The following is a 55,370-nucleotide window of genomic DNA, read 5'->3' on the forward strand; positions in this document are numbered from 1 at the left end:
GTCGAACTCGGGATTCCCTCTTTTGCCTTTCGGCAGTGCCTTTCGGCGTGTCCACTACGTTAGCCGATTCCCTGTGCAACTCATAATCGAGCTGATCGGATTGAATTCCGGCATGCCGAAATAACACCCGATTGGGGTTCGTCGTAAGTAAGTGGATGGCCGCTTCGGGGTGCTGAACAGCAGGGCCCGTCTCAAGCGGCTCGGGCTACGTTAGGCGGCTCGTCGGGGTGAGTCAAGTTGTCCTGCGGCGTGGCGCATGAGCGCGATAGGCGCTGACCGTGGGGTCGCCGTCGATCCAGAAGCGCCAGGGGTGGTGGGCCCCGTCACCGCCCACTCCCGTGCGGGGCCCATTGCGGACCTGGTCAGGGTCGGGGGCGGTACCCGGCAGCAGAGAGAGAGGGGACATGGCGTCGGCGCAGAGGTCGGTGCCGTTGAGGGCGCGGTCGACATCGAGGGCGGTGGCGAGGCGGGCGGGGCCTTTGGCCAGTTCTCTGTCGTACCGGGCCGAGACTCGACGTTTCCGGGCCTGCTCGGCGCCCAGCACAATCTCTCCGGCCCTCAGCAGAACCCCGCTCGCCCGGCCCTCGGGGCCGCACACGGCGTTGAGGCAGTGCCACATTCCGTAGGTGAAGTAGACGTACGCGTGACCGGGCGGGCCGAACATGACGTCGTTCCGGGCGGTGCGGCCCCTGAAGGCGTGGGAGCCCGGGTCGAGCTCTCCCGCGTATGCCTCCACCTCGGTGATGCGCAGCTCCATGACGCCGTCGTCCGATCGACGTATCAGGGTGCAGCCGAGCAGATCCGGCGCGACCTCCAGTACGGGGCGGTCGAAGAATGCCCGGGGCAACGGCGTACGGTCGGACGGCTCGATCATGGCGTCCGAGGGTACCGGGGAACCGGTGACCCCTGTGGCGCGTTTGTACAGGTGCCAAGACCTAAAAGGAGTGGACATGGGCTTCAAGAAGCTGCTCGCAAGCCTCGGTGCCGGTGGCGCCTCCGTTGAGACGGTGCTCACCGAGGAGAACGTCGTACCGGGTGGAGTGGTTCAGGGCGAGGTGCGCGTCCAGGGCGGCTCGGTCGACCAGAAGATCGAGGCGCTCTCCGTCGGCCTTCAGGCCCGGGTCGAGGTCGAGAGCGGCGACCAGGAGATCAAGCAGGACATCGAGTTCGTCAAGCAGCGGCTCGGCGGCGCGTTCGAGGTCAAGGCCGGTGCGGTGCATGTGGTGCCGTTCGGGCTGGAGATTCCCTGGGAGACCCCGGTGACGAGCATCGCCGGGCAGCGGCTGCGCGGCATGGACATCGGTGTGTCCACGGAGCTGGAGATCGCGCGGGCCGTGGACTCGGGCGATCTGGATGCGATCAATGTGCATCCGCTGCCGGCGCAGCAGGCGATTCTGGACGCGTTCATCCAGCTCGGCTTCCGCTTCAAGAGCGCGGACATGGAGCGTGGGCACATCCGGGGGACACGGCAGCGGCTGCCGTTCTACCAGGAGATCGAGTTCCTCCCGCCGGAGCGGTACCGGGGGCTGCACCAGGTCGAGCTGACCTTTGTCGCCGACAGCGCCGAGATGGACGTCATTCTGGAGATGGACAAGAAGCCGGGGCTGTTCAGCGAGGGCAGCGACTCGTACAAGGCGTTCAAGGTGAGCCATCAGGACTTCCGGTCGACGGACTGGCCGGCCTATCTGAACCAGTGGCTCGCGAACGTCGGCGGTCGGCGCAACTGGCTCTAGGGCTGATCCATCGCTGACGCTGCCCTAGGGTCGTGCCCGGCGGGACGGTCGGCGCGATCGCCGATACGACCGACCGGAACCAGGACAGCGAACCGGAGGTTCAGACGTGACCGAGCAGCAGAGGGCGCCCCTTCCGCATGACTTCCATCCGGAGGTGGCGTCGTTCACGGTGGTGAGCGATGACATCGCGCCGGGGTCGGTGCTGAAGGACGCTCAGGTCTATGCGGAGGGCAACACCTCGCCGCAGCTGCGGTGGGAGGGTTTCCCTGCCGGGACCGAGAGTTTCGCGGTGACCTGCTTCGATCCGGACGCGCCCACGGGCAGCGGGTTCTGGCACTGGGTGCTCTTCGATATCCCGGCGTCGGTCACCGAGCTGCCCGCCGGTGCGGGCAGCGGGGCCTTCGACGGTCTGCCCGAGGGTGCGGTCCAGGTCCGTAACGACTATGGGTCGAAGGACTTCGGCGGGGCGGCGCCGCCCGCCGGGGAGAACCACCGCTATGTGTTCACGGTGTACGCGGTGGACAGCGCGAAGCTCGGTCCGGACGCGGACGCCTCGCCCGCTGTCGTGGGCTTCAACCTGCGCTTCCACACCATCGGCCGCGCGCAGCTGATCGGTGAGTACGAGGGTCCGGCCGGGGGCTGACCCCGGGTATCGACCATTCGTCCGTTGTTTGCCCTGCTCTGGTCTTGGAGAGATCAGAGCAGGGCAGTTTTTTTGTCAGCGGACCTCTCCGGGGTCCCGGAGGGGCAGAGATATTGCGTTGTCCATCGCGGCACGCCCGGCCAGAGTTGATCCAAGCCCGCCAGGGGGTGGGCCGGCGAACGGAGGTGGGCGGAAGATGCGGGACACGCTGGTGCTGAACGCGAGTTTCGAGCCGCTGTCGACAGTGACGCTCAATCGTGCGGTGGTTCTGGTGCTTCAGGACAAGGCCGTGGTCGAACAGGCGCATCCTGGACTCCGTATGCGTGCGGCGGCGGTCGATCTGCCGGTTCCCCAGGTGATCAGGCTGTGCAGATATGTCCGGGTGCCGTTCCGAAGACAGGCGCCGTGGTCGCGGCGGGGGGTGCTGGTCCGGGACCAGCACCGGTGCGCGTACTGCGGCAGGCGCGCGACGACCGTGGACCATGTGGTGCCGCGTTCGCACGGTGGTGCGGACAGCTGGCTCAATACGGTGGCCTCCTGCGCCGAGGACAATCACCGTAAGGCGGACCGTACGCCGGAGCAGGCGGGGATGCCGCTGCTGCACGAGCCGTTCGTACCGTCTCCGGCCGATGCGATGCTGCTGGGGATGCGGGCTGGTGAGCGCTCCGAGCTTCCCGGCTGGCTGGCGGGGCGGTCGGCCGCTTAAGCCTCCCGGACCCTCCGGGCCCTGGGCCGTCTGTGGTCCCGGATCAGCTGTGGGGAGGAGCCCGTCTTCGCCGAGGTGGCGGAGGCGGGCTCCGGTGTGTCAGCCGTAGCGGCGCAGCAGCAGTTGGACGATGGCGACCGTGCCGACGGCGACGATGAGCGCGCGCAGTGCGGTGGGGGGCAGTCGGCGGCCGTATCTCGCGCCGAGCTGGCCGCCGATGGCGGAGCCCACGGCGATCAGCAGGACCGCGGTCCAGTCGGGTTCGGCGACGAAGATGAAGAAGAGCGCGGCGACGCTGTTGACGACGGCGGCGAGGACGTTCTTGACGGCGTTGAGGCGTTGCAGGGAGTCGTTGATGAGCATGCCCATCAGGGCGACGTAGATGATTCCCTGTGCCGCGGTGAAGTAGCCGCCGTAGACGCTGGCGAGCAGCAGTCCGACGATCAGCAGGGGGCCTCCGTCGGGGTGGACGGGTGTGCCTTTGCGGGTGCGGCGGCGCTGGACGGCCTTGGCGATGCGGGGTTGGAGGATGACCAGCACGAGCGCGATGGCGACGAGTATGGGCACGATCGTCTCGAAGGCCGTGGGCGGCAGCGTCAGCAGCAGAACGGCTCCGCTGATGCCGCCGATCGCGGCGACGATGCTGAGCCGGATGACGCGGCGGCGCTGGCCGGTGAGTTCGGCGCGGTAGCCGATGGCTCCGCTGATGGCGCCGGAGACCTGGCCGAGGGCGTTGGAGACGGTCGCGGTGACGGGGCTGAGGCCGGTGGCGAGGAGCACCGGGAAGGTGATCAGGGTTCCCGAGCCGACGACGGCGTTGATGGCGCCCGCGCCGATGCCCGCGGCGAGGACGGCGAGCATCTCCCAGATGGTCACAGTGGCCCTTCCATGATCGGTGCCGAGTGCACCGATCATGCCCGATGGCGGGGGTGGGTCAGCTGACGGGGGGCTCTTCGCGGCGTTCTTCGCGCCGTTCCCCGCCGGTGTTGAAGCCGGGGACTCCGCCGCCGAGGTTGCCGAAGGCGCCGGAGAGGCCCTTGAGGGCGTCGCCGATCTCGCTGGGGACGATCCAGAGCTTGTTGGCGTCGCCTTCGGCGATCTTCGGGAGCATCTGGAGGTACTGGTAGGAGAGGAGCTTCTGGTCCGGGTCTCCGGCGTGAATGGATTCGAAGACGGTGCGGATGGCCTGGGCCTCGCCCTCGGCGCGGAGCGCGGCGGCCTTGGCCTCGCCCTCGGCGCGGAGGATGGCGGACTGCTTCTCGCCCTCGGCGGTGAGGATCTGCGACTGGCGGATGCCTTCGGCGGTGAGGATCGCGGCGCGCTTGTCGCGGTCGGCGCGCATCTGCTTCTCCATCGAGTCCTGGATGGAGGTGGGCGGCTCGATGGCCTTGAGCTCGACGCGGTTGACGCGGATGCCCCATTTGCCGGTGGCCTCGTCGAGGACTCCGCGGAGCGCGGCGTTGATCTCCTCGCGGGAGGTGAGGGTGCGCTCCAGGTCCATGCCGCCGATGATGTTGCGCAGGGTGGTGACGGTGAGCTGTTCGATGGCCTGGATATAGCTGGCGACCTCATAGGTCGCGGCCCTCGCGTCGGTGACCTGGTAGTAGATGACGGTGTCGATGTTGACGACCAGGTTGTCCTGGGTGATCACCGGCTGGGGCGGGAAGGGGACGACCTGTTCGCGCAGGTCGATGCGGTTGCGGATGGAGTCGATGAACGGGACGACGATGTTCAGTCCCGCGTTCAGGGTGCGGGTGTAGCGCCCGAACCGTTCGACGATGGCGGCGCTGGCCTGCGGGATGACCTGGATCGTCTTGATCAGGGCGATGAAGACCAGCACCACCAGAATGATCAGGACGATGATGACGGGTTGCATCGTGTTTCCCTGTGTCCTTCGCTGCCGGATGATTCTGATGGCCGGATGAGTCCGATGATCGAGTTTCCCAGACCAGCGCTGTGTATGCGGGCGGTTCCGCAGGGTTGTCTCACATCACGACCGCGGTGGCGCCGTCGATCTCGACGACGTCGACCTGCTGGCCCGCTTCGAAGGCCATCTCGGAGTCGAGCGTCCGCGCGGACCAGATCTCGCCGGCGAGCTTGATCCGGCCTCCGGCGGCGTCCACCCTCTCCACCACGAGGGCCTGACGGCCTTTCAGCGCGTCGACTCCGCTGGTGAACTGCGGGCGTCCGGCGCGCTGGCGGCTCGCTATGGGGCGTACGACGGCGATGAGGGCGACGGAGACCACGGCGAACACCAGGACCTGGGCGACCACTCCGCCGCCGAGGGCCGCGACGACGGCCGCGGAGACCGCTCCCGCCGACAGCATCCCGAATTCGGGCATCGCCGTCAGAACCAGCGGAATGCCCAGTCCGACCGCACCGATCAGCCACCACACCCACGCGTCGATTTCCACATGGTCATGGTAGGTCCGCCGGTCGGGTCAGGACAGGGGGTCCGGCCGCCCGGAGGAGCATGAGAGGGGCGCGGGTGGAGGTTTCGGCCGCCGTCCATGGTGTTTCAGCCATCACCATGGGGATTCGGCCGTCGTCGGCGGGTCTGATCCCGGGCGTCCGGCTCTCGGGGCTCCGCCCCCGGGCGTCAGCCGAGCGGAAGGCCCTGAGCGGTCCAGCGGTCCCCGACGCGCTCCACGACCAGGGGGAGGCCGAAACAATGGGAGAGATTACGGGAGGTGAGCTCCATCTCCACCGGGCCCGCGGCGATCACCCGGCCCTGACGGATCATCAGCACATGGGTGAAACCCGGGGCGATCTCCTCCACATGGTGCGTGACCATGACCATGGAGGGGGCGTACGGGTCACGGGCGAGCCGGCCGAGCCGGCGTACCAGGTCCTCCCGGCCGCCGAGGTCGAGCCCGGCGGCGGGCTCGTCGAGCAGCAGCAGCTCGGGGTCGGTCATCATCGCGCGGGCGATCAGGGTGCGCTTGCGCTCACCCTCGGAGAGGGTGCCGAAGCGGCGGTCCAGATACTCGGTCATGCCGAGCCGGTCGAGGAAGGCGCGGGCGCGCTCCTCGTCGACCGGGTCGTAGTTCTCGTGCCAGGTGGCGGTCATGCCGTACGCGGCGGTGAGAACCGTCTGGAGCACGGTCTGGCGCTTGGGGAGCTTGTCGGCCATCGCGATGCCGGCCATGCCGATCCGGGGGCGGAGCTCGAAGACGTCGACGCCGCCGAGGCGCTCGTCCAGGATCTTGACCGTGCCGGTGGTGGGGAAGAGATAGCTGGACGCGAGGTTGAGGAGGGTCGTCTTGCCCGCGCCGTTGGGGCCGAGGATGACCCAGCGCTCGCCTTCCTTGATCGACCAGGAGACGTCGTCCACCAGAGCGCGTCCGTCGCGGACCACGGATACGTCCACCAGCTCCAGTACATCGCTCATGAGCGCGTTGTCTCCCCATGCAATCGTCTTGAGGTGTGTGGAGGCCGGTGGGTGCCTATGGGCACAGCCCCCAGGGAAAACCTACGCCACCGGCCGGGTGTCCCCGTCCCCCGGTCCGTTCCTTAGGCTTGACGCATGCTTTCGGAACCACGTTCAGGACGGCTGGCCGCATGGGGGAACGCCTTGCTGGCCGGAGCCGCGTCACCCGATGACGCGGCGCTCGCGATCGTCGGCGACGACGCGGTGCACCGGGTGGCGGGGCTGCCGGGCGAGGCGGGGCCGGTCGGGCTCACGCTGGCGCTGGGACGGCTGCGCACACTCGGGGTGAGGGGCTGGCGGGTCGCGCTGCCCGTGCCCGGACATCCGCTGGGGCTCAGCGGCCCGCCGGATTTCAACGCGCGGGCGCTGGAGGCCGAGGAGGCGGTGGTGGGGTTCGGCGCGCCGTACGGGCTGGTGCCTCAGGTGCGCGAGGCGGGTTCGGGGCCCGGCGCCGCCGATGTCCATGTGGAGGTCGAGTGGCACTGTCTGCCGGTACGGGAGGCGCCGCCCGCGGATGTGCCCTCGCTCGGGGAGGCGGAGCGGGAGCTGGCGGAGGCGCTGAGGGAGGCGACCCGGGTGCTCTCCCGGCTCGACGTCGCGGCCTCGGGGACGGTGGCGGAGGCCACGGTGGACGCCTACCGAGCGCGAGCGGAACGGGAGCGGGAGGCGCTGGCTCCGGGATATCCGCCGCGTGCGGTGCGGGTGCTGGAGCTGGCGCAGCGCGTGGCGCTGCTGATCTCGCTGGCGTACGAGAACGGGCACGGCGGGGCGGTGAGCGCGTCGGAGATCGCGGCGCGGGCGGAGGCGCTGCGCCCGGTGGAGCGGGTGGCGAGACGGGCGCAGGTGGCGGCGTACAACGCGTATGTGGAGGAGCGGGAGCGGGGGTAGCCGCCGGGCCGGGTGGGCGGTAGGGGCGTCTTCGGCCGGGAGTGGGGACAGTTGCCGGGCCGGGTGGGCGGTAGGGGCGTCTTCGGCCGGGAGTGGGGACAGTTGCCGGGGCCGGTGGGAGCCGTCTTCGGCCCGGGAGCGGGGACAGCCGCCGAATCCGGTGGACGGCAGGGGCGTGTCCGGCCCGGGAGACGGTGGGCGGTAGGAGCCGTCTCCGGTCCGGAAACCGGTGGGGACGGGCCGGTGCACAGTTTCGGCCCGTCCCCGCCGGGGGTCCGCCGAAGATCAGGCGTTGGCGCCGAAGTTGCCGAACGCCGGGTTCAGCAGGCCGACCACATTGACCGTGTTACCGACCGCGTTCACCGGGACATGGACGGGGACCTGGATCAGATTGCCCGAGGCGACGCCCGGAGAGCCGACGGCCTCACCGAAGGCGTGGGCCCCCGACGCGGACGCGACACCGGCGCCCGCGGCGATCAGGCTGCCAGTGATCATGGTGAGGGCGGCGGCCTTCTTCAGGTTCTTCACTTCTTCATTCCTCCTGGACGTATCGCCGCGGCGGAACCGCCGCGGCACGCCATGGAGAACGCCGGCGGGACGATCAGGATGCGCCGTACGGGTGACATACACCCGACAGTATGAATCTCCTACCGGTCGGGAACCCGGGCACAGACCTTTGATCAGTCCGTCAGGCCGTGGCGCACCGCCCAGAGCGCCGCTTGGGTACGGTCCGCCAGATCCAGCTTCATCAGAATGTTCGACACATGGGTCTTCACGGTCTTCTCCGAGAGCACGAGCGCACGGGCGATCTCACGGTTGGAGCGGCCGTCCGCGATCAGACCGAGGACCTCGGTCTCCCGTTCCGTGAGGGTGCTGCTGCGCCCCGGGCCGCTGCTCTGTTCGTCCTGGGAGAGCAGCGCCACCGCGACCTCCGGCTGGAGCAGCACATGACCGGCGTGGACCGAGCGGATGGCGCCGGCGAGCGCCTCGGGGTCGATGTCCTTGTAGACATAGCCCGAGGCGCCGGCCCGCAGGGCGGGGACCACCGTGCGCTGTTCGGTGAAGCTGGTGACGATCAGCACCTTCGCCGGGTTGGCGAGCTCTCGCAGCTTGCGCAGCGCCTCGATGCCGTCGGTGCCGGGCATCTTCACGTCCATGAGGACGACGTCGGGCTTCAGCTCCTCGGCGCGGGCCACCCCCTCGGCACCGTCCCCGGCCTCCCCGACCACCTCGATGTCGCCCTGGACCTCCAGGAAGGTGCGCAGCCCCCGGCGCACCACCTGGTGGTCGTCGACGAGCAGGACCCGAACAACCTTGTCAGCCACCGGGGGCCTCCATCTCGATCGTGGTGCCCTTGCCGGGCGCCGACTGCACAGTGAGCTTTCCGCCGATCCCGCTCGCGCGGTCCCGCATGGAGACCAGCCCCAGATGGCGGCCCGCCCGGCGGACGGCACGGGGTTCGAATCCCCTGCCGTTGTCCGTGACGCTCAGGACCGCGCCCTGGCCGCGCCGGGTGAGGGCGACGTCGACGCGGTCCGCGTCCGAGTGGCGCAGCGCGTTGTGCAGGGCCTCCTGGGCGACCCGGAGCAGGGCCTCCTCCTGGGCGGCGGGGAGGGCTTTGATTCCGCAGGTGTCGAAGGTGACCTTCGCGGTGTGGGCCCGGTCGAGGACCTGGACATGGGTGCGCAGGGTGTTGATCAGCCCGTCCTCGTCGAGGGCCGCGGGGCGCAGCTCCACCACGGCGGCGCGCAGCTCTTCCGTGGCCTCCGCGGCGAGGGCCGCGACCTGCTGGAGCTCTCCCTTGGCGCGGGCGGGGTCGCGGTCGACCAGGGCGGCGGCGGCCTGGGCGGTGAGCCGGAGCGAGAAGAGCTTCTGGCTGACCGCGTCGTGGAGCTCATGGGCGAGGCGGGAGCGCTCCTCGGCGATGGTGAGCTCCCGGCTGCGTTCGTACAGCCGGGCGTTGGTCAGGGCGATGGCGGCGTGCTGGGCGAGGATGGAGAGCAGCGCCTCGTCGTCCTCGGTGAAGCCGCAGCCGTCGCCGGCGGGCCGGGGGCAGCGCTTGTTGGCGAGGAAGAGGGCGCCGATGATCTCGTCGCCGTCCTTGATCGGCAGGCCGAGGAAGTCGGACATGTCGGGGTGGGCGGCCGGCCAGCCCTCGAAGCGCGGGTCCTGGCGCACATCGGCGAGCCGCTCGGTCCTGGCGTCGCGGAGCATGGCGGCGAGGATGCCGTGCTGGCGGGGCAGGGGGCCGATCGCCTTCCACTGCGCGTCGCTGACCCCGTCGACCACGAACTGGGCGAAGCCTCCGTGGTCGTCGGGGACGCCCAAAGCCGCGTACTCCGCGTCGAGCAGCTCCCGGGCGGAGGCGACGATCGTCTTCAGGACGTCGCGCACCTCCAGATGCCTGCTCATGGCGAGGAGTGCGGTGCTCACGGCCGCTAGGCCTGAGCTGGGTCGATGGCTCATGACCTCACCGTACCCGCGGGACGTGACCGTCCGTATCGGGCTGTGGACGGCGGCGGTTTAGGGCTGGGGTCCTAGGTCGAAGTGATGTGCCGGACGGGGCCTGGCGGACGACGCGGTGGGCCGGGTCGTGTTTCTACGGTGGAGTCGGCCGGCGCGCGGCGACCGACGTCACAGGACACGCGCCGGGGGTGGAAGGGATGGACGTCATGCCGGTAGCGGTGATCACGGGCGCTTCGAAGGGGCTGGGGCGGGCGCTCGCGGCGGCTCTCGCGGAACGGGGCTGGGATCTGGTGCTGGGCGCCAGGACCGTCGACGCGCTGGAGCGGAGCGCGCGGTATGTGGGGGCGCACGGAACACGAGTGGTGGCGGTGGCGGGCGATGTGACGGACGGGGCTCACCGCACGGCGCTGCTGGCCGCCGCCCAGGAGCTGGGCGGGGTGGATCTGCTGGTGAGCAATGCCAGTGTGCTGGGGGCCGAGCCGCTGGTGCGGCTGGACGCGCAGCCGCTGGCGGGGCTGCGCACGGCGCTGGAGACCAATGTGGTGGCCGCGCTGGGGCTGGTGCAGGAGGCGCTGCCGCAGCTGCGGGCGGCGGAGGCGGGGACGGTGATCGCGGTCAGTTCGGAGGCGGCGGCGGAGGCGTACGAGACCTGGGGCGGTTACGGGGCCTCGAAGGCGGCGCTGGATCAGCTGGCGGCGGTGCTCGGGGTCGAGGAGCCGGGGCTGCGGGTGTGGGCGGTCGAGCCGGGGGACCTGGACAGCATGGACACGGATCTGTACGCGGCGGCCGTGCCGGACGACGGGGGAGAGCCGCGGCCCTCGCCCGATTCCGTGGTGCCCGGGTTTCTGCGGCTGCTGGACGAGCGGCCGATGAGCGGGCGGTATGCCGCGCCCGCGCTGCTGGAGACGGTGTGAGCCGGGGGTGAGGCCCTGAGCCCCGGCCCAGGGCCTCACCACGCGGGGGTCCGCGCACCGGGCGGGCGAGCGCGCCCGGTGCGGGGACGCGGACGCTGCTCCGCTTGTGGTGGGGGGTGAGGGCAACCGGTAGCCCTCAGGGGAGTGCCCCGCGGGCTGCCCAGCGGGTCCTGGGGGCTGCCCGGGGCGGGCGGGGGCGGCGGGAGAGCCGCCGTGGGGCCGCCTCCTGGCCGGTCCGGCGGCCTGGGAGGCGGCCGGGAGGCGGCCGGGAGGCGGCGACGGGCAGCCGGAGCGCGGGAGGCGGACCGGAGCGCTGAAGGCGGACCGGAGCGCTGAAGGCGCTTGCGGGCGGGCGGCCGGAGCGCTGGAGGAGAGGGCGGGGAGGGCCGCCGCCGGCCCCGTGCACCGGAAAGCGCGGTGCTTTCTCTGCCTCTGGCAGGAGTTCGGCGACGCCCTTCTCCTACTTCCGGACGACACTCCTCACTCATTGCATTGCTGACGCAACGCATGGTGAAACCATAGGGGGCTCGATGTGAGCCCGCACATAGGACGCACATCACTTACGAATCTCTTTAGTGGAGACATAAGTGCCGTGTGAGCGGGCGTGAGGCTGTTGGAACACCGTTTCCGCGACGCCCTGATCCACTATCGAGGATCGTACGTCACACCTTTGCCAGGGCATTTTGCTGCCGCTAAGAATTGCCCAGTCGCCGCCGCAGGAGCGCAGCGCCGCCTTCTCGGCCTGATGCGACTTCCCGATGCAAAGAGGTACGTCTGATGTTCGCGTCCAGCATTCGCAGCACCCGCATGACCAAGGCCCACAAGGTCTCGATCGCCGGTATCGCCGCCGCCGGTGCCGCAGCCGTCTCTCTGTCCCTGGTGCCCCAGAGCGCCACGGCCGAGACCAAGGCCGCCCCGGCCGCCCCGGTCGTCTTCGAGGCCGCTGCCGGTAAGCCCACGACCCTCCAGCTCGACAGCCAGAAGACGGCCATCGAGACCCAGGTGCAGGAGGCCGTGAAGGCCGACGCCAAGGTGAAGAGCGAGGCCGAGTCCAAGGCGAAGCTCGACGCCGCCGCCAAGAAGGCCGCCGCCGAGACCGCCGTGAAGGAGCGCGCCGCCGAGGAGACCACGGCGAGCCGCACCGTCGCCGCCCGTACCGTCGCCGCGCCCACCGCCGTCACCTACCCGAACAACCTGGACGGCTGGATCCGCGAGGCGCTCGCCATCATGAAGAAGGAAGGCATCCCCGGCACCTACGAGGGGCTGCACCGCAACATCATGCGCGAGTCCAGCGGTAACCCGCTGGCCATCAACAACTGGGACATCAACGCGCAGAACGGTGTGCCGTCGAAGGGCCTGCTCCAGGTCATTCAGCCCACCTTCAACGCGTACCACGTCGACGGCACCCCGTTCGACCTGTACCACCCGGTCGCCAACATCGTCGCCGCGGCCAACTACGCCGCCGACCGTTACGGCTCGATCGACAACGTCTTCGGCGCCTACTGAGCCGACCGACGCTGAACACAGACGCCGAAGGGCGGCGCCTCCCTCATGGAGGCGCCGCCCTTCGGCGTATCGGGTTGCACGACGCACATGAGCCGCTAGGCGCGCATGACCTCGGGCTCATGGCGGCGGAGCAGCCGGGCGACCGCGAAGCCGCAGACCACGCCGATCAGCAGCAGGACGGTGATGTTGAGGCCCCACTGGCCCGCCGTGTGCTCCCACAGCGGATCCAGGTCCGCCGGCTTGTCGGGGTCCCACGGCGGCATCAGCCTGCCGAGGTCCAGGGTCGATCCTGCCCCCGCCATGGCCCAGCGGGAGGGCATCAGCCAGGCGAACTGCTCCAGGCCGGGCGAGCCGTACACCTTGAAGAGAACGCCGGTGAACACGACCTGGACGATCGCGAACATCACCAGCAGCGGCATGGTCTTCTCCGCGGTCCGCACCAGCGAGGAGATCACCAGGCCGATCATCATCGAGGTGAAGCCCAGAGCGATGATCACCAGGCAGAGCTCGACGGCGGGGGGCATGATCAGGCCCTCGGCGGGCAGATCGCGGACGGCGAAGCCGATGCCGCAGAGGATCAGGCCCTGGAAGGCGGTGATCAGGCCGAGGACGAGCACCTTGGACATCAGATACGCCGAGCGGGAGAGCCCGGTGGCCCGCTCCCGTTCGTAGATGACCCGTTCCTTGATCAGTTCGCGTACGGAGTTGGCCGCGCCCGAGAAGCACATGCCGACCGCGAGAATCAGCATGATCGTGCCCGCGTCGCCGTTGAAGCGGGAGCTGCCGTCGTCGGGGGCGGCGAGCCCGAACTCCGCCGGGATGACCACGCTGACCAGGCCGAGGACGGCGGGCAGGATCACCATCAGGGCGAGAAAGCCCTTGTCCGACGCGATGACGGAGACATAGCGGCGCATCAGCGTCTCCAGCTGGGCGCCCCAGCCCTGCGGCTTCGGCGGGCGCATCCGCTGCGGCGGCGGCATGGTCACCGGCTGGGGGGCGACGGCGTCGATGTCCGCCGCGTACATCCGGTAGTGCTGCGAGCCGCGCCAGCGGCCCGACCAGTCGTAGTCGCGGTAGTTCTCGAACGCGGAGAACACATCGGCCCAGGTGGTGTAGCCGAAGAAATTGAGCGCCTCCTCCGGGGGGCCGAAGTAGGCGACCGCGCCGCCGGGCGCCATGACCAGCAGCTTGTCGCAGAGCTGGAGCTCGGCCACGGAGTGGGTGACCACCAGCACGGTGCGGCCGTCGTCGGCGAGTGAGCGCAGCAGCTGCATGACATCGCGGTCCATGCCGGGGTCGAGGCCCGAGGTCGGCTCGTCCAGGAAGATCAGCGAGGGCTTGGTCAGCAGCTCCAGGGCGACCGAGACCCGCTTGCGCTGGCCGCCGGAGAGCGCGGTGATCTTCTTGTCCCGGTGGATGTCGAGCTTCAGCTCGCGGAGCACCTCGTCGATCCGGGCCGTGCGCTCGGTCTCGGCGGTGTCGCCGGGGAAGCGGAGCCGGGCCGCGTAGCCGAGCGCCTTCCGGACGGTGAGCTCCTTGTGCAGGATGTCGTCCTGCGGGACCAGACCGATGCGCCGGCGCAGCTCGGCGAAGTGCTTGTAGAGGCTGCGGTTGTCGTAGAGGACATCGCCCTGGTCGGCGGGGCGGTAGCCGGTGAGCGCCTTGAGGAGGGTGGACTTCCCGGATCCCGAGGGGCCGATGACGCCGATCAGCGACTTCTCCGGCACTCCGAAGGACACATCGCGGAGGATCTGCTTACCGCCCTCGACGGTGACCGTGAGATGACGGGCGGAGAAGGACACCTCGCCGGTGTCGACGAACTCCTCCAGCCGGTCGCCGACGATACGGAAGGCGGAGTGGCCGACGCCGACGACATCGCTGGGGCCGATGACGGCGGCGCCGGATTTCGCGATCGGCTGGCCGTTGACGAAGGTGCCGTTGTGGGAGCCGAGGTCACGGATCTGGAAGCGGCCGTCGGGGGTCGCGGTGAACTCGGCGTGGTGGCGTGAGACCTGGAGGTCGGAGACGACCAGCTCGTTCTCCAGCGCGCGGCCGATGCGCATGACGCGGCCCACCGGGAGCTGGTGAAAGGTGGTGGGGCCGCGGTCCGGGTGGGCGGGCGGCGCTCCGGTCTCCTGCTGCGGGGCCGGGGCCTGCCACTGGGCCTGCGGCGCGTGCTGCTGCTCCGGCCAGGCGGCCTGGGCCTGGGCCTGAGCAGGGGCCTGGGCCTGGGCCTGGGCGAGCGGACCGGGGTCCGGCTGGCCGTACTGCTGGTACGCCTGCTGGGCCTGGGCAGGGGCCTGTGCCTGCTGGGCGTCGAAGGCATGGGCATGCGGTGCTGGGGCCTGCGGGGTGTACGGGGTGTGTGCGGCAGGGACCTGCTGATGGGGCTGCTGGTGCGCGTGCGGGCCGCCGTTCCCCTCCCCGTGGGAACCGTGGGAGCCCTGGGGGCTGTGGGAACCGTGGGAGCCCTGGGAGCCCTGGGAGTCCGTCCGCGCGCCGGACAGATTCAGCCGGGGCCCGTCAGCGGCGTTCCCCAGATGGACGGCCGAGCCGGGGGCGATGTCCGACTGGTGGATCCGCTGTCCCTGTACATAGGTGCCGTTGGTGCTGCCGTGGTCCTCGATGACCCAGCCCCGGCCGCTCCAGCTGATGCTGGCGTGCCGCCAGGAGACCCGGGCGTCGTCCAGCACCATGTCACCCTGCGGGTCGCGTCCCAAGGTGTACGACCTGGACGGATCGAGGGCCCAGGTCCTTCCGTTCAATTCCAGTACGAGTTCCCGCACTCCATGCCCCACTAGTCGTCCCCCTGAGCTACCCCTGTCAACGGGGAGTCTAGAGATGGTGAACATCGGGAGGAACTATTTCAGGCTCGGTTACGTACCTGGTACGTGGGCTGTAAGGTGACCGCGGCCAGAGCGGAGGGTAATCCTCCGCAGGGTGGTGGACTCAGGGCGCCGGCACCGGGTGGCAGAATGTGATCACCCGGTCTCGCCGGGCAGCTTTCCGGCAGGTGGGTCTCCGTTCGAAGCCGGGACCGTCCGCGGTGCGCTGTCCGCCCATCGGGATGGCGCGTCCCTCCGTAACATTCGCCGGTTACGGTGGTGAGACCATGAGTGCTTCGCAGAACTCCGACGTACGTACCCTTCTTGTGAAGATTTTCGGGAAGGACCGTCCCGGGATCACCGCCGGTCTCTTCGACACCCTGGCCGCCTACTCGGTCGATGTCGTCGACATCGAGCAGGTCGTCTCCCGGGGCAGGCTCGTCCTGTGCGCCCTGGTCACCTCGCCGGCCGCGGCGGGGGCCGACGAGGGCGAGCTGAGGGCCACCGTGCACAGCTGGGCCGAGTCCCTCAAACTCCAGGCCGAGATCATCTCGGGCACTGGCGACAACCGTCCGCGCGGCAGCGGGCGTTCCCATGTCACGGTGCTCGGCCATCCGCTGACAGCCGAGGCGACGGCGGCCATAACGGCGAGGATCACCGCCGTGGGCGGCAATATCGACCGTATTCTCCGGCTCGCCAAATACCCCGTGACCGCGATCGAGTTCACCGTGTCGGGCACCGGGACCGAGGGGCTGCGCACCGCGCTGGCCACCGAGTCCTCGGAGATCGGCGTCGATGTCGCCGTGGTCTCGGCCGGTCTGCACCGCCGTGCCCAGCGGCTGGTGGTGATGGACGTGGACTCCACCCTCATCCAGGACGAGGTCATCGAGCTCTTCGCCGCGCACGCGGGGTGCGAGGCCGAGGTCGCCGAGGTCACGGCCGCCGCGATGCGCGGCGAGCTGGACTTCGAGCAGTCCCTGCACGCCCGGGTGGCGCTGCTCAAGGGGCTCGACGCCTCGGTGGTGGAGAAGGTGCGCTCCGAGGTGCGGATGACCCCCGGGGCCCGGACCCTGATCCGTACCCTCAAGCGGCTCGGCTTCCAAGTGGGGGTCGTCTCGGGTGGATTCACCCAGGTCACCGATGATCTCAAGGAGCGGCTGGGGCTGGACTTCGCCTCGGCGAACACCCTGGAGATAGTCGATGGCAAGCTGACCGGCCGGGTCACCGGAGAGATCGTGGACCGGGCGGGCAAGGCGCGGCTGCTGCGCAGATTCGCCGCGGAGGCGGGGGTTCCGCTGGCGCAGACGGTGGCCATCGGCGATGGTGCGAACGATCTGGACATGCTCAACGCGGCCGGTCTCGGTGTCGCGTTCAACGCGAAGCCCGTGGTGCGCGAGGCCGCGCACACGGCGGTGAACGTGCCGTTCCTGGACACCGTGCTCTATCTGCTGGGGATCACCCGCGAAGAGGTGGAGGCGGCGGACGGCGAGGGCGCCGAGCACTGACCTCCCCGCTCTGTACGACGGGGTGAGGCTCCGGTGAACGAGCCCCGGTGCGGATCGCACCGGGGCTCCTCGGTACCGCGCCGCCCGTGTCCGGCGGGCGGGGGCGGGTCAGCCCTGGGGGGTCCAGTAGTCGGTCAGCCGGCCGACGCCGTGCTCCACGGCCTTCCAGGAACCGTTGAACTCGATCACGGCGAAGGCGGAGGTCGGGAAGGCGCTGCGGTTCATCCGGGGCAGCAGATCTCCTTCGGCCTCGCCGGCGAGCGCGTCCGCGAGGGCGTGCATTCCGGGATTGTGGCCGATGATCAGCAGATTGCTCACGTCGTCCGGGGTCTCGTTGAGCAGGGCGATGATCTCGCCGAGGGACGCCTCGTAGAGCCGGTCCTCATAGACCGTGCGAGGGCGCTCCGGCAGTTCGTGCACCGCCAGCTTCCATGTCTCCCGGGTTCTGACCGCGGTCGAGCAGACGGCGAGATCGACGGCGATACCGCTCCGGGCGAGTCTGCGGCCCGCCACGGGGGCGTCCTTGCGGCCCCGCTCGGCGAGCGGTCGCTCATGGTCGGAGTCCTCGGCCCAGTCGGCTTTGGCGTGTCGGAGGATCACAATCCTGCGGGGTTCGGCAGGTCCGGGGGCTTTCCCCCCGGACGGCGTGGCGACGCTCATGCACCCCAGCTTCGCATGAAATGCGCCAGCGGGCGCGGGGTGTTGAGGGGCTCTCCCCTTCCGGTCGATCACCTCGGCGGAGGCCGCAGGAGCCCCCCGGGGCCCGGCGTACGCCGGGCGGATCGGCAGGACGGCGAACCGGCGGGACGGCAGGTCGGACGATCGGCATCCCGACGGACCAGCGGGACGGCGGACCGGCGAGACGCGCAGATCAGCGGGACGGCATGCCGACGCATCACCGGGTCAGCGGGCACCGGGCCAGGCCGGTCAGCCGGTCAGCCGGTCAGCAGATGCTGGAGGTACTCCAGGACGACGCGGAGCCCCGGCTGACCGCCCCCGGCGGTCTGCGCCTGGGCCGGGTCGGCTATCAGCACCAGCAGCAGCACGAAGGCGAGCACCGGCAGCGCCAGCGCCCACCAGGGAAGGCGGACGCCGGCTCCGTCCCTGGCGCGGGAAGAGATGGGCGTATGGGCGGACATGGTCGCCTCCGTCAGCAGTGCTCCGCGGGTACGCGTTTCGATACGTCCACGCTAGGGAGCAGAGCCGGGCGATCCCATCCGGCACCCCACCTACTTCACCCTGAGCCTGACCCCCTAGGGGATAGGGGGGCCAGCCCCCTTGCCGACGGCGGCGAAGGTCTGCGACCGGGTCACGGTGAGGCTATGGAGGCGATGATTCCGATCACCACGAAGAGACCGATGATGGCGGCGAAGAGAAGCAGCAGCTTCTTCTGCCCGTTCTGCGGATTCGGGTCGAGCACTGGCATGGCCTCAGTCTCGCATCCCGGTCTCGTCCTCGATCGTGCGGTCCCTGCCCGCGAGCAGCCCGGCGGCGATCTGCGGTACGAGCAGCCCCGCCATCAGCGCGATCGGGAGGTCCCAGCCGCCGCTGTGCTGATAGAGGACGCCCACCAGCAGCGGACCGGGGATGGAGATCAGATAGCCGGTGGACTGGGCGAAGGCGGAGAGCCGCACCACCCCCGTGCCGGTGCGCGATCGCAGGCCGATCATGGTGAGTGCGAGCGGGAAGGCGCAGTTGGAGACGCCGAGCAGCAGCGCCCAGGCCCAGGCTCCGGCGGCGGGGGCGAGGAGAAGGCCCGTGTATCCGGTCAGCCCGCAGAGCCCGAGGGCGACGACGATCGGCCCCTGGTGCGTCAGCCGGGTGGCGAGCCGGGGAATGACGAAGGCGAGCGGCACCCCCATCACCATGGTCACGGCCAGCAGCACTCCGGCTTCCTGGGCCGGGACCCCCGCGTCCCGGAAGATCTGCGGCATCCACCCCATGGTGATGTACGCGCCGGTGGCCTGGAGGCCGAAGAAGCAGGCGAGCGCCCAGGCGGTGGGGCTGCGGGTGATGCCCGGCGCGCTCCGGTCCGTGCCGGAGCCGGTGGCCGGGCGGGCCGCGGCCGGCGGGATGGCCCCCCGGTCCCGTACGAGTCCGAGCCACGGCAGCACCGCGACGGCGGCGAGCAGCGCCCAGACTCCCAGGCCGGTCTGCCAGCTGCCGCCCAGCACCTCGGTCAGCGGGACGGTGACGGCGGCGGCGGCCGAGGTGCCGATCGCCAGGGCCATGGAGTAGAGCCCGGTCATGGTGCCGACGCGGTCGGGGAAGTACCGCTTGACGATCACCGGCATCAGCACATTGCTGAGGGCTATGCCCATCAGCGCCAGGGCGCTGGCGGCGAGGAATCCGGCGGTGCCGCCCGCGAAGGGCCTGATCGCCAGCCCGGCGGTGATGGCGGCCATGCCCGCGCAGAGGACCGCTCCGGGGCCGAAGCGCCGGGCGAGCCGGGGCGCGGCGAGCCCGAAGACGGCGAAGCAGAGAGGGGGTACGGAGGTGAGCAGTCCGGCGACGCTGCCGCTCATCCCGAGGCCGGTGCGGACCTCCTCCAGCAGCGCGCCGAGGCTGGTGATGGCGGGGCGGAGATTGAGCGCCGCGAGCACGATGCCCGCCATGACCAGCGGGATGAGCCAGGCCGGGCGCGGCGCGGCCTGGCCGTCGCCCTCCAGAGCCCGGGCGGTTGCGGTGCGACCGTCGCCGCCCCCCGGAGCCTGGACGGATGCGGTGCGGCCGTCGCCCTCCGGGCCCCGGGCGCGGGCCGTGGCGGCAGGGCTCTGGGTCCGCGTGTCGGGCCGATTCTCATAGGGCATAAGGCCCATCATAGAATCATGGGATGATTGACTGTCCAGTCGCCAACCGATTCCGTCACCTCGTCCCGGACCCGGAAGCCCCTCCGGTACGGACCCGCTGAGCCAGGAGCACGATGACACTGACCTCCCCGCGGCGTACGGGGCTCACCGACCAGGTAATCGCCCAGCTGAGGACCCAGATCACCTCGGGCGAGTGGCCGGTCGGCTCCCGTATCCCCACCGAGCCGGAACTGGTCGAGCGGCTCGGAGTGGCCCGTAACACCGTCCGCGAGGCGGTGCGCGCCCTCGCGCACAACGGGCTGCTGGACATCCGGCAGGGCTCGGGCACCTATGTACGGGCCACCAGCGAGCTGGCCGGGGTGATGCACCGCAGATTCGCCGACGCCAGCCCCCGGGACGTCGCCGAGGTGCGCTCGATGCTGGAGTCGTCGGCCGCCCGGCTGGCCGCCGAGCGGCGCACGGAGCGCGATCTGGGACAGCTGGAGGCGCTGCTCGTCCGCCGGGACGACGCCTGGGCGAGCGGGGAGGCGGAGCGGTTCGTCGCCGTCGACACCACCTTCCATCTCGCGGTGGTGGCCGCCTCGCACAACGATGTGCTCGGCGAGCTCTACGCCGACCTGGGCGATCTGCTGCGCGGCTGGCTGCGCGACGATGTGGGCCCCGAACTGCGCCCGGAGCATCTGATGGACCACCGGCGGCTGGTGGCGGCGATCCGCGCCGGAGACGGGGAGAGCGCCGCGGCGGAGGCGGCCGGCTATCCGTTCCTCTGCCCGGGCGGCCGTGCGCCGCAGGAACAGCAAGAACAGCGGGAACAGCAGGAGCGGCAGGAACAGCAGGCACAGCGGGACACCGGGGATCAGGACACCAGCGGCTGATGGCTGACCCAGACCGCGCGGATCTCCTTCCAGCAGCGGTCGGTGAGCGTCACCGAGCCCGCCGGGTCGATTCCGGTGGGCGCGCTGTCCACATCGACGTCCCACCAGCGCTCGCACTCGATGTGCAGCCGCACCCGGTCGGTGATCGGATACGGATTGTGACAGTGGGCGGTGGCGTACGAGCCGTTGATCTCGGTGCGGCAGTTGGCCTGGTACGGCGGCCGGGGCTCCGGCTCGGGCTCCTGTGACAGGGCCTGCGGGGTCGCCCACAGCACCAGTGTCACCGCGGCCAGCAGCGGGGACGAGCACCGGATCATTCGCATGAGCAGGACCTCCTCGGCCGTACTGCGGCGCGATCGCCGCGGCTGCACCACAAGGGGGAATGCTCCTCCAGCCTGAGCCCACCGGCGGCGGCCCGCGCGCGCTCACGGCCGAACGGGCGAAACGGCCGAACGAACGGAACGGCCGAACGAACGGAACGAGCGAGCGGGCGAACCGAGCGAGCGAGCCGCCGCCAAAACGGGCGACGCCCCGCCCCCCGCGCACTGCGGGGAACGGGGCGTCGGCTCCGTACCGTCTTCCTTACGTACCGGACGTACCGGTCGTACGGCTCCGGGCCAGGGTGCCGGTCAGGCTCCCATCATGTGCAGGCCGCCGTCCACATGGACGATCTCCCCCGTCGTACGCGGGAAGAAGTCCGACAGCAGACCGACGATGCCCCGGCCCGTGGGCTCCGGGTCGGTCAGATCCCAGCCGATCGGGGCGCGGTGGTTCCAGACGTCCGCCAGCTCCTCGAAGCCCGGGATGGACTTCGCGGCCATCGACTTGAGCGGGCCCGCCGAGATCAGGTTGCAGCGGATGTTCTTCTCGCCGAGGTCGCGGGCGAGATAGCGGTTGGTGGACTCCAGGGCGGCCTTGGCCACCCCCATCCAGTCGTACTTCGGCCAGGCGACCTGCGCGTCGAAGGTGAGGCCGACGATCGAGCCGCCGCGCTCCATCAGGGGCAGACAGGCCATGGCGAGCGACTTGTAGGAGTACGCCGAGACCTGTACGGCGGTGGCGACGTCGTCCCACTCCGCCTCCAGGAAGTTGAACGCACCCTGCGGGCCGAAGGCGATCGAGTGGACGATGCCGTCGAGGCCGGTGTCGTCGCTGGAGTGCTCCCGGATCTTCGCCGCGAGCCCGTCCAGGTGCCCCTGGTCGGTGGCGTCCAGCTCGATGACGGGGGCGGGCTTCGGCAGGCGCTTGGCGATGCGCTCGACCAGGCTGAGCCGCCCGAAGCCGGTGAGGATGACCTCCGCGCCCTCCTCCTGCGCCACCTTTGCGGCGTGGAAGGCGATGGACGACTCGGTGAGAACGCCGGTTACCAGAATGCGTTTGCCGTCGAGGATTCCACTCATGGCGATCAGTGACCCATGCCCAATCCGCCGTCAACGGGAATGACGGCTCCGGTGATGTAAGAAGCGTCGTCGGAGGCGAGGAAGCGCACGGTTGCGGCGATCTCCTCCGGCTGCGCGTAACGGCCGAGCGGCACCTGGGCGACGATGCCCGCGCGCTGCTCCTCGGTGAGCACCTTGGTCATATCGGTGTCCACGAAACCGGGCGCGACGACATTGAACGTGATGTTCCGGGAGCCGAGTTCCCGGGCGAGCGAGCGTGCGAAGCCCACAAGTCCGGCCTTCGACGCGGCGTAGTTGGCCTGTCCCGCCGAGCCGAGCAGCCCCACGACCGAGGAAATGAGCACCACACGGCCCTTCCGGGCCCGGAGCATGGCGCGATTGGCGCGCTTGACCACCCGGAAGGTACCGGTGAGGTTGGTGTCGAGAACCGAGGTGAAGTCGTCCTCCGACATCCGCATCAGCAACTGGTCACGGGTGACACCGGCATTGGCGACCAGCACCTCCACCGCGCCGTGGGCCTCCTCGACCTCCTTGAAGGCCTGCTCCACCTGCTCCGCGTCGGTGATGTCGCACCGGACGGCGAGAAAGCCCTCGGGTGGCTCCCCGGAGCGGTATGTGATCGCGACCTTGTCACCTGCATCGGCGAACGCGCGGGCGATGGCGAGGCCGATGCCCCGGTTTCCTCCGGTGACGAGAACCGAGCGGCTCAACGGATCACCCTTTCGATAGCGGTCGTGGTACCTCCGAAACTATCGGTCCCGGCCCGTTCCCGGGGAATGGAGCAGTGACAGCGCCTTACTCGGCTCGCTGTCGGGTCCCTACAGAAAGCGCCGGGGGGAGCGGGCTCGTACCGCCGTGTCCGGGGCCGGTGCGAACGTGGCGACCATCCTGCCGCATCCCCGCCCGCCCCAGAAGGCGACGGCATACGACTCCGTCACTTCCCCCGCGCCCGCGCGTGGCGGCGGACGCACGACACCCCCGCCCCTTCGCGCCCGCGCATGATTCACTGCGACTCTGAACGCCGCGTTGGCCGAGAAGGGGAGGGCCCCGTGCCCCATGAGATCGATCAGACATTCCTCGCGCTGCCGCTGCGCGCGCTCGCCGACGCGGCGCTCGCCCGGGCGCGGGCGCTCGGCGCGGACCACGCCGACTTCCGGTTCGAGCGCGTGCGCAGCGCCTCCTGGCGGCTGCGCGACGCCCGGCCCGCGGCCTCGTCGGACACCACCGACATCGGCTACGCGGTGCGCGTGGTGCACGGCGGGGCCTGGGGCTTCGCCTCCGGGGTCGATATGACCATGGACGCGGCGGCGAAGGTCGCGAGCCAGGCGGTCGCGATGGCCCAGCTCTCCGCGCGGGTGATCGCCGCCGCGGGCTCCGACGAGCGGGTGGAGCTGGCCGATGAGCCGGTGCACGCCGAGAAGACCTGGGTCTCCTCGTACGAGATCAACCCCTTCGACGTGGCCGACGAGGAGAAGACCGCGCTGCTCGCCGGGTGGAGCGCGCAGCTGCTGGCGGCCGACGGCGTCGCTCATGTGGACGCCTCGCTGCTGACCGTGCAGGAGAACAAGTTCTACGCGGACACCGCGGGCACCGTCACCACTCAGCAGCGGGTGCGGCTGCACCCCCAGCTCACCGCCGTCGCCGTGGACGAGACGACCGGCGAGTTCGACTCGATGCGGACCATCGCTCCGCCGGTGGGCCGGGGCTGGGAGTATCTGACCGGCACCGGCTGGGACTGGGCGGGCGAGCTGGAGGAGATCCCCGAGCTGCTCGCGCAGAAGATGCGCGCCCCCGGTGTGGAGGCCGGGCGGTACGACCTGGTGGTGGACCCGTCGAACCTCTGGCTCACCATCCATGAGTCGGTCGGGCACGCCACCGAGCTCGACCGCGCGCTGGGCTACGAGGCGGCGTACGCGGGCACCTCCTTCGCGACCTTCGACAAGCTGGGGAAGCTGGAGTACGGCTCGTCGGCGATGAATGTGACCGGCGACCGCACCGCCGAGCACGGGCTCGCCACCATCGGATACGACGACGAGGGCGTGGCGGCGCAGTCCTGGGACCTGGTGCGCGGCGGCAGGCTCGTCGGCTATCAGCTGGACCGGCGGATCGCGAAGCTCACCGGGCTCGGACGCTCCAACGGCTGCGCCTTCGCGGACGCCCCCGGCCATGTGCCCGTGCAGCGGATGGCGAATGTGTCGCTCCAGCCGTCCCCGGGCGGGCTCTCCACGGAGGATCTGATCGGCGGGGTGGAGCGCGGGACCTATGTCGTCGGCGACCGTTCGTGGTCGATCGACATGCAGCGCTACAACTTCCAGTTCACCGGGCAGCGGTTCTTCCGCATCGAGAACGGCCGGCTGGCCGGGCAGCTGCGCGATGTGGCGTACCAGGCGACGACGACGGAGTTCTGGGGGTCGATGGAGCAGGTCGGCGGCCCGCAGACCTATGTTCTGGGCGGCGCCTTCAACTGCGGCAAGGCCCAGCCGGGGCAGGTCGCCGCGGTCTCCCACGGCTGCCCGTCCGCCCTGTTCCGGGGCGTGAACATCCTTAACACGACGCAGGAGGCGGGGCGATGAGCCGCCGCCGCCCGATCCGCCGGGGGTCCGGGGGTCGCCCCCCGGGCAGACACCGTCTCAACACGACGCAGGAGGCCGGTCGATGAGCCGCCACAGCAAGCCGTACGACATCGTCGAGCGCGCTCTCGAACTCTCCGCCGCGGACGGCTGCGTCGTCATCGCCGACGAGCACTCGTCGGCGAATCTGCGCTGGGCGGGGAACGCGCTGACCACCAATGGCGTGACCCGGGGCCGTACCCTCACCGTGATCGCGACCGTGGACGGAGCGCAGGGCACCGCGTCCGGGGTGGTCTCCCGGAGCGCCGTCACCGCCGCCGATCTCGAACCGCTGGTACGGGCCGCCGAGGCCGCCGCGCGGGCGTCGGAGCCCGCCGAGGACGCCCAGCCGCTGGTGGCCGGCGTGCCCGCGTCGGCCGGATTCACCGAGGCCCCCGCGGAGACCTCCTCCGCCGTCTTCGCGGACTTCGCGCCCGCGCTCGGCGAGGCCTTCGCCCGGGCCGGCTCCGGCGGCCGGGAGCTGTACGGCTTCGCCAGCCATGAGATGACCTCCACCTATCTCGGCTCCTCCACCGGACTGCGGCTCCGGCACGACCAGCCCAACGGCACGCTCGAACTGAACGCCAAGTCGCCGGACGGGGCCCGGTCCGCCTGGGCCGGGCGGTCGACGCGGGACTTCGGGGATGTGGACCTGGGGGCGCTGGAGGCGGAGCTGGCGCAGCGGCTGGAGTGGGCCCGGCGGCGGGTGGAGCTGCCCGCGGGGCGGTACGAGACGCTGCTGCCGCCCACGGCCGTGGCCGATCTGCTGATCTACCAGCTGTGGTCGTCCACGGCCCGGGACGCGGTCGAGGGCCGTACGGTCTTCTCCCGGCCCGGCGGCGGTACCCGGGTCGGCGAGACGCTCTCCCCGCTGCCGCTGAATCTGCGCAGCGACCCGGCGGAGCCCGGTCTCCAGTCCGCGCCGTTCATGATCGCGCACGCGTCCGGCGACGACGCCTCCGTCTTCGACAACGGTCTGCCGCTGGCGGCGACGGACTGGGTACGCGACGGAAAGCTGGAGCATCTGGTGACCACCCGGCACAGCGCCGCCCTCACGGGGCTGCCGGTCGCCGCCGGGACCGGGAATCTGATCCTGGACGGCGGGGGCGACCGTTCGCTGGAGGAGATGGTCGCGGCGACCGAGCGCGGGCTGCTGCTGACCTGTCTCTGGTACATCCGCGAGGTGGACCCGGCGACGCTGCTGCTGACCGGGCTGACCAGGGACGGCGTCTATCTGGTGGAGAACGGGGAGGTCACGGGCGCGGTGAACAATTTCCGCTTCAACGAGTCGCCCGTCGATCTGCTCTCGCGGGCCACCGAGGCGGGCCGGACCGAGAAGACGCTGCCGCGTGAGTGGGGCGACTGGTTCACCCGGGCCGCGATGCCCGCGCTGCGGGTGCCGGATTTCAATATGAGCTCCGTCAGCCAGGGCGTATAACCTCAAAGGAGCCGAGAGGCTCATTCATCAGCAGACCCGAGGAGAGATGAGAGACGTGACGGACATCGTCGACGAGTTGCAGTGGCGCGGGCTGATCGCCCAGTCCACTGACGAGGACGCACTGCGCAAGGCGTTCGCGGACGGCCCCGTCACGTTCTATTGCGGCTTCGACCCGACCGCGTCCAGCCTTCACCTGGGCAATCTGGTGCAGATCCTCACCATGCGCCGGATCCAGCTGGCGGGGAACCGTCCGCTGGGCCTGGTCGGCGGCGCCACGGGCCTGATCGGCGACCCCAAGCCGAACTCCGAGCGCACGCTGAACGCGCCGGAGACCGTGGCGGCCTGGGTGCAGCGGCTGCGGGGGCAGATCGAGCGGTTCCTCGACTTCGAGGGCCCCTACGCGGCGACCATGGTCAACAACCTGGACTGGACGTCGGGGCTGTCGGCGATCGACTTCCTGCGCGATGTCGGCAAGTACTTCCGGGTCAACAAGATGATCGCGAAGGAGGCGGTCGCCCGGCGGCTGAACTCCGACGCGGGCATCAGCTACACCGAGTTCAGCTACCAGATCCTCCAGGGCATGGACTACCTGGAGCTCCACCGGCGGTACGGCTGCACGCTCCAGACCGGCGGCAGCGACCAGTGGGGCAATCTGACGGCGGGCACCGATCTGATCCACCGGGTCGATCCTGACGCCGATGTGCACGCGCTGGCCACCCCGCTGATCACCAAGGCGGACGGCACCAAGTTCGGCAAGACGGAGTCCGGCACGGTCTGGCTGGACGCGGAGCGGACGACCCCGTACGCGTTCTACCAGTTCTGGCTGAACGCGGACGACCGTGACGTCTCCAAGTTCCTGCGGATCTTCAGCTTCAAGTCCCGCGAGGAGATCGAGGAGCTGGAGCGGCTCACCGAGGAGCGTCCGCAGGCGCGGGCCGCTCAGCGGGCGCTGGCGGAGGAGCTGACGACACTGGTGCACGGCGCGGACGACTGCGCGGCGGCGGTGTACGCGTCGAAGGCGCTCTTCGGGCAGGGCGAGCTGGGTGAGCTGGACGAGCCGACGCTGCGGGCGGCGCTCTCCGAGCTGCCGCACGTCAAGGTCGCGGAGCTGTCCCCGGTGGTGGACCTCTTCGCCGAGGTCGGACTGGTGGCCAGCAAGTCGGCGGCCCGCCGGACCGTGAAGGAGGGCGGGGCCTACGTGAACAACACGAAGGTCACGGCCGAGGACGCGGTTCCGGGCATGGAGGATCTGCTGCACGGGCGGTGGCTGGTGCTGCGCCGGGGCAAGAAGAATCTCGCCGCGGTCGAGATCGGCTGACCTACGGCGCGGTCGAGACCGGCTGACCTGCGGCGGCGGCCGGACGGAGAGAAACCCCGTCCGGCCGCCGCCGTCCCCGGACCCGAGCCGCGCGGCTCAGGTCCGCTGTTTGCTGCCCCGGGTCGCCGCCCAGGCCCGGTCGCCCAGAAACACCAGAATGATCGCGGCGACCAGCTGGAAGGCGTGCCGGATCCAGTCGATGCCGCCGGTCTCGGCGACGCCGACACCCGACGCGATCCAGTTGCCGATCACCGCGCCGCCGATGCCGCAGATGGTGGCCAGCCACAAGGGGAGATGCTGCTTCCCGGGCAGAATCGCCTTGGCGATCAAGCCCAGCACAAATCCCACGATGATCGCCCACAACCAGCTCATGGCTGCCTCCTCGTACGGCCCTGCGCGAGCAGTTACGCCGCCAGTCTCAGCCCATCCCGACTACGGCGCATGTCGGGTGGGCCCATACGCGCTACGGCGCAGTGAGGGCACGCAGCGAGGAGACGCCCCCACTCTCGTAGCCGTCGCAGGGGCGGCGTACGGTGGAAGGCGTCAGGACCGGGGAGCGTCCGGCAGCGAGAACAGGCGGTGGAATGTGATGCGGAAGCAGACGCACGCGGAGGTCTTCCGGATCACCGGCGCCCGTCAGGGGCTCGCCGACGATGTACGCGGAAGGCAGCGCCGCTATGTGATCTCGATGTCGGTCCGGACCGTGTCGGTGATTCTCGCGGCCGTGCTGTGGAATGTGGAACGGCATGTGGCGATCGTGGCGCTCGCGCTCGGGATCCTTCTCCCCTATATCGCCGTGGTCATCGCCAACGCGGGCCGGGAGAACGCTCCTTCGCTGCCGTCGACGTTCACGGTGGCTCCCTACCGGCCGGAGATCGAGCCCTCCGCGGAGGCCGCGGCCGGGGAATCGGAGCCGGAAACAGAGGCGCGTGACACCGCGCGTGACACCCGTGCCGGGGAGAGCCGGAGCGAGCGGGAAGCGGGCTGACTGCCCCGGAAGACGGGCTCTCAATCCTCAGGAAAACCTCAGGCGCAATCCTGAAGTTCCGGTGCACCACACCCCGTTACCCGTGACATACTTCGTGTGCGCTCCGCATCCCCCGTCGGAGCGACAGACCGATGCCGGGCAGCTCCCCCCGTGGCTGCCCGGCATCGCCTTGTGCGAGAGCATGGACCTCGTGAGCGATGAATCCCCGATCTGTTCCGCCAAGGGCTGCCGTGCGGCAGCGGTGTGGGTGCTGGCCTGGAACAACCCGAAGCTGCACACCCCGGACCGCCGTAAGACCTGGCTCGCGTGCGAGGAGCACCGCGAGCATCTCTCCGGCTTTCTCGGGGTACGCGGTTTCCTCAAGGACGTCGTGACGCTGGAAGAGTGGGACGCGCGGGAGCCGGAGGGCTCCTGAGCCCTCCAGGCCAGCGAGCCCGGGGCCCGGGGCCCCGGGCTCAGCGGAAAGCGGCCCGGCGGCAGACGGCGCCCGGCCCGGCCGTCGGCTCAGCCGCCGATGGCCGACATGGGGCGGTCCGGCTGAAGGAACGAGGGGTCGTCCAGGCCCGAGCCCGCCTTCTTGCCCCACATCGCCCGCCGCCAGAGATCCGCTATCTCCGCGTCCGGTGCGCCCGAGCGCAGCGCGGCCCGCAGATCCGTCTCCTCACGGGCGAAGAGGCAGGAGCGCACCTGTCCGTCCGCGGTGAGCCGGGTGCGGTCGCACGCCGCGCAGAAGGGGCGGGTGACCGAGGCGATCACCCCGACGCGGTGCGGCCCGCCGTCCACGAGCCAGCGCTCGGCCGGCGCGGCGCCGCGCCGCTGCTCGCCCTCGGGGGCGAGGGTGAAGCGGCTGCTCAGCGAGGCGATGATGGCGTCGGCCGTGATCATTCCGTCGCGCTTCCAGCCATGCTGGGCGTCGAGCGGCATCTGCTCGATGAAGCGGAGCTCGTACCCCTCGGCGATGGCCCAGGCGAGCAGCTCGGGGGCCTCGTCGTCATTGACTCCCGGCATCAGCACGGTGTTGATCTTGATGGGGGTGAGCCCGGCGGCGCGGGCCGCTTCGAGGCCGTGGATCACGTCATGGTGGCGGTCGCGGCGGGTGAGCCGGTGGAAGACCTCGGGCCGCAGGGTGTCGAGCGAGACATTGACGCGGTCCAGACCGGCGGCCTTCAGCGCGGCGGCGGTACGGGCGAGACCGATGCCATTGGTGGTCAGCGACATCCGGGGGCGGGGGTCGAGCGCGGCGCAGCGCTCCACGATCCCGGTGAGTCCGGGGCGTAGCAGCGGTTCTCCCCCGGTGAAGCGGACGTCGGTGACGCCGAGGAGGGTGACGGCGACGCGTATCAGCCGGACCGTCTCGTCGTCGCTGAGCAGATCCGGCTTGGCGAGCCACTGGAGGCCCTCTTCCGGCATGCAGTACGTGCACCGCAGATTGCACCGGTCGGTCAGTGAAACCCGCAGATCCGTGGCTCTACGGCCGTAGGTGTCCACCAGCATGGCACGCCTCCCCTCACACGGTTTCTCCCCAATGGTCTTCGAGACTACGTCAGTGGGACAGGAGAGCGGTGGGCCCACAGGAGCGGGAGATGCCGAAGTAGCGTCGGGGAGGCTGCCAAAGACCGGGACCCGGACCGGGATGGGGGCAGGGACAGGGACGGGGATGGCCGAGGCACGCGTGCTCGCGCGCCTCGGCCGTCCCCGTCCGTGTGGTGGATCAGTGGGCGCCGGTCCCGGTGAGGGACTTGACCTCCAGTTCCGCGTATTTGCCCGTGTCGGGCTTCTCCTTGGAGAGGAGGGAGCCGAGCCAGCCGAGCAGGAAGCCCAGCGGGATGGAGACCAGGCCCGGGTTCTCCAGCGGGAACCAGTAGAAGTCCAGGTCCTTGAACATGGACGTCGGCTTGCCGGAGACGACCGGCGAGAAGAGCACCAGGACCACGGAGGAGATCAGACCGCCGTAGATGGACCAGAGCGCGCCCTGGGTGGTGAATCTCTTCCAGAAGAGGCTGTAGAGGATCGTGGGCAGGTTCGCCGACGCGGCGACCGCGAAGGCGAGGGCCACGAGCCCGGCGACGTTGAGATCACGGGCGAGCGCGCCGAGCCCGATGGAGACGACGCCGATGGCGACGGTGGCCCAGCGGGCCGCACGGACCTCTTCCTTCTCGGTGGCCTGGCCCCTGCGGATGACATTGGCGTAGATGTCATGGGCGAAGGACGAGGAGGAGGCGAGGGTGAGGCCCGCGACCACGGCGAGGATGGTGGCGAAGGCGACGGCGGAGATCACGGCGAGCAGGATCGCGCCGCCCGCGGAGTCGGTTCCGCCGATGTGGAGGGCGAGCAGGGGTGCGGCCGTGTTGCCCGCCTTGTTGGACGCGGTGATCGTCTCGGGTCCGACGACGGCGGCGGCGCCGAAGCCCAGCGCGATGGTCATGAGGTAGAAGGCGCCGATGATGCCGATGGCCCAGTTGACGGACTTCCGGGCGGCCTTGGCGGTGGGCACGGTGTAGAAGCGGATGAGGATGTGCGGCAGTCCGGCGGTGCCGAGGACGAGGGCGATGCCGAGGGAGATGAAGTCCAGTCTGGAGGTCTCGGTCGCGCCGTACTTCAGCCCCGGCTCCAGGAAGGCGGTGCCGTGGCCGCTCTTCTCCGCGGCGGTGCCGAGCAGGTCGGAAATGTTGAAGTTGAACTTGAGCAGCACCAGAAACGTGATGAGGAGCGTGCCCGCGATGAGGAGCACCGCTTTGACCATCTGGACCCAGGTGGTGCCCTTCATCCCGCCGATGGTGACGTAAAGGATCATCAGTACGCCGACGAGGGCGACGATCAGCACCTTGCCGCTGTCGCTGGTGATGCCGAGGAGCAGGGAGACCAGGACACCGGCACCGGCCATCTGCGCGAGCAGATAGAAGATGGAGACGACGATGGTGGAGGTCCCGGCCGCGGTGCGGACCGGGCGCTGGCGCATGCGATAGGCGAGGACGTCGCCCATGGTGAACCGGCCGGAGTTGCGCAGCGGTTCGGCGACCAGCAGCAGGGCGACGAGCCAGGCGACGAGGAAGCCGATGGAGTAGAGGAAGCCGTCATAGCCGAAGAGGGCGATGGCGCCCGCGATCCCGAGGAACGAGGCGGCGGACATGTAGTCGCCGGAGATCGCCAGACCGTTCTGGAAGCCGGTGAACTGGCGTCCGCCCGCGTAGAAGTCGGCCGCGCTCTTGGTCTGGCGGCCCGCCCAGACGGTGATGAAGAGGGTGGCCACGACGAAGGCGGCGAAGAGGGTGATGATCAGTGGCCGGTGTTCGGTGGTGGCGCTCTCGGCCGCGAGGTCCGATGCCAGCAGGCCGCCGGCGGTGAACTGGAGGGCGGTGCTCACAGCTCCGCCTCCATCCGGGCCTTGATGGCCTCGGCCCGGGGGTCGAGCTGTGCCGCCGCGTGACGGGAGTACAGCCAGGCGATGAGGAAGGTCGTGGCGAACTGGGCGAGGCCGAAGACGAGGGCGACGTTGATGTTGCCGAAGAGCTGGGTCCCCATGAACCCGCCGGCGTAGTTGGAGAGCAGGACGTACAGCAGATACCAGACGATGAAGGCGACGGTCAGCGGGAAGGCGAAAGAGCGGTAGGTGTGGCGCAGTTCGGCGAACTCCGCGCTCTTCTGCATCTCGACGAACTGCTCCGTCGTGGGCTGGGCCGGGTTGGTGTCGGTATCGCCATGGGGCGGCGACGGTGCATCGGTTGCCACGGAATCTCCTCGTGACGCTGGAGCGATGGGGATGGACAAGTCGGACCTTCTTCACACGGGTTCAGGGGGCGGATTGATGTTGCTCCACCTCCTGACAACGGCACGGGGAGCGCGCCGGACCGGTTCAACATCGGCCTTTTTTGTTCGTGTTCGTCGATTTCGGTTCAGGTTTTCCTCTCGTATGCATTGATGACGACCAAGATCGGCGATAACTTCGCTGGTCATGTACCCATCCAGGCGCAGTCGGCGCCCGGATGGCTGTCACGATGATGTGGAGAACCCATGGCTCTTCTGGGATCGAGACGGCGGCGCGTCATCGCGCTTCCGGCCGGCCTGGCGCTCACGGCTTCGCTCGGCTTCCTCCCGGGGGGCGCGGCGACCGCCGCACCCGCCGTCGCCGCGTCCGCCGCGGTGGCCGCCGATGGCCCGAAGCTGTCGTACGTGGTGAACGTCGAGAGCGGCCGTGCCACCGCCAAGGCGGTGAAGAAGGCGATAGCCAAGGCCGGCGGGTCGATAGTGATCGCGTATGACCAGATAGGCGTCATCGTCGTTCACTCGCAGAACCCTGAGTTCGCCCAGAAGATCCGCGCGGTGCGGGGTGTCGAGTCGGCCGGCGCCACGCGTACGGCTCCCATCGCCCCCGCGACCGACACCTCCATCGGCTCCGAGCGTCCGCTCACCCCCCAGGAGGCGCGGTCCGCGGCGGCCAAGGCCACGGGGGGTCAGGACCCGCTGGAGCCGCTCCAGTGGAGCCTGCCCGCGATCAAGGCCGACAAGGCCCACAAGCGCACCCTGGGCAGCAAGAAGGTGACGGTCGCCGTCATCGACACCGGGGTCGACGACACCCACCCCGATCTCGCGCCCAACTTCGACGAGCGGGCCTCGGCGAACTGTGTGACGGGCAAGCCGGTCACCAAGCCCGGCTCCTGGCGGCCGGCCCCGGGCGAGAGCGACCACGGCACCCATGTCGCGGGCACCATCGCCGCGGCCAAGAACGGGGTCGGCGTCACCGGCGTCGCCCCGGGCGTCAAGGTCTCCGGCATCAAGGTGTCGACGTCGGCCGGGTTCTTCTACACCGAGGCGGTCGTCTGCGGGTTCGTCTGGGCCGCGGAGAAGGGCGTCGAGGTCACCAACAACAGCTACTACACGGACCCGTGGCTGTTCGCCTGCAAGAACGACCCGGACCAGGAAGCCCTGGTCGAGTCCGTGAAGCGGGCCACCCGGTACGCCGAGCGCAAGGGCGCGGTGAATGTCGCGGCGGCCGGGAACGACGCTCTCGACCTGGCGGCGGAGAAGCTGGACGACCCCACCAGCCCCAATGACACCACCCCGGTGGACCGGGTCGTCGACCCGAGCGAGTGCCTGGACATCCCGACGCAGCTGCCGGGCGTGCTGACCACGTCCTCGACCGGCGCGAAGGGCCTGAAGTCCTCGTTCTCCAACTACGGCGACGGCGTGGTCGACATCTCCGCCCCGGGCGGCGACCGGACCAGGTACCAGAAGCCGGACGGCCCGGCCACGGACGGCCGCATCCTCTCCACGAGCACCGACGGCGGCTACGTCTACATGGGCGGCACCTCGATGGCCACCCCGCATGTCGCGGGTGTGGTGGCGCTGCTCAAGTCGCAGCACCCCAAGGCCTCGCCGGCCAAGCTGAAGGCGCTGCTGGCCAAGCAGGCGGACGACCGCGCGTGCACCAACCCGTATGACATCGACGGCGACGGCACGGTGGACGCGGTGTGCGAGGGCGGTAAGAAGAAGAACGGCTTCTACGGCTCGGGCGTCGCGGACGCCCTGGACGCGGTGCGCCGCTGACCGGTCCGCGGTACGGACAAGGGGCCGGGCGCGCGGTGCGCGCCCGGCCCCTTCGTACGGCCCCTTCGTACGGCCCCTTCGTACGGCCCCTTCGTAGGACCCCTTCGTACGGCCCCTGCCTCGGTCAGGCGGGGAGCCGGGTCCGGGCGAGGATTCCTGCGGTGAGCCCCAGCTGGCCCATGCCGTAGAGGAACATGACCCAGAAGTCGGGCACGGGCGGCTGCGGCCACTGCGCCACCTCGGTGGCGATGAGCAGGTCCGAGACGAGGAAGAGCGCTCCGCCGGCGCCGGCGAGCGCGCCGAAGCCGCTCGCGCGCCAGGCCATCGCGGTCAGCAGCAGCGCGTATCCGGCGACGGGAATCCGCAGTCCGGCGGGGAGGTCGGGCCAGAGCAGGACGACGACGGTCGCCAGCGCGACGGCGTAGCCGGGCGCGAGCGGCCTGGGCGTACGGCAGCGGCCGAAGAGCGTCAGATAGCAGAGATGGCCCACGGCGAAGGACCCCATGCCGGCGAGGAAGGCCGCTTCCGCGTCGGAGAGCAGCAGCACATCGCCGGCCCAGCCCAGCAGCAGCGCGGCGATCAGCAGACGGGGGCCGCCCCGTACCGCCGTGTACGCGGCGAGCAGCGGCATCAGCAGCGGTTTGGCGATCCGGTGGCCGGTCTCCGCGCCCGCGAGCAGCGAGCCGAGGTCGGCGAGGAGGGCCAGGGCGAAGGCGGCGAGCAGCAGCGGGCCGAGGGTCTCCCGGAGGCCACGGCCCGGGGCCGGGGCGGATGCCGTACGGATCTCCGGGGCGCTCACCGGGCGCCTCCCGTGGTCGCGACGGCGCCGGTCCGTCCGGCGGCGCGCGGGCCGGGGGGCTGCCAGCCCGGTCCCCGGAAGACCCGCCCGGCGCGCTCCCGCCAGGTGTGCGCCGCGCGGAGGTCGCGGGCGATGGCCGCGTACTCATGGGTGGCGACCCGCAGCGGGTTGTAGGTGTCGATGTTCTTGGTGAGGCCGAAGACGCAGGGCTCGGTCTCGGGGGCGAAGGAGCCGAAGAACCGGTCCCAGAGGATGAGGACGCCGCCGAAGTTGCGGTCCAGATAGCCGCCCTGGGACGCGTGGTGCACCCGGTGGTGGGAGGGCGTGTTGAGGACGTACTCGAAGGGGCGCGGCAGCCGACCGACGCGCTCGGTGTGCACCCAGAACTGATAGACGAGATTGACCGCCGCGCAGAATGCGAGGGCGGCCGGATGCACTCCGCAGGCGATGAGCGGGAGATAGAACGGCCAGACGGTCAGGCCGGTCCAGGGCTGGCGCAGCGCGGTGGTGAGGTTGAACTTCCGGCTGGAGTGGTGGACCACATGGCAGGCCCAGAGGATGCGGACGGCGTGGTGGCCGCGGTGGGCCCAGTAGTAGAGGAAGTCCTGGGCGAGCAGGATCAGCGGGAGGGTCCACCACAGGACGGGGATGCGGGCCGGGGTGAGTTCATGGACCGCGGTGTAGACCGCGACGATGGGGATCTTCCAGAGGAGGTCGAAGACGAGGCTGCCGAGACCCATGCCGATGCTGGTGGCCGTGTCCCTGGTCTCGTAGCCCGCGGCCCGGTCGTCGGGACGGAGCCGATAGCTGATCATTTCCAGGACGGTGAGCAGCGCGAAGGCGGGTATCGACCACAGCACGACATCGGGGGGATTCGGCATGGGTGCACCGTAGGCGGGGCCGCGGGGGCACGGATAGATGGTGTTACCCACAAGTATGTGAGACGGATTGTCAGCTGATTTTGGTGAGTTCCACCAAAACGGCCGGCCTCGGGTCAGGGGGTCGGGGCAGGGGCTCGGAGCGCCGGCTCGGCTCAGAGTTGTCAGGGCCGTCAGGGCCGCAGGCTGTCAGAGCGCCACCGCTCCCAGCAGCGACCCCGCCCCATAGGTCACCGCCATCGCCAGCGCTCCCCCGCCCGCGTTCCGCAGCATCGCCCGGCCCGCCCGCGCCGCGCCCAGCCGGGCGCTCCACCATCCTGTGAGCACCAGCGCCGACAGCACCGAGCAGACCGTGACCGGCAGCCGTGCCGAGGCGGACGGCAGCACGATCGCGAGCAGCGGGAGCAGCGCGCCAGCCGTGAAGGCGAGGAAGCTCGCGACCGCCGCGTGCCAGGGCTCGGCCAGGGCGTCCGGGTCGATGCCCAGCTCCACCCGGGCGTGGGCGCGCAGCGCGTCGCGTTCGGTGAGCTGGACCGCTGCTTCCCTGGCGACCTCGCGGCTCAGTCCCCGGTCCGCCAGCAGCCCGGTCAGCTCGTCGAGTTCGGCGTCCGGCTGTTCGCGCAGTTCGCGTCGTTCCAGGGCGATGGCGGCGCGCTCCGAGTCGCGCTGGGTGGAGACGGAGACGTATTCGCCGGCCGCCATGGACATCGAGCCGGCGAGCAGTCCGGCGAGGCCGGCGGTGAGCAGGGCGGTGCGGTCGCCGGTGGCTCCGGCGACGCCGACGACGAGTCCGGCGGTGGAGACGATGCCGTCGTTCGCGCCGAGCACGGCGGCGCGCAGCCAGTTGAGCCGGGTCCCGAGGGCCGCGCCATGGGGTTCGGCGTGGAGCTCGGCCCGGTCCGCGGCGCGGCCTTCGGCCGGGGTGCCGGGGGGAGGCCCGGCGCGGTCTTCGGCACGGTTTTCGGCCGGGGGTCCGGGGGGAGGCCCGGCCCGGTCTTCGGCTGGGGGTTCGTCAGAGGACGCGGTCATTCGCGGAGGATCTCACCGGGACGTTCGCCGTCTCCGTACCGACCCGCCATGGGCGTACGAGGGGCCGGTCGCGTCCGTCGGGATCGCGTCGGGTCGCGTCGGCGGGTGGCGTTTTCGGCCAGGGGGCGCGCGGAAGCGCAAGGAGCGTACAGGGCAGGCGGATCCGGAGTTGTCAGTGGGGGCCCGTATTCTCTGTGACCATGCTCGACGACAGCACGACAGCAGCGCCGACGTGGCCGGCCGCGTATCCGCAGGGGTACGCGGTCGTCGACGTGGAGACCACCGGCCTCGCCCGCGACGACCGGATAGTCTCCGCTGCCGTCTACCGGCTCGACGCCTTCGGCGACGTCGAGGATCACTGGTACACGCTGGTGAACCCGGAGCGCGATCCAGGTCCGGTGTGGATTCACGGGCTGACGAGCGATGTGCTCGACGGCGCGCCGCTGTTCGGCGACATCGCCGACGACTTCTCCGAGCGGCTGGCCGGCCGGGTGCTCGTCGCGCACAACGCCGTCTTCGACTGGTCCATGATCGCCCGGGAGTACGCCCGGGCCCGGCGCACCGCCCCCACCCGGCAGCGGCTGTGCACCATCGCGCTGTCCAAGGAGCTGGCGCTGCCGCTGCCCAATCACAAGCTGGAGTCGCTGGCCGCGCACTACGGCGTGGTCCAGCAGCGGGCGCACCACGCGCTGGACGACGCCCGGGTGCTGGCGGAGGCCTTCCGGCCGAGTCTGCGCACCGCCGCGCGCGACGGGGTGCGGCTGCCGCTGCTGGAGTGCCGGCCGCTGACGGAGTGGTCGGACTCCCCCGCCACCCCGCGGATCGGCTACCAGCCGTCGTATGGCCGGTCCTCGGCCGGCTCCGGCCGCTATGGGCCGGGCAGCTGGCGTCCCTCGCGCAAGCGGCCCGTCTGCCCCCATCCCAACCCCGGGCGGTATGAGCCGGGCGGGGCGCTGAAGCAGGGGATGCGGGTGGCGATCTCCGGGGACACCTCCATAGACCGGGAGCTGCTGGAGGACCGGGCCGCCGAGGCCGGGCTGCACATCGCCACCAGCGTCTCCCGGCTGACCAGTCTGCTGGTGACCAACGATCCGGACTCGGCGACCTCCAAGACGGTCAAAGCCAGGACGTACGGCACACCGGTGGTCGACGAAGCGGCCTTCACCCAGCTGCTGCGGGATGTGGCCCCGGCCGACGACCCGACGGCGCGGAGGAGCGACCGGGCAGACGGGTGACGGGCGGGCGTGCCGCCCGGCGGATCGGGAGCCGCGCGCCGCACCCTGTGGCGCATGGCACGTTGCGAGGTCTGCGGAAACGACTACGGCATGTCGTTCGAGGTGCACGCGCAGGGCGCGGTGCATGTCTTCGACTGCTTCTCCTGCGCGATCCACCGGATGGCGCCCATCTGCGAACACTGCCGGGTCCAGGTCATCGGCCAGGGAGTGGAGGTCCAGGGCCACTGGTACTGCGGGGCCCACTGCGCCCGCGCTGAGGGGAGGATCGGCATCGTCGACAAGGTGTGAGGCCCCGCCCTCCATGACCACGGGTCCATGGGGTCCACGGGCCCGTCGTGGGACCTCTCCCCGGACGCCTCCGGACGCCCCGGGGGACCCGCACGGGCCCGCACAGGGCTGCGCGGGCCCCCACCCGGCCCCTCCCCGGCCCCACTCGGCCCCTCCATGGGTCTCTCGGGCGTCTCGGGCGTCTCGGGCCTCTCGGGCCTCTCGGGGAACCCCCCACCGCGAGGGCCGCCCGGCGCAGGAGGTACGGTCAGGGCCGTGTACCGCTTCCTGTTGTCCCGGCAGTGGGTGATCCTCACCCTCATCGGCCTCGTTCTCATCCCGACGATGATCGAGCTGGGCTTCTGGCAGTTCCACCGCCATGAGCGCCGGGTCGAGCAGAACGCCCTGATCGCACGGAATCTGGCGGAGAAGCCGGTCCCGGTGACCGAGCTGACCTCCCCCGGTCACAGCGTCCCCCGCTCGGACTACTGGCGCCCGATCACCGCCACCGGCGTCTACGACACCGACGGCGAGGTCGTCGTACGCCGCCGTACCAACGCGGACGACAAGGTCGGCTTCCATGTGCTGACCCCGCTGGTCCTCGCCGACGGCCGGGTCGTCCTGGTCAACCGGGGCTGGATCCCGGCGGCGGCCGACCAGAAGGCGTTCCCGGAGCTGCCGCCCGCGCCCAGGGGCGAGGTGACCGTCACCGGCCGGCTCAAGGCCGATGAGACGACGAAGGGCAGCGGCATCAAGGACCTCGCCGGGCTGCCGCCCCGCCAGGTCATGCTCATCAACAGCGCCCAGCAGTCGGAGCTGCTCAAGAAGCCCGTGCTCGGCGGCTATCTGGAGCAGACCTCCGAGACCAAGCCCTCCGACGGCTCGCCGGAGCTGATCCCCGAGCCCGACCACGACTCCATCGGCGCCCATATGGCGTATGCGGTCCAGTGGTGGCTGTTCGTCGCCGGAGTACCCGTCGGCTGGGTGGTCCTCGTACGCCGGGAAGTCCGCGACCGGCGGGCCGCCGCCGAGGCGGCGCCGCAGCCCGCCCCGGCGAACGCCTGACACGGGCGCCGTCCCTGATTGGTCCCCGCGTACGGCGGGAATGCGCCACAGCGTGACCCTACGCATCGAGGACTACGCCCTGATCGGCGATCTCCAGACGGCCGCGCTGGTGGGCACGGACGGCTCCATCGACTGGCTCTGTCTGCCCCGCTTCGACTCGGCGGCCTGCTTCGCCTCGCTCATCGGCGACGAGGAGAACGGTCACTGGCGCATCGCCCCCAAGGGCATGGGCCCCTGCACCCGGCGCGGCTACATCGGCGACTCGCTCGTCCTGGAGTCGGTGTGGGAGACCCCGGCCGGCACGGTGAAGGTCATCGACTTCATGCCCCAGCGCGACGAGGCGCCCGATGTGATGCGGATCGTGGAGGGCGTCAGCGGCTCGGTGGAGATGACGGCCGTCCTGCGGCTGCGCTTCGACTACGGCTCGGTCGTGCCGTGGGTGCGGCGTTCGGGCGGCCACCGGGTGGCCATCGCCGGGCCCGACTCGGTCTGGCTGCGCAGCGCTCCCCAGGTCAGGACCTGGGGGGAGAAGCTCAGCACCGTCTCGTCGTTCACGGTCGACGCGGGCCGGAAGGTGGCGTTCGTCCTCACCTGGCATCCCTCGCACCAGCAGCGGCCGGATCTGGTGGACCCGTTCGAGGCACTGGAGTGCAGCCTCCGGGACTGGTCCGACTGGGCCACCGCCTGCCAGACCGCCGGCCCCTACCGGGATCCCGTGGTCCGCTCGCTCATCACCCTGAAGGCGCTCACCTACAAACCCACCGGCGGGATCGTCGCCGCCCCGACGACCTCGCTGCCGGAGGAGCTGGGCGGCGTACGGAACTGGGACTACCGCTTCTGCTGGCTGCGGGACGCCACGCTCACCCTGGACGCGCTGCTGGAGGCGGGCTATCAGGAGGAGGCCGTCGCCTGGCGGGACTGGCTGCTGCGGGCCGTGGCGGGCGACCCGGCCGACCTCCAGATCATGTACGGGCTGGCCGGGGAGCGGCGGCTGCCGGAGACGGAGCTGCCGTGGCTGGCGGGGTACGCGGGCTCCGCCCCCGTACGCACCGGCAACGCGGCCGTGAAACAGCTTCAGCTGGATGTGTACGGCGGCGTCCTGGACTCCCTCTACCGCGCCCGGGAGGCCGGTCTCCCGGCGGAACGGCACGCCTGGTACCTCCAGCTCAGCCTGCTCGGCTTCCTGGAGACGAAGTGGCGGGAGCCGGACGAGGGGCTCTGGGAGGTACGGGGTCCGCGCCGCCACTTCGTCCACTCCAAGGTGATGGCATGGGTGGCCGCGGACCGCGCCGTACGCACCCTGGAGGCGGACCCCTCGCTGCGCGGGGACGCCGGCCGCTGGCGCACGATGCGGGACCAGGTGCACCAGGATGTGTGCGAGAAGGGCTACGACCCCGTGCGCAACACCTTCACCCAGTCCTACGGCTCCGCCGAACTCGACGCGGCGACCCTGCTGATCCCCCGGACCGGCTTTCTGCCGCCGGACGACCCACGGGTGATCGGCACCGTGGACGCGGTCCGCGCGGAACTCGGCACCGAGGGCGGGCTGGTGCGGCGCTACAGCACCCAGGGCCCGGCGGTGGACGGGCTGCCGGGCGAGGAAGGCGCGTTTGTGGCCTGCTCGTTCTGGCTGGTGGACGCGTTGCTGATGACCGGCCGGGGGCAAGAGGCCCGAGAGCTGTTCGAGCGGCTGCTGGCGCTGCGCAACGATGTCGGGCTGCTCTCCGAGGAGTACGAACCGGTCTCCGGACGGCAGCTCGGGAACTTTCCCCAGGCGTTCAGCCATATCGGGTTGGTGAACTCGGCCCTCGCGCTGAACCGGCAGGAGAATGCAGGATAGGTCCATGGATCTTGGACTGAAGGACCGCGTCTATGTGGTGACGGGCGCCTCGCGGGGGCTGGGCAACGCCTCGGCGCGCGCGCTGGTCGCCGATGGCGCGAAGGTCGTCATCAGCGGGCGGGACGAGAAGACCGTCATGGACGCCGCCGCCGCGCTCGGCCCGGACGCGGTGGGGATGGCGGTGGACAACGCGGACCCTGCGGGCGCGGAACGGCTGATCGCGGCGGCCCGGGCGCATTTCGGGCGGGTCGACGGGGTGCTGATCAGTGTGGGCGGCCCGCCGCCCGGATTCGCCGCCGACAACACGGACGAGCAGTGGCGGTCGGCGTTCGACTCGGTGTTCCTGGGCGCGGTGCGGACGGCCCGGACCGCCGCTGCGGCGCTGGACGAGGGCGGAGTCATCGGCTTCGTCCTCTCCGGCTCGGTCCATGAGCCGATCCCGGGCCTGACGATCTCCAACGGGCTCCGCCCGGGGCTGGCCGGTTTCGCCAAGTCGCTCGCGGCCGAACTGGGCCCGCGGGGAATCCGGGTGATCGGCCTGCTCCCGTCGCGCATCGACACGGACCGGGTACGCGAACTGGACGCCCTCTCGGGCGACGCGGACGCGGCCCGCGCCGGGAACGAGTCCCGTATTCCGCTGCGGCGGTACGGCGCTCCCGAGGAGTTCGGCAGGGTGGCGGCGTTTCTGCTGTCGCCGGCCGCCTCGTATCTGACGGGAGTGATGCTTCCGGTGGACGGGGGCGCGCGACACGGGTTCTAGCGTCGCGCCGGGATCAGGACGGGGCTCCGGCGTGCGGGACCGGGGCAGCGGGCGGGACCGGGGCGGCGGACAGCGGTCGGCAGTCAGCAGTCAGCAGTCAGCAGTCAGCAGTCAGCAGTCAGCAGTCAGCAGAGAGAACGGGCCGGGGCCGCGTCAGGTCACCCTCCGCGCGCCGTGTCCGGCCGCGCGGAGGCGGACCTCGGCCGGGAGCGAGGCGAGCCCCGCCGAGTCCCGGGCATGGACCACCGCCTCCGAGGTCAGCCGGGTCAGCGTCCGGTCGGGGGAGGCGAACGGCTCCAGCCGGAGCCGCACCTTCCCCTCGGGCCGCCGGGGGCGGCCCGTCAGCCGGATACGCGCCCGCTCGACGCCCTCCAGCGACTCCGTCTCCCGCTCCAGTACCTCCTCCAGCGCCCGTCCCCGCAGCCGTGCGCCCGCGCCGTCGCCGCTGTCGACGAGGATCTCCGCCAGCCGGGCCCGCCGCAGCTGGGCGAGGAGCAGCCACAGGGCCAGCACGACCAGTACCGCGAGGCCGGCGACGACCGAAGGCCACCACCAGCTCTCGTCCCGCCACCGCGCCCGGTCCGCCGTGCTCACCAGCACATCGCGCGGACCGTACCAGGGCCACCAGGACGGCGTCGAGAGCCCGGTCGCCGCCGCGAGCACCGCCCCTCCCCCGCACACCAGCACCGCGCCCGCGAGACCGAGCAGCAGACGGTTGACGCATCGGAGCATTCCGCCTCATCCCTTTCTGTCCGACGGCCCAAGGACGCGCACCACCGGCGCCGGCGGCTTCGCCAGGCCGAGTTCAACGATGGCGGCGTCGAGCGCGGCGTCCAGATCCGCGCGTACCTCGTCGATGTCACGGAAGTGCGAGCGGGCCCGTACCGAGACCTTCGCCCGGCGCATCCGCACGCGTACCGAACGCACTCCGGACACCTCCATCGCCCGGTCGCGCAGGATCAGCGCCGCCGCGTCCCGGTCCAGCCCCGCCCGGACGGTCGGGTCGTGCCGGCGCATCGGCAGCAGCCGTCGCAGACCAGGGGTCACGGCGAGCACCAGAAGGACGAGCCCGAGCACCACGACGGCCGCCGCGACCGCGATCACCCAGGGGTCGTCCAGCCGCCAGCGCGCGAGCGCGTCCGCGGTGGTCCGCCGCCACCGCATGGCGGGCCGGCCCGCCCGTACGGCGGCGATGTCGTACAGCACGATCCCCGCGCCGCCGAGCACCACGGCGGCGAGCAGCGCGGCCGGGATGCGGCGTACCGACCAGAAGCGGCCCGTGCCGGCCTTCCGGTTCGGCACCAGAAACGGTTCGGAGTCGGCGGCCGGGGGCGCCGGCTGGTGCGCTGCGGAGGTCGGGGGGTCTTGCCGGGGGCCGGGCGAAGCCGGTGGTACGGAGGGGCCGCTCATGCCGTCCGCCCCTCGGCCGTGCCGGGTGAGTGCGCTGAGTGCAGCCTCTCGACCAGCACCGACACCTCGGGGACCGTCATGCCCACCAGAGTCTCCACCCGTTCGACGACACGGCGGCGGACCGCGCCGCACTGTCCGCCGATGTCGGAGGGATAGCCGAGTTCCAGGCTGACCCTCACCCGGGCGGCGTCATGGCGCACCGTGACGGCGGCCTGGGGAGCCCTGCCGCCCCGGGGCAGCGTGCCGATCGCCTCGCGGGCCGCCTGTCCGGCGATCTTCGCGACGACCCGGTCGGCGATGGCGGTCGCGCCCCGTTCACCGGGCGCGATCCGCCCGCCGGGCGGCGGATCCCTCCGTACGTCCGGGTCCCGTTCACCGTCACCGTCACCGTCACCGGGTCGTGCGCTGTTGTGCTCCGAGGCCACCCGCCGTCACCGCCGCCGGTCGCCGCGCTCGCGACCGCGGAGGAAGTCTCCGGGCTCGAAGTCGCCCTCCACCAGGCGGCCCACCACAAAACCGACCGCGCCGAGTGCGGCGACCAGCAGAAACGCGCCGAAGCCACCAAAATACCCGGCGAAGCCGAGCGCCATACCGGCCAGCATGCCGGCCATAGCCATGCTCATGTCTGAGCTCCTCTTACAGGGGTGTGCGGAACGGGTCGGCTACTGGATCCGCGGCTCCGGCTCGTCGTCCTCGCCCTCGGGCAGTTTCACATCGCTGACCGCGATGTTGACTTCGACGACCTCCAGGCTCGTCATCCGTTCCACTGCTGAGATCACGTTCTCGCGCACCGCTCGGGCGACATCGGAGATGGCGACGCCATAGTCCACGACGATCTCCAGGTCGATGGCGGTCTGCACCTCGCCGACCTCGGCCTTCACCCCTCGGGTGACCTGGGACTTGGCACCGCCCGGCACCCGGTCCCGTACCGCGCCGAAGGTCCGGGAGAGACCGCTGCCCATGGCGTTGACGCCGACCACGTCGCGTGCGGCGAGTCCGGCGATCTTCTCGACGACGCCGTCGGCGATGGTGGTGCGGCCCCGGGAGCCGGGGTCCCCGCCGCCGCGCTTGCTGGTCGATGTCTTCCTCGGCTCGCCGCCCGAGCCGCCGGGGGCACTGCCGGTTGATTCACTCATCGCCTCGCATCCCTTCCGGGTTCACCGGGGATTCCGGGGTTTCCGGCCTCCGGCGCTGTTCTGGTGCTCCGATTGCCGGAGACCGTCCGGATACTGCTGGGCGTCACGGGGAAGAACCGAGCATGCTGAAAAATCCCTAAGACACCCTTTAGCCCACATTAAGCGCGGTTGTCCTCTCCCGCGCCGGGGATACGGCAGGCTGGGGCAATGACCACTGCGGACGCGGTACGGAGACGGCTCGGTCTCGGCAGGCTGCTCCCGCTGGGCGAAGCGGCGGACGGGGCCTGGCTCACCGAGCAGGCGGCCGGGGAGGTGCTGCGGATCGCGGCGGGCGGGGTCGCGGACATGGAGCTGGGGAAGGTGCGGCTGGCGCTCATCGATCCGGAGACGGCGGCGGTCCCGGCCGTACCGCCGCCGCCGAGCGCGCTGCCGCCGGGGCCGCTGCGGATCGACGCGGAGCTCGCCGTGACGGCCCTACGGCCGCTGGCGGCGGTCACGGACGCGCTGCGCCGGGCGCTGTTCTCGGCGGCGCGGGACACGCTGGGGCTGGCGGTCGAGGCGGTGGACCTCCGGGTGACGGCGCTTCTGGAGACGGCTGGGGCCGGCAGCGGCCGGGGTGCGCGACATGGGCCTCCGGCCGCCGAGCCTGCCGGTGCGACGGGCGGGGAGGAGGGGGCCGGGACGGCGTTCAGGGCAGGCACCGGTGCGACGGACGCGGTCGGGCGGGCGGTGGCCTCGGTCCCGGGGGTCGCGGAGCCCGGGGCGGCGCTCGGCCCGGCCGTCCGGCTGGCGGCGGACCATGTCCGCGTCGAGGTGGCGACGGCGCCCGGCCACTACCCGCCGGCCGTGGCGAGGGCGGTCCGCATGGCGGTCTCGGGGGCACTCGGGGACGACCGCCCGGTATCCGTGCTGGTCACCCGGGTATCCCTCTGAGCCCGGGCGGGCCGCCGGACACCGGGACCGCCGGGCCGGGCGATGGTGAGCACATGGGAGGGGCCGCGCTCCCCAGCGACTGGGCGCGCTTCGTACGGCCGGGATCGGCGGCGGGCGGTTGAGGTCTCAGGGGAGGGGGCCACCCTGCCCTGTGCGGGCCCTTGTCGGGGGCCAGCCCCCGAACCCCCGCGCCTCAATCGCCGGCGGGGCTGAATTTGGCCCCCCTTGCCTCAAATACCGGCGAGGCTGGATTTTGCAGACTTCGTCCGGGGGGATCCCCAAGGGGCTGGGTTTGCCGGGGTTGCCCGGCACCCGGGATAGGCGGTCGGCAGGTTGGGGTCTCAGGGGAGGGGGCCGCGCAGGGGTGGTGCCGGGACGTAAAACGTGATTTGTGGCGCGAAGGAGGCCCGTCATTGAACAAGGGCTGGAAACGCGCCCGTAAATCATGAGTCCCGGCACCACCCCGGAGCGGCCCCCGGACTCCAGCCCCGGAGCACCCCCGCCCAGCCCCGAAGCCCCCGGGCGAACCCCGGACCCCAGCACACCGTCGCCCAGCCCACAACACACCCGGCCTACCCCCGGAGCGCCCCCTGCGGCGGCCGGTCAGTCGCCGAGGCCCGCGAGATCCCGCAGCCTGCGCGCCTGAGCCGCCCGTTCCGCGATGAGCTGCTGGTCGTACGACCGCTCGGCGGCGCCCTGGAGCAGCGCCTTGGTCTCGATCACCGCGTCACGCGGCGCGGCGAGCAGCGCGGAGGCGAGATCGCGTACGGCGTCGTCCAGCTCCGCTTCGGGCACCACCAGATTGGCCAGCCCGATGCGCTCGGCCTCCTCCGCGTGCACGGAGCGTCCCGTGGCGCAGATCTCCAGCGCACGGGCGTACCCCACCAGCGACACCAGCGGATGGGTGCCCGCGAGGTCGGGGACGAGTCCGAGACTGGTCTCGCGCATGGCGAACTGAACGTCCGGCGCCACGACCCGGAGATCGCAGGCGAGCGCGAGCTGGAAGCCCGCGCCTATGGCATGGCCCCGCACGGCCGCGATCGTGACCAGATCGCTCCGTCGCCACCAGGTGAAAGCCTCCTGGTACTCGGCGATGGCGGCGTCCAGTTCCGCGTCGGAGCCGCGCGCCAGATCGAGGAACGACGGTTCCCCGTCGAAGCCCTCCGGGGTGAACGCCTGCCGGTCGAGTCCGGCGGAGAAGGACTTGCCCTCGCCGCGCAGCACCACGACCCGCACGGTGCCCGGCAGCGACCGCCCGGCGTGCGTCAATGCCCGCCACAGAGCGGGAGATTGGGCATTGCGCTTGGCCGGGTTGGTCAGGGTCACCGTGGCGACCGTGTCCTCGACGGTGAGCCGTACGCCGTCCTTGTCCAGCACGAGGTCGTGCACGGAGTCGGGCGAAGTCATGGGGCGCCTCCGGTTCGGGTGCAGTGTCGGTGCAGTCGCAGACTAGCTAAGCGACCGCACAGTAACCACCCGTAGACGGCCACCGTCCGGTGACCGGCCACCGGTGGACGACTGCCGGGGCCACCCGGCCGACCGGCCGGGTGGGCACCACGCAGAACCGATGGGGAGCCCTGGTCTTTCAGGACCTCAGGCCGAAGCGGCCTTCTTGCCTCGCGTCGCTCCGCCGCGTCCCCGTAGGGTGACTCCGGACTCGCTCAGCATCCGATGGACGAATCCATAGGAGCGACCGGTCTCTTCGGCCAGCGCCCGGATGCTCGCACCGGAGTCGTATTTCTTCTTCAGGTCTGCCGCGAGCTTGTCGCGCGCGGCGCCGGTAACCCGGCTGCCCTTCTTCAGAGTCTCGGCCACCCGTGCCTCCTCATGGGAAGTGCGCTCTGGACTTCTCATGATCACCCCTTGCGCCCTTCCTGGCCACCCATTCGGCAAGGTCCATGCGAGGACCTTCATGCCCCGACATACGGCCACGGCGACCGGAATCACTCATTCCGGAGCCCGGCCTCAGCGCACCAAAAGAAGGATCCAAGGGAAGTAGCAGGTCAGAGGGGGTATGCCCAGGATCTGCTGGACAAATGCATGGATGACGACAATCGGACGAGCTCTCCGCCGGGGTATGAGACGTACTCACTCAGATGATGGATCACCCATGAGCCGAATGATCCATACCCAGTGGATCAGCACGACCCGGCGTACTCGGCGCGGCTCCGCCGGGCCACCCGGACCGGGCCGCCGCCCCGGAAGTCACCGCTCCGGGGCCGCCGATCCGGGGCCGCCGATCCGGGATCAGGCGAGGGTCACCAGATCCGCGTAGTCCGCGCCCCACAGGTCCTCGACGCCGTCCGGCAGCAGGATGATCCGCTCCGGCTCCAGCGCCGCCACGGCCCCCTCGTCGTGGGTGACGAGGATGACCGCGCCCTTGTAGGTGCGCAGCGCGCCGAGGATCTCCTGGCGGCTGGCGGGGTCGAGGTTGTTGGTGGGCTCGTCCAGGAGCAGGACGTTGGCGGAGGAGACGACCAGGGTGGCGAGCGCCAGCCGGGTCTTCTCACCGCCGGAGAGCACTCCGGCGGGCTTGTCGACGTCGTCGCCGGAGAAGAGGAACGAGCCGAGCGTCTTCCGCACCTCGACCAGATCGAGATCGGGGGCGGAGGAACGCATGTTCTCCAGGACCGAGCGGTCCGGGTCGAGGGTCTCGTGCTCCTGGGCGTAGTAGCCGAGCTTGAGGCCGTGCCCCGGGGTGACCTCTCCGGTGTCGGGCTTCTCGACGCCCGCGAGCAGCCTCAGCAGCGTCGTCTTGCCCGCGCCGTTGAGGCCGAGGATGACGACCCGGGAGCCCTTGTCGATCGCGAGGTCCACATCGGTGAAGATCTCCAGCGATCCATACGACTTGGACAGGCCCTCCGCCGTGAGCGGGGTCTTGCCGCAGGGCGCGGGCTCGGGGAAGCGCAGCTTGGCGACCTTGTCGGAGACCCGCTCGTCCTCCAGGCCGGCGAGCAGCCGCTGGGCGCGCTTGGCCATGTTCTGGGCGGCGACGGTCTTGGTGGCCTTGGCGCGCATCTTGTCGGCCTGCGCGTTGAGGGCGGCGGCCTTCTTCTCGGCGTTCTGGCGCTCGCGCTTGCGGCGCTTCTCGTCGGCCTCGCGCTGCTGCTGGTAGAGCTTCCAGCCCATGTTGTAGACGTCGATGGCCGACCGGTTGGCGTCGAGGTAGAAGACCTTGTTGACGACCGTCTCGACCAGGTCGACGTCGTGGGAGATGACGATGAAGCCGCCGCGGTAGGTCTTGAGGTAGTCGCGGAGCCAGACGATCGAGTCGGCGTCGAGGTGGTTCGTGGGCTCGTCGAGGAGCAGGGTGTCGGCGTCGGAGAAGAGGATGCGCGCCAGCTCGACCCGGCGGCGCTGGCCGCCGGAGAGCGTATGGAGCGGCTGGCCGAGGACCCGGTCGGGGAGTCCGAGCGCGGCGGCGATGGTGGCGGCCTCGGCCTCGGCGGCGTAGCCGCCCTTGGTGAGGAACTCCGTCTCCAGGCGCTCGTACTTCTTCATCGCCTTCTCGCGGGTGGCGCCCTGGCCGTTCGCCATCCGGTCCTCGTTCTCGCGCATCTTGCGGAGTACGGAGTCGAGCTCGCGGGCGGAGAGGATGCGGTCGCGGGCGAGGGTGTCGAGGTCGCCGGTGCGCGGGTCCTGGGGGAGGTAGCCGACCTCGCCGGAGCGGGCGATGGCGCCTGCGGCGGGGATGCCCTCGCCCGCGAGGCACTTGGTGAGGGTGGTCTTCCCCGCGCCGTTGCGGCCGACCAGGCCGATCCGGTCGCCCTTGGCGATGCGGAAGGAAGCGGACTCGATGAGGACTCGGGCGCCGGCGCGCAGCTCGATACCGGAAGCGGTGATCACGGACAGACTCCAGGGCGGTGGGAACGACGGAAGGACGGGCGTGGAGGCTTCGGCGCCGTCTAATGCGCAAGGAGAATGGCCATAAGGGCCAGTCTAACGGGGGCCTGCAAGTGGTTATCCCGGCTCGGACCGGGCCCGTGGGCGCGGTGCGCGGGGCACGGCAAGGGGCGGACGCTCCGGTGCGCGGGAGCACGGCCAGGGTCGGACGCCCGGCTGAGACTCAGCTCACACCGGGTGCGCGGGGGCGGGCACCGCGGAGGCCCCGCAGACGGCTGACGGGGGCCCTGGGCGGGCCCCCGTCAGCGGTCCCGGCGTCTCCGGTCCTCAGCGCCCACGGCTCTGAGCGTCTCCGGCCCTAAGCGCCTCCGGCCCTAAGCGCCTCCGGTGTGCACCTGGAACGCGGCCCGGCGCACGGCCTTGGCCAGGGCCGGATCGGGGTGCGCGGCGGCCAGGGCCACCAGGACCTGGACGGTGCGCGGGTGGCCGCCGGATCTGACCTCCTCCAGCAGCGCGGGGACGGTGCCCTGGACCGCGGAGTCCAGATGGCGCAGCAGCAGCTGGGGCTCCCCGTGATCGGCGACGGCCGCCGCGGTGTCGACCCAGAGCCAGGTGGCCTCCTCGCGGGAGAGGACGTCGGGGGCGTCCTCGGGATCCGCTCCCTCGTACTCCGCGAGCCACAGCAGGGCGTAGGGACGGAGCGAGGGCTCGTCCGCGACGGCGCGCACCTCGGCCTCGGCGGGGGCTCCGACGACCCGCAGCGCCTCGAAGGCGAGCCCGCGCAGCAGGGCGTCCTCGCCCCGGGCGACGCCGAGGAGTTCGGTCACGGCGCTGGAGACCGTACGCGCGGCCAGCCAGGCGCGGTACTCGGCGCGGGCGGGGCCGGGGGTGAGCCGGGCGCAGCCGCGCAGCATGTCGTCGGCCGACTGCTCGATATTGCCGGCCGGGCTCTGGGCGGCGACGCAGATCTGCTCCAGCTTGACCCAGACCGCCCAGTTGCCGAGCGGGGTGAGGGTGGCGGAGCGGCCTTTGTCGAGGGTGAGCGCGCCGACGGCGGAGAGCCCTTCGAGGGCCCAGTCGAGCAGGGCGGTGCCTACCCCGGATACGCCGTCCGCATCAGAGGCGTCCACCGCGGCGGCCGGACCGAGCGGGCCGGGCGTCCGCTCGTCCGTAGCCGCGGGGTGGTGGAGCGTGGCGATACGGCCGGGGGACGCGGTCTCCTCCCCCTCTTCCGCCTCCTCCCCCTCCTCCCCCCCTTCCACGGGAACGTGGACGGACGTGGACGCGCGGGCGGCGGGTCCGTGGCCGGCCACGGGCAGCGGCTCGGCCGGTGGGCCGTAGGGGACTTCGCAGCGCTCCTCGCGCAGTTCCGCGACGCGCTGCTCCAGCAGGTCCAGCAGCGCCGGCACCAGGACCGGTCCGGCGGAGAGCTGGAGCAGGGAGAGCAGCTGGGGCACTGCTTCCACGACCTCGGCGACGGCGGCGGGAGCGACGTCCGACGGGGCCGGGTGGATCAGGGACCAGGCGTCGAAGAGGGCGACCCAGCCGCGGAGCACGGCCATGTCGTCACGGTCCCAGGCGCGCAGCCGCCAGCCGGGGCGGGCGGTGTCGCCATGGAGTTCGACCAGGCCGGCGAGGCGGGCGCGGTCCCATCCGGCGCGTACCTGGCGGGGGGTCAGGCCGAGTGCCGCGGCGGCCCGGTCCCGGGCCGGGGCGGCGAGCGATGCGGTGCCGGGAGCCCGCGCCACGGCGGCCCAGCGGGCGATCCGTACGGCGTCGGCGAGGACTTCCCGCGCCTGGCGGGCCAGTTCCGCGGGGGGCGGGGTGCCCTCGGGGGGCCTTGGGGCCGGGCGGGTACGCCGGGTGGCCACGGCCCGCCGAGCGGTGGGCAGTGGTCGCGGGCGGACAAGACGGAGTCTGGAGTTGCGCGCCAATTGCTCATCAGGCTTTCGGGACGTCACAAGGTGCAGTCTTCCCGCTGACGGCCCGAAAGCCCAAACGGAACCCGGTGGGCATGGATTGGCCGGTCCTGGCGACCGTGGTGGCGGGATCTCGACGGGCCGCTGTCGCGGGGTCCGCGCGGGGGTCAGACCAGGGGGGTGAGGAAGCGGCGCAGGGCCTCTTCGTAGCGTGCCGGGTCGGCGTTCCACATGGCCGCGTGGGGGGCGTCGCGGACGGTGTGGAGGCTGACCAGGTCGGGTCGGCGGGCGGCGAGTTCGCGGGAGGGCTCCCAGGGGGCGAGGGTGTCCTCGGGGCCGTGGAAGATGAGGGTGGGAACTTGGAGGACCTGTGCGTCGGCGACCACGGCCGGCCGCTGGCCGTCGTACAGCCCGGCCCGGCCCCGAGCGGCTCTGACGGCGAGCGGGAGCAGGGCGGCGGGGGTGTGCCGGGCGGCGGCCAGGGCGCGCAGGGTGGCCTCTTTGTCGAGGACCGGGGAGTCGAGCACGAGACCGCGGACGCGGTCGCGGAGCGCTGAGTCGGCGGCGGCGTGCAGGGCCATGGTGGCGCCGGTGGACCAGCCGTAGAGGATCACCCGGCGCGCTCCGCCGCGGACGGCGAAGCGGAGCGCGGCGTCAAGGTCCCGCCACTCGGCGTCGCCGAGGCGGCCGAGGCCGTCGGGAGGTCTTGGCGCGTCCGGGTCGCCGCGGTAGCCGAGCCCCAGCACCGGAATGCGCCGGCTGTGCAGAAACGGAAGCAGGTTCAGCGGGTGCTCACGGGTGGCGCCCAGGCCGTGCACGGCGATCACCCAGGTGTCGCGGGGGCCTGCTGTGGACCAGGCGGGCAGCGGGCCGAGCTCGCCGGGGATGCTGACGTCGGTGTGGTCGATGCCGAGGGCCTGGGAGGGGCCTCCGGTGTAGAGCTGGGGGGTGAGCCGTACGCGTGCCCCGGTGATCAGGCTGCCGAGGGCGACGCGTTCCAGTCGGCGGACGACGGTGTCGGCGGAGTGCGGCACCTGGTCGAGCACGGGGCCGACGACGGCGTGTACGCCCGGTCCGTCGAGCCCGTAGGTGCCGGGGCGGCGGGAGGCGAGGCTGCGGGTGAGGGTCACCCGGTCCGGCTCGGTGGTGTGCACGGTGACCCGGGGGTCGCCGGGGAGGGGCCGTCCGGGGGCCGCCTTGAGCACGGCGTCGCTCGCGTAACGGCCGGCCGCGAACACGGCCGCGCCTACGCCGATCAGAGTGGTGACGGCTGCTGCCGCCGCTGTAGCCCGTCGCACGGTTCCAGTGTCGGCGCGGGGGCGCGGCCCTGCCAGCGGACGCCCCCCGGCCGTGGCCGTCCGCGCCGGCCCGGCCCGCCCCCGCGAAGGGTCCGGCCGCTCCCGCGAAGGGTCCGGTCAGCGGCGCTGGCCGTAGCCGCGGAGCTGTTCGGCCGCCTCCTCCAGCTGGGCGGGGGAGAGCAGCGAGGGCGTATGGCCGGGCACGGAGGCGGCGGTGAGCCATACGCGGCACATCCACTCCAGCTGGGCGGTGCGGTCGTAGGCCTGGTCGAGGGTGTCCCCGTAGACGACGGTGCCGTGGTTCCGGAGCAGACAGGCGGTGCGCCCGGCCAGGGCGCTCAGCATGTTCCGGGCCAGCTCAGCGGAGCCGTACAGGGCGTACGGGGCGACCCGGACGGGCCCGCCGAGCGCCGCGGGCATGGAGGGGACGGCCGGCAGCTCGGAGACCAGGGTGGAGACGGCCGTGGCGTGCACGGCGTGGGTGTGGACGACGGCCCGGGCCCCGGTGCTGCGGTAGACCTCCAGATGGAGCGGGAGCTCGCTGGTGGGCTTGAGCTCGCCGAGCACCTGCCGTCCGGCCAGGTCCACGGCGACCGCGTCCCCGGGGGCGAGCCGGTCGTAGGGCACCCCGCTGGGGGTGACCAGGACGAGGTGGCCGACCCTGGCCGAGACGTTGCCCGAGGTGCCCACCACCAGCCCTTCGGCCGCCGTTCTGCACGCGGTGGCCACCACGGCCCGCCATGTCTCTTCGATCGATTCTTGGCACACCTGTTCGGTCATGGAGCGATCCTGACAGCAGACGCCGTACGGTCACAGAGGGCGACCCGGGATGCCACAGAGGGAGAGAGCGGGCAGATCATCGGCAAAGGTGATGAAAGCCACTTCGTACCCCACAAAACCAGCCACAGCGGCCGTCCAGCACCGGCAAACACCAACCGGAGGCAGAAACCTCACTTGGGGACACCCTGAATCCGGCCCCAGTTCACCTTCCGTTCACCCAGGTTACTTACGTTCGCCGGGCCACTGACGTCCATAGATTGCCTGGGTAAATGGAACACATCACGCTGCTGCTCGCGATTGTGATCGTGACGGCTCTCGTGTTCGATTTCACGAACGGTTTCCACGACACCGCCAACGCGATGGCCACCACCATCTCGACCGGCGCCATGAAGCCCAAAGCCGCGGTGGCCATGTCCGCCGTGCTCAACCTCGTCGGCGCGTTCCTGTCGGTGGAGGTCGCCAAGACGATCTCCAGCGGCATCGTCAACGAGTCAGGCATAACACCAGAAGTGATCTTCGCGGCGCTCGTCGGCGCCATCCTCTGGAATCTCCTGACGTGGCTGGTCGGACTGCCGTCCAGCTCCTCGCACGCCCTCATGGGCGGTCTGATCGGCGCCACCATAGCCTCGGTCGGCGTCAGCGGCGTCAACGGCGGCACCGTGATCACCAAGGTGCTGATCCCCGCGATCGCCGCCCCGCTGGTCGCCGGAATCGGCGCGTATCTCGCCTCCCGGCTGACGTACCGGATCGGTCGGAACGCCGACACCAAGGCCACCGCGAAGGGCTACCGCGCCGGGCAGATCGCCTCCGCGGGCCTGGTCTCCCTCGCCCACGGCACCAACGACGCCCAGAAGACGATGGGCATCATCACCCTGGCGCTCGTCGCCGGCGGCGTGCTCAACCCTGGCTCGAACCCTCCCCTGTGGGTCATCGTCTCCGCCGGTGTCGCCATCGCGCTCGGTACCTACCTCGGCGGCTGGCGCATCATCCGCACCATGGGCAAGGGTCTGACCGACCTCCAGCCGCAGCAGGGCTTCGCCGCTCAGACCAGCGCCGCCAGCGTCATCCTCGCCTCCTCCAACCTCGGCTTCTCGCTCTCCACCACGCACTCCTGCTCGGGTGCCGTGATGGGCGCGGGTCTCGGCCGCAAGGGCGGCGTGGTCCGCTGGTCCACCGCCACCCGGATGTTCGTCGCGTGGGGTCTGACCCTGCCGGCCGCCGGTCTGGTCGCCGCGGGCTCTGAGTTCGTCACCCAGCAGGGCGACTGGGGCGTCGCCGTCGTCGCGGCCTTCCTGATCGCCTCCTCGGCCGCGATCTGGGTCTACTCCCGCCGCCAGGTCGTCGACCACACCAATGTCAACGAGGCCGACGAGGCCGGCGAGCTCGGCGAGACCGAGACGCCCGGTGTGGTGACCGCCGCGATGGCCGCCGTCACCCCGCCGCCGGCCGGCGTCCCCGCGCAGGACGACATCAAGACGACCATCCCGGCCCCCTCGGCCGCCACCTCCGAATCCGGCCCGGCCAGCCCGGCCGCGGTGTAAGGACAGATCAGCATGAAAATCGACTGGGTAGCTCTCGGCTCCGTCTTCGGCGTGAGCCTCGTGGCCACCGTCGCCATCGTGGGCCTGTTCACCCTGGGGATCGTCGGTCTGAGCAAGCAGGCGACGGCCACGGCCGGATCGGGCGGCGGCTCCCCGGCTCTCGCCCGCAGCGGCGCGTACCTCTGCTTCGCGCTCTGCCTGGCGGCCGTCTCCTACGGCATCTACCTGATCATCACCTGACGGCCCCCTCGGCGCCGTCGGGCACAGCGACCGGGCCGGTCACCCCTCGGGGTGGCCGGCCCGGTCGCGTATCCACGGCGCGAAGCCCCGTACCCCGCTCGGGAGCGGCACCGGCTGTGGTGCTGGGCACACTGTCCCGCCGCAGGTCAAAGGCAGGTTGACGGCTGTTCTCGGCGCATGGTGGACTGCCGGGGCCATTACGGCGGCAGCAGAGGAAGCCGGTGCGAATCCGGCGCGGTCCCGCCACTGTCACCGGGAGTGATCCCGGAAGCCAGGAACTCTCGCCGCCGATCACGTCGAACCAGGGCGCGGACACCCTGAGTGAGGACATATCGCCATGCCCGGCTCCGGTTCAGCCCCCGTGCCCACGCCAGCTCCGCCGTCGCGGACCGTCCGATACGGGATACCGGCCTGAATCGATGCGTGCCGACCGTGTCTTCGTGTACGGCGCCACCGCCGGTCTGATCGGCGATCTGCTGCTCGGCGATCCCCGCCATGGGCATCCGGTCGCCGCCTTCGGGCGGGCCGCGGACGCCGTCGAGCGGGTGCTCTGGCGTGATCACCGCGGCTGGGGCGCGCTCCACACCGCCGTGTGCGCCGGCGGCGCCGCCGCTGGTGCCGCGCTGCTCGCCCAGGGGGCCGGGCGCAGACCCGCCCTCTCCGTCGCGCTGACCGCCGCCGCCACCTGGACGGTCGTCGGCGGCGCCTCGCTGGGGCGGGAGGCCCGCGCCATCGGGGCCGCGCTGGCGGACGGCGACGTGGCGCGGGCCCGGGAGCGCCTGCCCCATCTCTGCGGGCG

General features: G+C 71.2%; 57 protein-coding genes and 1 riboswitch. Of the genes, 23 read left to right on the forward strand and 34 right to left on the reverse strand.

Annotated features, from left to right (window positions below; genetic code table 11):
- Positions 1–232: 232 nt before the first annotated feature.
- Entirely contained in the window at positions 233–874 is a 642-nt protein-coding gene (locus tag FF041_RS15560; RefSeq protein ID WP_153523382.1) for a DNA-3-methyladenine glycosylase, read from the reverse strand.
- A 76-nt stretch (positions 875–950) separates the two neighbouring features.
- On the opposite strand from FF041_RS15560, the gene FF041_RS15565 reads away from it, so the two are divergent.
- From FF041_RS15565 to FF041_RS15575, 3 genes are all read left to right on the forward strand, one after another.
- Positions 951–1,733, forward strand: a complete 783-nt coding sequence (locus FF041_RS15565) for a sporulation protein (RefSeq protein ID WP_153487610.1) — start codon at positions 951–953, stop codon at positions 1,731–1,733.
- A gap of 106 nt (positions 1,734–1,839) precedes the next feature.
- Positions 1,840–2,376, forward strand: coding sequence for a YbhB/YbcL family Raf kinase inhibitor-like protein (locus FF041_RS15570; protein WP_323391904.1), 537 nt, complete (start codon positions 1,840–1,842; stop codon positions 2,374–2,376).
- A gap of 196 nt (positions 2,377–2,572) precedes the next feature.
- Positions 2,573–3,082 (forward strand): HNH endonuclease, encoded by a 510-nt coding sequence (locus FF041_RS15575; protein ID WP_153487612.1) that lies wholly within the window; start codon positions 2,573–2,575, stop codon positions 3,080–3,082.
- 99 nt (positions 3,083–3,181) lie between these two features.
- On the opposite strand, the gene FF041_RS15580 is transcribed toward FF041_RS15575, so the two are convergent.
- The 4 genes from FF041_RS15580 to FF041_RS15595 all read right to left on the reverse strand — a co-directional run bounded on the left by FF041_RS15580 (position 3,182) and on the right by FF041_RS15595 (position 6,473).
- A complete protein-coding gene (locus tag FF041_RS15580; protein WP_323391905.1) occupies positions 3,182–3,958 on the reverse strand; it encodes a sulfite exporter TauE/SafE family protein in 777 nt (258 codons plus the stop codon).
- A gap of 58 nt (positions 3,959–4,016) precedes the next feature.
- Complete coding sequence (locus FF041_RS15585) at positions 4,017–4,958, reverse strand: SPFH domain-containing protein (protein ID WP_153487617.1); 942 nt, start codon at positions 4,956–4,958, stop codon at positions 4,017–4,019.
- A gap of 109 nt (positions 4,959–5,067) precedes the next feature.
- Positions 5,068–5,496, reverse strand: coding sequence for an NfeD family protein (locus tag FF041_RS15590; protein WP_323391906.1), 429 nt, complete (start codon positions 5,494–5,496; stop codon positions 5,068–5,070).
- Between the two features lie 185 nt (positions 5,497–5,681).
- Complete coding sequence (locus FF041_RS15595; RefSeq protein ID WP_153487619.1) at positions 5,682–6,473, reverse strand: ABC transporter ATP-binding protein; 792 nt, start codon at positions 6,471–6,473, stop codon at positions 5,682–5,684.
- Positions 6,474–6,608: 135 nt separating this feature from the next.
- Between FF041_RS15595 and FF041_RS15600 the strand changes: the two genes are divergently transcribed.
- The gene (locus tag FF041_RS15600; RefSeq protein ID WP_153487622.1) at positions 6,609–7,400 is read left to right on the forward strand and encodes a hypothetical protein; all 792 of its coding nucleotides are present in this window, start codon (positions 6,609–6,611) and stop codon (positions 7,398–7,400) included.
- A 285-nt stretch (positions 7,401–7,685) separates the two neighbouring features.
- On the opposite strand, the gene FF041_RS15605 is transcribed toward FF041_RS15600, so the two are convergent.
- The 3 genes from FF041_RS15605 to FF041_RS15615 form a co-directional block, all read right to left on the reverse strand.
- On the reverse strand, positions 7,686–7,928 hold the full coding sequence (locus FF041_RS15605) for a chaplin (protein WP_323391907.1): 243 nt from the start codon (positions 7,926–7,928) through the stop codon (positions 7,686–7,688).
- 152 nt (positions 7,929–8,080) lie between these two features.
- Entirely contained in the window at positions 8,081–8,725 is a 645-nt protein-coding gene (locus tag FF041_RS15610; protein ID WP_323372511.1) for a response regulator transcription factor, read from the reverse strand.
- Complete coding sequence (locus tag FF041_RS15615) at positions 8,718–9,866, reverse strand: GAF domain-containing sensor histidine kinase (RefSeq protein ID WP_153523384.1); 1,149 nt, start codon at positions 9,864–9,866, stop codon at positions 8,718–8,720. Before FF041_RS15615 ends, FF041_RS15610 begins: the two co-directional genes overlap by 8 nt.
- A 206-nt stretch (positions 9,867–10,072) precedes the next feature.
- Here FF041_RS15615 and FF041_RS15620 point away from each other — a divergent pair, with 206 nt between their 5' ends.
- Positions 10,073–10,780 carry an SDR family NAD(P)-dependent oxidoreductase gene (locus tag FF041_RS15620; RefSeq protein WP_153523385.1) on the forward strand — a complete coding sequence of 236 codons (708 nt, stop codon included), beginning with the start codon at positions 10,073–10,075 and terminating at the stop codon, positions 10,778–10,780.
- 777 nt (positions 10,781–11,557) lie between these two features.
- Positions 11,558–12,286 carry a transglycosylase SLT domain-containing protein gene (locus tag FF041_RS15625; RefSeq protein WP_153523386.1) on the forward strand — a complete coding sequence of 243 codons (729 nt, stop codon included), beginning with the start codon at positions 11,558–11,560 and terminating at the stop codon, positions 12,284–12,286.
- 95 nt (positions 12,287–12,381) lie between these two features.
- Here FF041_RS15625 and FF041_RS15630 read toward each other — a convergent pair whose 3' ends face one another.
- Positions 12,382–15,084 (reverse strand): FHA domain-containing protein, encoded by a 2,703-nt coding sequence (locus FF041_RS15630; protein ID WP_323391908.1) that lies wholly within the window; start codon positions 15,082–15,084, stop codon positions 12,382–12,384.
- A gap of 314 nt (positions 15,085–15,398) precedes the next feature.
- Here FF041_RS15630 and serB point away from each other — a divergent pair, with 314 nt between their 5' ends.
- Entirely contained in the window at positions 15,399–16,616 is a 1,218-nt protein-coding gene (serB, locus tag FF041_RS15635) for a phosphoserine phosphatase SerB (RefSeq protein ID WP_153487633.1), read from the forward strand.
- A 108-nt stretch (positions 16,617–16,724) separates the two neighbouring features.
- Here serB and FF041_RS15640 read toward each other — a convergent pair whose 3' ends face one another.
- The 4 genes from FF041_RS15640 to FF041_RS15650 all read right to left on the reverse strand — a co-directional run bounded on the left by FF041_RS15640 (position 16,725) and on the right by FF041_RS15650 (position 19,426).
- On the reverse strand, positions 16,725–17,276 hold the full coding sequence (locus FF041_RS15640; RefSeq protein ID WP_153523388.1) for a SixA phosphatase family protein: 552 nt from the start codon (positions 17,274–17,276) through the stop codon (positions 16,725–16,727).
- A gap of 275 nt (positions 17,277–17,551) precedes the next feature.
- A complete protein-coding gene (locus FF041_RS15645; protein WP_153487638.1) occupies positions 17,552–17,755 on the reverse strand; it encodes a hypothetical protein in 204 nt (67 codons plus the stop codon).
- A 170-nt stretch (positions 17,756–17,925) separates the two neighbouring features.
- A complete protein-coding gene (locus FF041_RS40070) occupies positions 17,926–18,042 on the reverse strand; it encodes an SGM_5486 family transporter-associated protein (RefSeq protein WP_267131686.1) in 117 nt (38 codons plus the stop codon).
- A gap of 4 nt (positions 18,043–18,046) precedes the next feature.
- The gene (locus tag FF041_RS15650; RefSeq protein ID WP_407698164.1) at positions 18,047–19,426 is read right to left on the reverse strand and encodes a CynX/NimT family MFS transporter; all 1,380 of its coding nucleotides are present in this window, start codon (positions 19,424–19,426) and stop codon (positions 18,047–18,049) included.
- A 113-nt stretch (positions 19,427–19,539) separates the two neighbouring features.
- On the opposite strand from FF041_RS15650, the gene FF041_RS15655 reads away from it, so the two are divergent.
- Positions 19,540–20,301 (forward strand): FadR/GntR family transcriptional regulator, encoded by a 762-nt coding sequence (locus FF041_RS15655; RefSeq protein ID WP_153523390.1) that lies wholly within the window; start codon positions 19,540–19,542, stop codon positions 20,299–20,301.
- On the opposite strand, the gene FF041_RS15660 is transcribed toward FF041_RS15655, so the two are convergent.
- The 3 genes from FF041_RS15660 to fabG form a co-directional block, all read right to left on the reverse strand.
- The gene (locus FF041_RS15660; RefSeq protein ID WP_153487648.1) at positions 20,283–20,624 is read right to left on the reverse strand and encodes a hypothetical protein; all 342 of its coding nucleotides are present in this window, start codon (positions 20,622–20,624) and stop codon (positions 20,283–20,285) included. The two genes, FF041_RS15655 and FF041_RS15660, sit on opposite strands and share 19 nt — an antisense overlap.
- A 306-nt stretch (positions 20,625–20,930) precedes the next feature.
- Complete coding sequence (fabI, locus tag FF041_RS15665) at positions 20,931–21,701, reverse strand: enoyl-ACP reductase FabI (protein ID WP_153487651.1); 771 nt, start codon at positions 21,699–21,701, stop codon at positions 20,931–20,933.
- Positions 21,702–21,706: 5 nt separating this feature from the next.
- Positions 21,707–22,411, reverse strand: coding sequence for a 3-oxoacyl-[acyl-carrier-protein] reductase (gene fabG / locus FF041_RS15670; protein ID WP_153487654.1), 705 nt, complete (start codon positions 22,409–22,411; stop codon positions 21,707–21,709).
- Positions 22,412–22,750: 339 nt separating this feature from the next.
- Between fabG and FF041_RS15675 the strand changes: the two genes are divergently transcribed.
- The 3 genes from FF041_RS15675 (at position 22,751) to tyrS (ending at position 27,066) form a co-directional block, all read left to right on the forward strand.
- Entirely contained in the window at positions 22,751–24,274 is a 1,524-nt protein-coding gene (locus tag FF041_RS15675; RefSeq protein ID WP_323391909.1) for a TldD/PmbA family protein, read from the forward strand.
- Positions 24,275–24,356: 82 nt separating this feature from the next.
- A complete protein-coding gene (locus FF041_RS15680) occupies positions 24,357–25,748 on the forward strand; it encodes a TldD/PmbA family protein (RefSeq protein ID WP_153523392.1) in 1,392 nt (463 codons plus the stop codon).
- 55 nt (positions 25,749–25,803) lie between these two features.
- On the forward strand, positions 25,804–27,066 hold the full coding sequence (tyrS, locus tag FF041_RS15685) for a tyrosine--tRNA ligase (RefSeq protein ID WP_323391923.1): 1,263 nt from the start codon (positions 25,804–25,806) through the stop codon (positions 27,064–27,066).
- 96 nt (positions 27,067–27,162) lie between these two features.
- Here the strand turns inward: tyrS and FF041_RS15690 are convergent, their stop codons facing one another.
- Entirely contained in the window at positions 27,163–27,438 is a 276-nt protein-coding gene (locus FF041_RS15690; protein ID WP_153487663.1) for a GlsB/YeaQ/YmgE family stress response membrane protein, read from the reverse strand.
- A gap of 217 nt (positions 27,439–27,655) precedes the next feature.
- Here FF041_RS15690 and FF041_RS15695 point away from each other — a divergent pair, with 217 nt between their 5' ends.
- Positions 27,656–28,054 carry a DUF3099 domain-containing protein gene (locus tag FF041_RS15695; RefSeq protein WP_228388235.1) on the forward strand — a complete coding sequence of 133 codons (399 nt, stop codon included), beginning with the start codon at positions 27,656–27,658 and terminating at the stop codon, positions 28,052–28,054.
- 181 nt (positions 28,055–28,235) lie between these two features.
- On the forward strand, positions 28,236–28,469 hold the full coding sequence (locus FF041_RS15700) for a hypothetical protein (protein WP_153523430.1): 234 nt from the start codon (positions 28,236–28,238) through the stop codon (positions 28,467–28,469).
- A gap of 89 nt (positions 28,470–28,558) precedes the next feature.
- Here the strand turns inward: FF041_RS15700 and moaA are convergent, their stop codons facing one another.
- From moaA to FF041_RS15715, 3 genes are all read right to left on the reverse strand, one after another.
- Complete coding sequence (gene moaA / locus FF041_RS15705) at positions 28,559–29,548, reverse strand: GTP 3',8-cyclase MoaA (protein WP_153523394.1); 990 nt, start codon at positions 29,546–29,548, stop codon at positions 28,559–28,561.
- A gap of 217 nt (positions 29,549–29,765) precedes the next feature.
- Positions 29,766–31,385 carry a solute symporter family protein gene (locus tag FF041_RS15710; RefSeq protein ID WP_153523431.1) on the reverse strand — a complete coding sequence of 540 codons (1,620 nt, stop codon included), beginning with the start codon at positions 31,383–31,385 and terminating at the stop codon, positions 29,766–29,768.
- Positions 31,386–31,414: 29 nt separating this feature from the next.
- A complete protein-coding gene (locus FF041_RS15715; RefSeq protein WP_323391910.1) occupies positions 31,415–31,783 on the reverse strand; it encodes a DUF485 domain-containing protein in 369 nt (122 codons plus the stop codon).
- Between the two features lie 282 nt (positions 31,784–32,065).
- Between FF041_RS15715 and FF041_RS15720 the strand changes: the two genes are divergently transcribed.
- Entirely contained in the window at positions 32,066–33,598 is a 1,533-nt protein-coding gene (locus FF041_RS15720; RefSeq protein WP_153523396.1) for a S8 family peptidase, read from the forward strand.
- A gap of 124 nt (positions 33,599–33,722) precedes the next feature.
- Here FF041_RS15720 and FF041_RS15725 read toward each other — a convergent pair whose 3' ends face one another.
- The 3 genes from FF041_RS15725 to FF041_RS15735 form a co-directional block, all read right to left on the reverse strand.
- Positions 33,723–34,382 carry a lysoplasmalogenase gene (locus FF041_RS15725; RefSeq protein WP_323372522.1) on the reverse strand — a complete coding sequence of 220 codons (660 nt, stop codon included), beginning with the start codon at positions 34,380–34,382 and terminating at the stop codon, positions 33,723–33,725.
- 11 nt (positions 34,383–34,393) lie between these two features.
- Positions 34,394–35,278 carry a sterol desaturase family protein gene (locus FF041_RS15730; protein WP_153523397.1) on the reverse strand — a complete coding sequence of 295 codons (885 nt, stop codon included), beginning with the start codon at positions 35,276–35,278 and terminating at the stop codon, positions 34,394–34,396.
- A 186-nt stretch (positions 35,279–35,464) separates the two neighbouring features.
- Positions 35,465–36,304: a VIT1/CCC1 transporter family protein gene (locus tag FF041_RS15735; RefSeq protein WP_153523398.1), complete on the reverse strand. Its 840-nt coding sequence runs from the start codon at positions 36,302–36,304 to the stop codon at positions 35,465–35,467.
- Positions 36,305–36,504: 200 nt separating this feature from the next.
- On the opposite strand from FF041_RS15735, the gene FF041_RS15740 reads away from it, so the two are divergent.
- The 5 genes from FF041_RS15740 (at position 36,505) to FF041_RS15760 (ending at position 41,471) form a co-directional block, all read left to right on the forward strand.
- Entirely contained in the window at positions 36,505–37,539 is a 1,035-nt protein-coding gene (locus FF041_RS15740; protein WP_153523399.1) for a DEDDh family exonuclease, read from the forward strand.
- A gap of 54 nt (positions 37,540–37,593) precedes the next feature.
- The gene (locus FF041_RS15745; RefSeq protein WP_153487684.1) at positions 37,594–37,827 is read left to right on the forward strand and encodes a hypothetical protein; all 234 of its coding nucleotides are present in this window, start codon (positions 37,594–37,596) and stop codon (positions 37,825–37,827) included.
- A gap of 255 nt (positions 37,828–38,082) precedes the next feature.
- Positions 38,083–38,871 (forward strand): SURF1 family cytochrome oxidase biogenesis protein, encoded by a 789-nt coding sequence (locus FF041_RS15750; protein WP_323391911.1) that lies wholly within the window; start codon positions 38,083–38,085, stop codon positions 38,869–38,871.
- Positions 38,872–38,923: 52 nt separating this feature from the next.
- Entirely contained in the window at positions 38,924–40,711 is a 1,788-nt protein-coding gene (locus FF041_RS15755; RefSeq protein WP_323391912.1) for a glycoside hydrolase family 15 protein, read from the forward strand.
- A gap of 4 nt (positions 40,712–40,715) precedes the next feature.
- Positions 40,716–41,471 carry an SDR family oxidoreductase gene (locus FF041_RS15760; RefSeq protein WP_153523401.1) on the forward strand — a complete coding sequence of 252 codons (756 nt, stop codon included), beginning with the start codon at positions 40,716–40,718 and terminating at the stop codon, positions 41,469–41,471.
- A 153-nt stretch (positions 41,472–41,624) separates the two neighbouring features.
- Here FF041_RS15760 and amaP read toward each other — a convergent pair whose 3' ends face one another.
- From amaP to FF041_RS15785, 5 genes are all read right to left on the reverse strand, one after another.
- Positions 41,625–42,203: an alkaline shock response membrane anchor protein AmaP gene (gene amaP / locus FF041_RS15765; RefSeq protein ID WP_153523402.1), complete on the reverse strand. Its 579-nt coding sequence runs from the start codon at positions 42,201–42,203 to the stop codon at positions 41,625–41,627.
- A gap of 6 nt (positions 42,204–42,209) precedes the next feature.
- Positions 42,210–42,881, reverse strand: a complete 672-nt coding sequence (locus FF041_RS15770; RefSeq protein ID WP_153523403.1) for a DUF6286 domain-containing protein — start codon at positions 42,879–42,881, stop codon at positions 42,210–42,212.
- Entirely contained in the window at positions 42,878–43,210 is a 333-nt protein-coding gene (locus tag FF041_RS15775) for an Asp23/Gls24 family envelope stress response protein (RefSeq protein WP_323391924.1), read from the reverse strand. The genes FF041_RS15770 and FF041_RS15775 overlap by 4 nt, the downstream gene beginning before the upstream one ends.
- A 102-nt stretch (positions 43,211–43,312) precedes the next feature.
- A complete protein-coding gene (locus FF041_RS15780) occupies positions 43,313–43,504 on the reverse strand; it encodes a hypothetical protein (protein WP_153487709.1) in 192 nt (63 codons plus the stop codon).
- A 39-nt stretch (positions 43,505–43,543) separates the two neighbouring features.
- A complete protein-coding gene (locus tag FF041_RS15785; RefSeq protein ID WP_153523404.1) occupies positions 43,544–44,017 on the reverse strand; it encodes an Asp23/Gls24 family envelope stress response protein in 474 nt (157 codons plus the stop codon).
- Between the two features lie 207 nt (positions 44,018–44,224).
- On the opposite strand from FF041_RS15785, the gene FF041_RS15790 reads away from it, so the two are divergent.
- Positions 44,225–44,950: a hypothetical protein gene (locus FF041_RS15790; RefSeq protein ID WP_153523405.1), complete on the forward strand. Its 726-nt coding sequence runs from the start codon at positions 44,225–44,227 to the stop codon at positions 44,948–44,950.
- Between the two features lie 603 nt (positions 44,951–45,553).
- On the opposite strand, the gene FF041_RS15795 is transcribed toward FF041_RS15790, so the two are convergent.
- The 6 genes from FF041_RS15795 to FF041_RS15820 all read right to left on the reverse strand — a co-directional run bounded on the left by FF041_RS15795 (position 45,554) and on the right by FF041_RS15820 (position 52,790).
- Entirely contained in the window at positions 45,554–46,357 is an 804-nt protein-coding gene (locus FF041_RS15795) for an enoyl-CoA hydratase/isomerase family protein (protein ID WP_153487716.1), read from the reverse strand.
- Between the two features lie 186 nt (positions 46,358–46,543).
- Positions 46,544–46,765, reverse strand: coding sequence for a helix-turn-helix domain-containing protein (locus FF041_RS15800; RefSeq protein WP_006123601.1), 222 nt, complete (start codon positions 46,763–46,765; stop codon positions 46,544–46,546).
- Positions 46,766–47,197: 432 nt separating this feature from the next.
- Positions 47,198–48,796 (reverse strand): ABC-F family ATP-binding cassette domain-containing protein, encoded by a 1,599-nt coding sequence (locus FF041_RS15805; protein ID WP_323372518.1) that lies wholly within the window; start codon positions 48,794–48,796, stop codon positions 47,198–47,200.
- Between the two features lie 371 nt (positions 48,797–49,167).
- Complete coding sequence (locus tag FF041_RS15810; RefSeq protein ID WP_323391913.1) at positions 49,168–50,664, reverse strand: hypothetical protein; 1,497 nt, start codon at positions 50,662–50,664, stop codon at positions 49,168–49,170.
- 215 nt (positions 50,665–50,879) lie between these two features.
- Entirely contained in the window at positions 50,880–52,010 is a 1,131-nt protein-coding gene (locus FF041_RS15815; protein ID WP_323391914.1) for an alpha/beta hydrolase, read from the reverse strand.
- Between the two features lie 117 nt (positions 52,011–52,127).
- Entirely contained in the window at positions 52,128–52,790 is a 663-nt protein-coding gene (locus FF041_RS15820; RefSeq protein ID WP_153523407.1) for a class II aldolase/adducin family protein, read from the reverse strand.
- Positions 52,791–53,059: 269 nt separating this feature from the next.
- Between FF041_RS15820 and FF041_RS15825 the strand changes: the two genes are divergently transcribed.
- From FF041_RS15825 to FF041_RS15835, 3 genes are all read left to right on the forward strand, one after another.
- Positions 53,060–54,331 carry an inorganic phosphate transporter gene (locus FF041_RS15825; protein ID WP_153487729.1) on the forward strand — a complete coding sequence of 424 codons (1,272 nt, stop codon included), beginning with the start codon at positions 53,060–53,062 and terminating at the stop codon, positions 54,329–54,331.
- 12 nt (positions 54,332–54,343) lie between these two features.
- Complete coding sequence (locus FF041_RS15830; protein WP_153523408.1) at positions 54,344–54,571, forward strand: hypothetical protein; 228 nt, start codon at positions 54,344–54,346, stop codon at positions 54,569–54,571.
- Between the two features lie 164 nt (positions 54,572–54,735).
- Positions 54,736–54,874, forward strand: a riboswitch (cobalamin riboswitch).
- A 116-nt stretch (positions 54,875–54,990) separates the two neighbouring features.
- A partial coding sequence (locus FF041_RS15835) for a cobalamin biosynthesis protein (protein ID WP_194292051.1) occupies positions 54,991–55,370 on the forward strand: 380 nt, incomplete at its 3' end.

The organism is Streptomyces jumonjinensis, assembly GCF_009600885.1.
In the GTDB taxonomy this organism is placed as follows: Bacteria; Actinomycetota; Actinomycetes; order Streptomycetales; family Streptomycetaceae; genus Streptomyces; species Streptomyces jumonjinensis.

Excerpts from the sequence above, each read along its gene's own strand:
- FF041_RS15695 (WP_228388235.1), top strand. The coding sequence starts at position 27,656 with ATGCGGAAGCAGACGCACGCGGAGGTCTTCCGGATCACCGGCGCCCGT.
- FF041_RS15595 (WP_153487619.1), bottom strand. The coding sequence starts at position 6,473 with ATGAGCGATGTACTGGAGCTGGTGGACGTATCCGTGGTCCGCGACGGA.
- FF041_RS15575 (WP_153487612.1), top strand. The coding sequence starts at position 2,573 with ATGCGGGACACGCTGGTGCTGAACGCGAGTTTCGAGCCGCTGTCGACA.
- FF041_RS15565 (WP_153487610.1), top strand. The coding sequence starts at position 951 with ATGGGCTTCAAGAAGCTGCTCGCAAGCCTCGGTGCCGGTGGCGCCTCC.
- FF041_RS15745 (WP_153487684.1), top strand. The coding sequence starts at position 37,594 with ATGGCACGTTGCGAGGTCTGCGGAAACGACTACGGCATGTCGTTCGAG.
- FF041_RS15820 (WP_153523407.1), bottom strand. The coding sequence starts at position 52,790 with ATGACCGAACAGGTGTGCCAAGAATCGATCGAAGAGACATGGCGGGCC.
- FF041_RS15735 (WP_153523398.1), bottom strand. The coding sequence starts at position 36,304 with ATGACCGCGTCCTCTGACGAACCCCCAGCCGAAGACCGGGCCGGGCCT.
- FF041_RS15785 (WP_153523404.1), bottom strand. The coding sequence starts at position 44,017 with ATGAGTGAATCAACCGGCAGTGCCCCCGGCGGCTCGGGCGGCGAGCCG.
- FF041_RS15560 (WP_153523382.1), bottom strand. The coding sequence starts at position 874 with ATGATCGAGCCGTCCGACCGTACGCCGTTGCCCCGGGCATTCTTCGAC.
- FF041_RS15740 (WP_153523399.1), top strand. The coding sequence starts at position 36,505 with ATGCTCGACGACAGCACGACAGCAGCGCCGACGTGGCCGGCCGCGTAT.
- FF041_RS15650 (WP_407698164.1), bottom strand. The coding sequence starts at position 19,426 with ATGCCCTATGAGAATCGGCCCGACACGCGGACCCAGAGCCCTGCCGCC.
- FF041_RS15690 (WP_153487663.1), bottom strand. The coding sequence starts at position 27,438 with ATGAGCTGGTTGTGGGCGATCATCGTGGGATTTGTGCTGGGCTTGATC.
- FF041_RS15770 (WP_153523403.1), bottom strand. The coding sequence starts at position 42,881 with ATGAGCGGCCCCTCCGTACCACCGGCTTCGCCCGGCCCCCGGCAAGAC.
- FF041_RS15680 (WP_153523392.1), top strand. The coding sequence starts at position 24,357 with ATGAGCCGCCACAGCAAGCCGTACGACATCGTCGAGCGCGCTCTCGAA.
- FF041_RS15660 (WP_153487648.1), bottom strand. The coding sequence starts at position 20,624 with ATGCGAATGATCCGGTGCTCGTCCCCGCTGCTGGCCGCGGTGACACTG.
- FF041_RS15700 (WP_153523430.1), top strand. The coding sequence starts at position 28,236 with ATGGACCTCGTGAGCGATGAATCCCCGATCTGTTCCGCCAAGGGCTGC.
- FF041_RS15615 (WP_153523384.1), bottom strand. The coding sequence starts at position 9,866 with ATGAGCCATCGACCCAGCTCAGGCCTAGCGGCCGTGAGCACCGCACTC.
- FF041_RS15790 (WP_153523405.1), top strand. The coding sequence starts at position 44,225 with ATGACCACTGCGGACGCGGTACGGAGACGGCTCGGTCTCGGCAGGCTG.
- FF041_RS15645 (WP_153487638.1), bottom strand. The coding sequence starts at position 17,755 with ATGTCCGCCCATACGCCCATCTCTTCCCGCGCCAGGGACGGAGCCGGC.
- FF041_RS15640 (WP_153523388.1), bottom strand. The coding sequence starts at position 17,276 with ATGAGCGTCGCCACGCCGTCCGGGGGGAAAGCCCCCGGACCTGCCGAA.
- FF041_RS15760 (WP_153523401.1), top strand. The coding sequence starts at position 40,716 with ATGGATCTTGGACTGAAGGACCGCGTCTATGTGGTGACGGGCGCCTCG.
- FF041_RS15625 (WP_153523386.1), top strand. The coding sequence starts at position 11,558 with ATGTTCGCGTCCAGCATTCGCAGCACCCGCATGACCAAGGCCCACAAG.
- FF041_RS15780 (WP_153487709.1), bottom strand. The coding sequence starts at position 43,504 with ATGAGCATGGCTATGGCCGGCATGCTGGCCGGTATGGCGCTCGGCTTC.
- FF041_RS15795 (WP_153487716.1), bottom strand. The coding sequence starts at position 46,357 with ATGACTTCGCCCGACTCCGTGCACGACCTCGTGCTGGACAAGGACGGC.
- fabI (WP_153487651.1), bottom strand. The coding sequence starts at position 21,701 with ATGAGTGGAATCCTCGACGGCAAACGCATTCTGGTAACCGGCGTTCTC.
- FF041_RS15620 (WP_153523385.1), top strand. The coding sequence starts at position 10,073 with ATGCCGGTAGCGGTGATCACGGGCGCTTCGAAGGGGCTGGGGCGGGCG.
- moaA (WP_153523394.1), bottom strand. The coding sequence starts at position 29,548 with ATGCTGGTGGACACCTACGGCCGTAGAGCCACGGATCTGCGGGTTTCA.
- FF041_RS15825 (WP_153487729.1), top strand. The coding sequence starts at position 53,060 with ATGGAACACATCACGCTGCTGCTCGCGATTGTGATCGTGACGGCTCTC.
- FF041_RS15655 (WP_153523390.1), top strand. The coding sequence starts at position 19,540 with ATGACACTGACCTCCCCGCGGCGTACGGGGCTCACCGACCAGGTAATC.
- FF041_RS15730 (WP_153523397.1), bottom strand. The coding sequence starts at position 35,278 with ATGCCGAATCCCCCCGATGTCGTGCTGTGGTCGATACCCGCCTTCGCG.
- FF041_RS15830 (WP_153523408.1), top strand. The coding sequence starts at position 54,344 with ATGAAAATCGACTGGGTAGCTCTCGGCTCCGTCTTCGGCGTGAGCCTC.
- amaP (WP_153523402.1), bottom strand. The coding sequence starts at position 42,203 with ATGCTCCGATGCGTCAACCGTCTGCTGCTCGGTCTCGCGGGCGCGGTG.
- FF041_RS15585 (WP_153487617.1), bottom strand. The coding sequence starts at position 4,958 with ATGCAACCCGTCATCATCGTCCTGATCATTCTGGTGGTGCTGGTCTTC.
- FF041_RS15720 (WP_153523396.1), top strand. The coding sequence starts at position 32,066 with ATGGCTCTTCTGGGATCGAGACGGCGGCGCGTCATCGCGCTTCCGGCC.
- serB (WP_153487633.1), top strand. The coding sequence starts at position 15,399 with ATGAGTGCTTCGCAGAACTCCGACGTACGTACCCTTCTTGTGAAGATT.
- FF041_RS15600 (WP_153487622.1), top strand. The coding sequence starts at position 6,609 with ATGCTTTCGGAACCACGTTCAGGACGGCTGGCCGCATGGGGGAACGCC.
- FF041_RS40070 (WP_267131686.1), bottom strand. The coding sequence starts at position 18,042 with ATGCCAGTGCTCGACCCGAATCCGCAGAACGGGCAGAAGAAGCTGCTG.